46 protein-coding genes and 1 pseudogene (2 of these 47 running past the window's edge) are annotated in these 57671 nt (G+C 67.8%); 19 read left to right on the plus strand and 28 right to left on the minus strand.

The features are described from left to right. A protein-coding gene (locus tag C7R54_RS08980) for a PaaI family thioesterase (RefSeq protein ID WP_129149848.1) crosses the window boundary here: on the plus strand, window positions 1-477 show its 3' portion. Its footprint begins 6 nt before the window's first position; only the last 477 of its 483 coding nucleotides appear in the window; its start codon lies beyond the left edge, outside the window; the stop codon is at window positions 475-477. A gap of 16 nt (window positions 478-493) precedes the next feature. Here the strand turns inward: C7R54_RS08980 and C7R54_RS08985 are convergent, their stop codons facing one another. After that, the gene (locus C7R54_RS08985; protein WP_129149849.1) at window positions 494-1270 is read right to left on the minus strand and encodes a transporter substrate-binding domain-containing protein; all 777 of its coding nucleotides are present in this window, start codon (window positions 1268-1270) and stop codon (window positions 494-496) included. A 188-nt stretch (window positions 1271-1458) separates the two neighbouring features. Here C7R54_RS08985 and C7R54_RS08990 point away from each other — a divergent pair, with 188 nt between their 5' ends. Continuing rightward, a complete protein-coding gene (locus C7R54_RS08990; RefSeq protein ID WP_192903620.1) occupies window positions 1459-2532 on the plus strand; it encodes a sensor domain-containing diguanylate cyclase in 1074 nt (357 codons plus the stop codon). On the opposite strand, the gene C7R54_RS08995 is transcribed toward C7R54_RS08990, so the two are convergent. Beyond that, the gene (locus C7R54_RS08995) at window positions 2529-3398 is read right to left on the minus strand and encodes a PhzF family phenazine biosynthesis protein (protein ID WP_129149850.1); all 870 of its coding nucleotides are present in this window, start codon (window positions 3396-3398) and stop codon (window positions 2529-2531) included. The two genes, C7R54_RS08990 and C7R54_RS08995, sit on opposite strands and share 4 nt — an antisense overlap. A gap of 321 nt (window positions 3399-3719) precedes the next feature. Between C7R54_RS08995 and C7R54_RS09000 the strand changes: the two genes are divergently transcribed. The 8 genes from C7R54_RS09000 to C7R54_RS09035 all read left to right on the plus strand — a co-directional run bounded on the left by C7R54_RS09000 (window position 3720) and on the right by C7R54_RS09035 (window position 13546). Further along, window positions 3720-5489, plus strand: coding sequence for a uracil-xanthine permease family protein (locus C7R54_RS09000; protein WP_129149851.1), 1770 nt, complete (start codon window positions 3720-3722; stop codon window positions 5487-5489). A 169-nt stretch (window positions 5490-5658) separates the two neighbouring features. Continuing rightward, window positions 5659-6636: a tetratricopeptide repeat protein gene (locus C7R54_RS09005; protein WP_192903621.1), complete on the plus strand. Its 978-nt coding sequence runs from the start codon at window positions 5659-5661 to the stop codon at window positions 6634-6636. Window positions 6637-6862: 226 nt separating this feature from the next. Next, entirely contained in the window at window positions 6863-7336 is a 474-nt protein-coding gene (locus tag C7R54_RS09010) for a hypothetical protein (RefSeq protein ID WP_129149853.1), read from the plus strand. A 159-nt stretch (window positions 7337-7495) separates the two neighbouring features. Further along, entirely contained in the window at window positions 7496-8287 is a 792-nt protein-coding gene (locus tag C7R54_RS09015; RefSeq protein ID WP_129149854.1) for an SDR family NAD(P)-dependent oxidoreductase, read from the plus strand. Between the two features lie 8 nt (window positions 8288-8295). After that, window positions 8296-10485 carry an alpha-ketoacid dehydrogenase subunit alpha/beta gene (locus C7R54_RS09020; RefSeq protein ID WP_129149855.1) on the plus strand — a complete coding sequence of 730 codons (2190 nt, stop codon included), beginning with the start codon at window positions 8296-8298 and terminating at the stop codon, window positions 10483-10485. Then, on the plus strand, window positions 10485-11882 hold the full coding sequence (locus C7R54_RS09025) for a 2-oxo acid dehydrogenase subunit E2 (RefSeq protein WP_129149856.1): 1398 nt from the start codon (window positions 10485-10487) through the stop codon (window positions 11880-11882). The genes C7R54_RS09020 and C7R54_RS09025 overlap by 1 nt, the downstream gene beginning before the upstream one ends. A gap of 83 nt (window positions 11883-11965) precedes the next feature. Next, a complete protein-coding gene (locus C7R54_RS09030) occupies window positions 11966-12766 on the plus strand; it encodes an SDR family NAD(P)-dependent oxidoreductase (RefSeq protein ID WP_129149857.1) in 801 nt (266 codons plus the stop codon). 21 nt (window positions 12767-12787) lie between these two features. Beyond that, window positions 12788-13546 carry a FadR/GntR family transcriptional regulator gene (locus C7R54_RS09035; RefSeq protein WP_129149858.1) on the plus strand — a complete coding sequence of 253 codons (759 nt, stop codon included), beginning with the start codon at window positions 12788-12790 and terminating at the stop codon, window positions 13544-13546. Window positions 13547-13566: 20 nt separating this feature from the next. On the opposite strand, the gene C7R54_RS09040 is transcribed toward C7R54_RS09035, so the two are convergent. The 6 genes from C7R54_RS09040 to C7R54_RS09065 form a co-directional block, all read right to left on the minus strand. Beyond that, complete coding sequence (locus C7R54_RS09040) at window positions 13567-14373, minus strand: SDR family oxidoreductase (RefSeq protein WP_129149859.1); 807 nt, start codon at window positions 14371-14373, stop codon at window positions 13567-13569. Further along, entirely contained in the window at window positions 14370-15362 is a 993-nt protein-coding gene (locus C7R54_RS09045) for an NAD(P)H-quinone oxidoreductase (protein ID WP_129149860.1), read from the minus strand. Before C7R54_RS09045 ends, C7R54_RS09040 begins: the two co-directional genes overlap by 4 nt. 14 nt (window positions 15363-15376) lie before the next feature. Then, window positions 15377-16081, minus strand: a complete 705-nt coding sequence (locus C7R54_RS09050) for an ABC transporter ATP-binding protein (protein ID WP_129149861.1) — start codon at window positions 16079-16081, stop codon at window positions 15377-15379. Continuing rightward, window positions 16074-17855, minus strand: a complete 1782-nt coding sequence (locus tag C7R54_RS09055; RefSeq protein WP_129149862.1) for a branched-chain amino acid ABC transporter ATP-binding protein/permease — start codon at window positions 17853-17855, stop codon at window positions 16074-16076. Before C7R54_RS09055 ends, C7R54_RS09050 begins: the two co-directional genes overlap by 8 nt. A gap of 12 nt (window positions 17856-17867) precedes the next feature. After that, window positions 17868-18734, minus strand: a complete 867-nt coding sequence (locus C7R54_RS09060; RefSeq protein ID WP_129149863.1) for a branched-chain amino acid ABC transporter permease — start codon at window positions 18732-18734, stop codon at window positions 17868-17870. 137 nt (window positions 18735-18871) lie between these two features. Then, window positions 18872-20071 (minus strand): ABC transporter substrate-binding protein, encoded by a 1200-nt coding sequence (locus C7R54_RS09065; protein WP_129149864.1) that lies wholly within the window; start codon window positions 20069-20071, stop codon window positions 18872-18874. A gap of 357 nt (window positions 20072-20428) precedes the next feature. Between C7R54_RS09065 and C7R54_RS09070 the strand changes: the two genes are divergently transcribed. The 3 genes from C7R54_RS09070 (at window position 20429) to kce (ending at window position 23176) form a co-directional block, all read left to right on the plus strand. Beyond that, window positions 20429-21211, plus strand: coding sequence for an SDR family oxidoreductase (locus tag C7R54_RS09070; protein ID WP_129149865.1), 783 nt, complete (start codon window positions 20429-20431; stop codon window positions 21209-21211). Window positions 21212-21228: 17 nt separating this feature from the next. Then, window positions 21229-22167, plus strand: coding sequence for a 3-hydroxyacyl-CoA dehydrogenase (locus tag C7R54_RS09075; RefSeq protein WP_129149866.1), 939 nt, complete (start codon window positions 21229-21231; stop codon window positions 22165-22167). 73 nt (window positions 22168-22240) lie between these two features. Beyond that, the gene (gene kce / locus C7R54_RS09080) at window positions 22241-23176 is read left to right on the plus strand and encodes a 3,5-dioxohexanoate:acetyl-CoA acetone transferase (RefSeq protein ID WP_129149867.1); all 936 of its coding nucleotides are present in this window, start codon (window positions 22241-22243) and stop codon (window positions 23174-23176) included. A 70-nt stretch (window positions 23177-23246) separates the two neighbouring features. Here kce and C7R54_RS09085 read toward each other — a convergent pair whose 3' ends face one another. Then, complete coding sequence (locus C7R54_RS09085) at window positions 23247-24317, minus strand: glycerol dehydrogenase (RefSeq protein WP_129149868.1); 1071 nt, start codon at window positions 24315-24317, stop codon at window positions 23247-23249. Between the two features lie 60 nt (window positions 24318-24377). Beyond that, complete coding sequence (locus C7R54_RS09090) at window positions 24378-25091, minus strand: GntR family transcriptional regulator (protein ID WP_129149869.1); 714 nt, start codon at window positions 25089-25091, stop codon at window positions 24378-24380. Window positions 25092-25358: 267 nt separating this feature from the next. Between C7R54_RS09090 and C7R54_RS09095 the strand changes: the two genes are divergently transcribed. From C7R54_RS09095 to ypfH, 3 genes are all read left to right on the plus strand, one after another. Further along, window positions 25359-26171, plus strand: a complete 813-nt coding sequence (locus C7R54_RS09095) for a shikimate dehydrogenase family protein (RefSeq protein ID WP_129149870.1) — start codon at window positions 25359-25361, stop codon at window positions 26169-26171. A 10-nt stretch (window positions 26172-26181) separates the two neighbouring features. Beyond that, entirely contained in the window at window positions 26182-27768 is a 1587-nt protein-coding gene (locus tag C7R54_RS09100) for a GMC family oxidoreductase (RefSeq protein ID WP_129149871.1), read from the plus strand. Window positions 27769-28005: 237 nt separating this feature from the next. Continuing rightward, the gene (gene ypfH / locus C7R54_RS09105; protein ID WP_129149872.1) at window positions 28006-28719 is read left to right on the plus strand and encodes an esterase; all 714 of its coding nucleotides are present in this window, start codon (window positions 28006-28008) and stop codon (window positions 28717-28719) included. Window positions 28720-28785: 66 nt separating this feature from the next. On the opposite strand, the gene C7R54_RS09110 is transcribed toward ypfH, so the two are convergent. From C7R54_RS09110 to C7R54_RS09130, 5 genes and pseudogenes are all read right to left on the minus strand, one after another. Then, window positions 28786-30324, minus strand: coding sequence for an efflux transporter outer membrane subunit (locus C7R54_RS09110; protein WP_240039444.1), 1539 nt, complete (start codon window positions 30322-30324; stop codon window positions 28786-28788). A gap of 15 nt (window positions 30325-30339) precedes the next feature. Continuing rightward, a complete protein-coding gene (locus C7R54_RS09115; protein ID WP_129149873.1) occupies window positions 30340-31338 on the minus strand; it encodes an efflux RND transporter periplasmic adaptor subunit in 999 nt (332 codons plus the stop codon). 4 nt (window positions 31339-31342) lie between these two features. Further along, window positions 31343-31555, minus strand: coding sequence for a DUF1656 domain-containing protein (locus C7R54_RS09120; protein WP_129149874.1), 213 nt, complete (start codon window positions 31553-31555; stop codon window positions 31343-31345). Then, window positions 31552-33627: an FUSC family protein gene (locus tag C7R54_RS09125; RefSeq protein WP_129149875.1), complete on the minus strand. Its 2076-nt coding sequence runs from the start codon at window positions 33625-33627 to the stop codon at window positions 31552-31554. The genes C7R54_RS09120 and C7R54_RS09125 overlap by 4 nt, the downstream gene beginning before the upstream one ends. 119 nt (window positions 33628-33746) lie before the next feature. Beyond that, a pseudogene (locus C7R54_RS09130) lies at window positions 33747-34217 on the minus strand (MarR family winged helix-turn-helix transcriptional regulator); the annotation flags it as partial. A 519-nt stretch (window positions 34218-34736) separates the two neighbouring features. On the opposite strand from C7R54_RS09130, the gene C7R54_RS09135 reads away from it, so the two are divergent. Further along, window positions 34737-35174: a VOC family protein gene (locus C7R54_RS09135; protein ID WP_129150427.1), complete on the plus strand. Its 438-nt coding sequence runs from the start codon at window positions 34737-34739 to the stop codon at window positions 35172-35174. A gap of 54 nt (window positions 35175-35228) precedes the next feature. On the opposite strand, the gene C7R54_RS09140 is transcribed toward C7R54_RS09135, so the two are convergent. The 5 genes from C7R54_RS09140 to C7R54_RS09160 form a co-directional block, all read right to left on the minus strand. After that, window positions 35229-36020, minus strand: a complete 792-nt coding sequence (locus C7R54_RS09140) for an enoyl-CoA hydratase (protein ID WP_129149877.1) — start codon at window positions 36018-36020, stop codon at window positions 35229-35231. 14 nt (window positions 36021-36034) lie between these two features. After that, complete coding sequence (locus C7R54_RS09145; RefSeq protein WP_129149878.1) at window positions 36035-36481, minus strand: acyl-CoA thioesterase; 447 nt, start codon at window positions 36479-36481, stop codon at window positions 36035-36037. A gap of 94 nt (window positions 36482-36575) precedes the next feature. Continuing rightward, complete coding sequence (locus tag C7R54_RS09150; RefSeq protein WP_240039445.1) at window positions 36576-37835, minus strand: CaiB/BaiF CoA transferase family protein; 1260 nt, start codon at window positions 37833-37835, stop codon at window positions 36576-36578. Continuing rightward, window positions 37819-39978 (minus strand): hydantoinase/oxoprolinase family protein, encoded by a 2160-nt coding sequence (locus C7R54_RS09155; protein WP_129149879.1) that lies wholly within the window; start codon window positions 39976-39978, stop codon window positions 37819-37821. The genes C7R54_RS09150 and C7R54_RS09155 overlap by 17 nt, the downstream gene beginning before the upstream one ends. 13 nt (window positions 39979-39991) lie before the next feature. Continuing rightward, on the minus strand, window positions 39992-41614 hold the full coding sequence (locus tag C7R54_RS09160) for a hydantoinase B/oxoprolinase family protein (RefSeq protein WP_129149880.1): 1623 nt from the start codon (window positions 41612-41614) through the stop codon (window positions 39992-39994). A 177-nt stretch (window positions 41615-41791) separates the two neighbouring features. On the opposite strand from C7R54_RS09160, the gene C7R54_RS09165 reads away from it, so the two are divergent. Then, window positions 41792-42733: a LysR substrate-binding domain-containing protein gene (locus C7R54_RS09165; protein ID WP_192903622.1), complete on the plus strand. Its 942-nt coding sequence runs from the start codon at window positions 41792-41794 to the stop codon at window positions 42731-42733. A gap of 9 nt (window positions 42734-42742) precedes the next feature. Here C7R54_RS09165 and C7R54_RS09170 read toward each other — a convergent pair whose 3' ends face one another. Then, window positions 42743-43723, minus strand: coding sequence for a Bug family tripartite tricarboxylate transporter substrate binding protein (locus C7R54_RS09170; RefSeq protein ID WP_129149882.1), 981 nt, complete (start codon window positions 43721-43723; stop codon window positions 42743-42745). Between the two features lie 277 nt (window positions 43724-44000). After that, window positions 44001-44948, minus strand: coding sequence for an AraC family transcriptional regulator (locus tag C7R54_RS09175; protein WP_240039446.1), 948 nt, complete (start codon window positions 44946-44948; stop codon window positions 44001-44003). A gap of 211 nt (window positions 44949-45159) precedes the next feature. On the opposite strand from C7R54_RS09175, the gene C7R54_RS09180 reads away from it, so the two are divergent. After that, window positions 45160-46041 (plus strand): SDR family NAD(P)-dependent oxidoreductase, encoded by an 882-nt coding sequence (locus tag C7R54_RS09180; protein ID WP_129150431.1) that lies wholly within the window; start codon window positions 45160-45162, stop codon window positions 46039-46041. Between the two features lie 12 nt (window positions 46042-46053). On the opposite strand, the gene treY is transcribed toward C7R54_RS09180, so the two are convergent. The 6 genes from treY to treS all read right to left on the minus strand — a co-directional run. Next, window positions 46054-48846 (minus strand): malto-oligosyltrehalose synthase, encoded by a 2793-nt coding sequence (gene treY, locus C7R54_RS09185; protein ID WP_129149883.1) that lies wholly within the window; start codon window positions 48844-48846, stop codon window positions 46054-46056. After that, entirely contained in the window at window positions 48843-50981 is a 2139-nt protein-coding gene (gene malQ / locus C7R54_RS09190) for a 4-alpha-glucanotransferase (protein ID WP_129149884.1), read from the minus strand. Before malQ ends, treY begins: the two co-directional genes overlap by 4 nt. Continuing rightward, window positions 50978-52813 carry a malto-oligosyltrehalose trehalohydrolase gene (treZ, locus tag C7R54_RS09195; RefSeq protein WP_129149885.1) on the minus strand — a complete coding sequence of 612 codons (1836 nt, stop codon included), beginning with the start codon at window positions 52811-52813 and terminating at the stop codon, window positions 50978-50980. Before treZ ends, malQ begins: the two co-directional genes overlap by 4 nt. Then, entirely contained in the window at window positions 52810-54921 is a 2112-nt protein-coding gene (gene glgX / locus C7R54_RS09200; protein ID WP_129149886.1) for a glycogen debranching protein GlgX, read from the minus strand. Before glgX ends, treZ begins: the two co-directional genes overlap by 4 nt. 6 nt (window positions 54922-54927) lie before the next feature. Then, window positions 54928-57123 (minus strand): 1,4-alpha-glucan branching protein GlgB, encoded by a 2196-nt coding sequence (glgB, locus tag C7R54_RS09205; RefSeq protein ID WP_129150433.1) that lies wholly within the window; start codon window positions 57121-57123, stop codon window positions 54928-54930. 63 nt (window positions 57124-57186) lie between these two features. Continuing rightward, window positions 57187-57671 carry the final stretch of a maltose alpha-D-glucosyltransferase gene (gene treS / locus C7R54_RS09210; RefSeq protein ID WP_240039448.1) on the minus strand. 2866 nt of this gene lie beyond the right edge of the window, so the window shows 485 of its 3351 coding nt (coding positions 2867-3351); its start codon lies beyond the right edge, outside the window; its stop codon occupies window positions 57187-57189.

Genomic DNA, 57671 nt, shown 5'->3' on the forward strand with positions numbered 1-57671 from the left:
ACGCCCGCGCCCCTGCCTATCCTCGACTTCCTGCGCCGCCAGATCGATGGCGCCTTGCCGGCCGGCGCCCGGACCTTCATGCGCTACCCCACCGCCATTTCCCAATTGCTGGATTTCCGCTTGGTCGATGTGGGACCCGCCATGGCGGTCATCGAGTTCGACGCGGACGCCGCGCTCCATGGCAACCAACAGGGCACGGTGCATGGCGGCATGTTGTGCGAGCTGGCGGACGCCGCCATCGGCACTGCGCATTCGACGCTGATGCAGGAGGGCGAGTCCTTTACCAGCATCGACCTGAAGGCGACGTTCCTGCGTCCGGTATGGAGGGAACGCCTGCGAGCCCACGCCCGCGCCGCGCATGGCGGACGCACCGTCAGCCACTATGTCTGCGACATCCTGCGGGAGGACGGCAAGCCCGTGGCCACCATCGCCAGCGTGGTGATGACGCTGCGCGGGGAGCGGGCGCGGGGGCGCTAGCGGGCCAGCCGGCTGCCTACTTGCCCAGCCACTTCGCGCTCATGCGCGCATACTCCCCATTGGCCTGCGTCAAGTGCAGCCACTGGTCGACGTAGCGCTTGAAGACCTCGTCGCCACTGGGCAGCAGATAGGCCATCTCCGCATATTGCAGCGGCTTGTCGGGATTGACCGCGCACAGTTCGGGATGCAGCTTGCTCTGGACGATCGCTTCGGCCGCCTCCGTGACGAAGACGTCCGCGTTGCCCTTGATGATCTCGTCGAAGATGGTGACGTTCTCCCCGTGCAGGGTCAGCTTCGCGTGCGAGAGCTGGCTGCGGGCAAATTTTTCGTTGCTGCCGCCGGGGTTGAAGATCACCCGTACCCCCGGCTGGTCGATCGCGGCGATGGTCTGGTACTTCGAGACGTTCTCGCAGCGCGTGATGGGGGTCTTGCCGTTGATCATGTAGGGCGCGCTGAAATAGGCCTGCTTCTGCCGCTCCAGCGACACGGAGATCCCGCCGACGGCGATATCGCATTTGCCCGCGACGAAGTCGGGCAGCAGGTTGGCCCAGGTGGTCTTGATGAATTGCGGCTTGGCATTCAAGGACGCCGCCAGTGACTGGGCCAGGTCGATATCCAGTCCTTCGAAGTCGCCGGGCGCGTGCTGGAAGCTGAAGGGCTTGTAGTCTCCCGGCGTGCACACGCGCAAGGTGGCGCTCTGCGTCACGCGCGCGAGCGTGGCGGGTGCCGACTGGGCCTGGGCGGTGACGGCGACGGTGGACAGCAGCAATGCGGCGATCGTTCGGATTTTCATGGCCAGCCTCGAATGGGAGTATGGGGAAACATGGCGCCGATCCATGGCGCCGACCGATAGTAATCCAGGCCATCGCGCCACGAGAGAGGGGCAACCCTTGGTCCGTCGCCGGCTGGCGGATGACGCGCGGAAGGATCGTGCACGCTTTTTGCTAAATTGGAGCGTCCTATCCGTCAACAAGGTGAGTCTTGGACCGCATTCTTTCCCAACTTTCCAACGCGCTGCCGCGCGCCCGTTCGCTCGACGACCTGGCGCGCCCGATGCTGCAAATGCTGGGCGATGCCACGGGCCTGGAGTCGACCTTCCTGACATCGATCGACCTGGACCAGGGCGTGCAGGAAACCCGTTATGCGCGCAACGTCGGTGCGTTGACCATCCCCGAGGGCATGGTGGTGCCGTGGGAGGACACGCTGTGCAAGCGCGCCCTCGACGAGGGCGTGATGAACACGGACGATGTTCCCTGCAAATGGGGCGACTCCGAAGCCGCGCGGGCGCTGGGCATCAAGACCTACCTCAGCGCCCCGATCCGCAATGGCCAGGGCGAGTTGCTGGGCACCTTGTGCGCGTGCAGCGCCGAGCGCAAGCCCCTGGGACCGGACACAGAGGGATTGGTGAGACTGTTCTCGAACCTGGTCGGAATCTTCATCCAGCGCGAACAATTGGTGGAAGAATTGCAGGTCGCCAATGAGCGCCTGACATCCTATGCCTTGACCGATGCACTGACCGGATTGCCCAACCGGCGCGCGCTCTACGACGAACTGGAAAGACTGCTGGCGCAGGGACGCCGCGCCAACCGCGGCGTGATCGTCGGCATACTGGACCTGGACGGTTTCAAGTCCATCAACGACACCCATGGCCACCAGGCCGGCGACATCTTCCTGCAGGAAGTCGCCCGGCGCCTGGCCGACGGCATCCGGTCGAGCGACATGCTGGGACGCATGGGCGGGGATGAGTTCCTGCTTGTCGGCCCGGGCCCCGAACTGGACCCGACCGCGCCGGCCACGCCCGCAGGCGACGGCTCGGCCGGCCTGGCCGCCACTGTCTTGGGCACCGCCCTGGCGGTGCAGGACCGCTTGGTCCGCGCCACGGTCGGGCGCTATCACATCGTCGCGCACGACATCGACTATGCGGGCGCCAGCGCGGGCGTGGTGGCGGTCAATCCGCATGACGTGGACGCGGAAGCGGCCGTGCGCCTGGCCGATCGCCGCATGTATGAAATGAAGCGCCTGCGCAAGGGCGGGGCGTCCGGGCACGACGCCTAGAGGGTCACCGTTCCGCGTCCGATCTCGATCACGCGTCCGCCCACCTGCACCTGCCCGTCCTGCGTCACGTGCAGGCGCAGCGTGCACGGCCGGCCGACCGCCTCGCCCTGGCTGACGAGGTAGCGCGCCGGCAAGGCGCGCCCCTGTTGCAGCAGCCAGCCGCCCAGGTTGGCACAGGCCGAGCCGGTGCCCGGGTCTTCCACCACCGCGCCGCCCTTGCTGAAGAAATAGCGCGCCAGCACCTGCCCGGGCTGATCGCCCGCAGGCTCCTTCTCGAAGGCGAATACATACGCCGTCTTGCGTCCCAGGCTGCTGGCCGGCCATGCATCGAAGCGCCCACTGTCGGGCGCGGCGCGGCGCACGGCCTCGGCGCTGCGCAAGGGCACCAGCAGTTGGTCGGCGCCGGTGTCGATCCAGCGTGGCGCGTCCAGCAGATCGTCCTCGCGCAGGCCCAGCATGGCCGCCAATTGCGCGGGCGGCATGGGTTCGGCGCGATGCTTTGGCGGTCCGGATTGCGGGGCGGTGAACGTCCATACGTCTTCCTGCGCCCACACCGGCACGACACCGGCCAGGAATTCCAGTTTCAGCGACGGACCCGTCGCGCGCAGGTCGCGCACGACCTGCGAGGTGCCCAGCGTCGGATGTCCGGCAAAGCGCATCTCATACCCGGGGGTGAAGATGCGCACGCGCGCATCGGCCTGGTCCGAGGGCAGGATGAAAGTGGTCTCGGACAGATTGAACTGCAGGGTCAGCGCCGCCATGGTGGCGTCGTCCAGGCCACGCGCATCCTCGAATACGCATAATTGATTGCCGCCGAACGTTGATTCGGCGAAGACGTTGAGCAGACGAAACGCGTAGGAAGCCATGTCGGAGTGCCGGTAAATGTTGGGACGAGTGATTGTAGGATGGATCACGTTCCTTCACCGGAAGTGAATCAGTCCGCCTGCTTGCATCGCGCATCGACCTCCCTGCCCGGCGTGCCAGTCGCCATCTGTAATGCTAGAAAACCGAAGTCGTGCGATCCAGGCATATCAAGGCTCGCAGGACGGTCGTCGAAAAATCGCCGGTGGTCGCGTGAGTCCCAAATAGCGTAAAAAGCGGAGCAAAACCAGAATCACACTGATTGAAGTCCACGCGCGAAGCTGGTAATAGAATCGCCTTTTTTGCCGGCCCAACCTTGGAGCGATATGTCCACAACCTTGTTGCCACCTGTCGTTCCACCGCCCCGCCGACGTCCCACCGATCTCATCTATGGCTCCGACGACCGCCTCCCGCGCGCCACCTTGGGCCTGCTCGCCCTGCAACACCTGGCCACGGCGCTGGCGCTGGTTGCGTACCTGCTGGCCGCCGCGCGCAGTGCGCAGCTCAACACGGCGGACACCCAATCGCTGCTGTCCGTGACGCTTGTCGGCATGGCGATCGCCACCGCCATGCAGGCCTGGGGCGGCAGGGCGGGCGCGGGCCGGTTGCTGGTGCACATGCCCAATCCTTTCATGATTACCTTCGCGGCCATCGCCATGCAGCGTCATGGCATGGGCGGGATGGCCACGCTGACCTTTGTCGGCGGCGTGGTGGCCCTGGCGATCAGCCCATTGATGCAGCGGCTGCGGGCGGTATTCCCTCCTACCGTGGCCGGCGTGGTGGTTTGCTTCGTCGGTATTTCGCTGGTCGGCGTGTCGGTGCGCCATGCGCTGGGGCTGGATGCGGACGGCGTCATCGACGGCACCAGCCTGACCATCGCCGGCGTGACCTTGGGCGCCATCATCCTGTGTTCGGTATGGGGCACGCGCAGCGTCCGCTTGCTGGCCCTGTTGATCGGCATCGGCGCGGGCGTGGCGACGGCGGCGATGTGCGGGCAGATGCATGGCGGCGCGGCCTTGTCGCAAACGCCATGGATGGCCTTGCCGACGATACATCCCCCCGATTTCTCGGTGACCTCCGACCTGCTGATCGCGGTGGGCTTGATCTCCGTGCTGTCGCAGCTGGACACCGTCGGCAGCGTCATCATGATGGAAAAAATCGAGGATGCAGAATGGCGGCGCGCGGACATGCGCAGTATCGGCCGTGGCGTCCAGGCCAACGGCCTGGGCGATGTCCTGGGCAGCCTTCTGGGCGGATACCCGACGGCCATTTCCTCGGCCAATATCGCGCTGTGCCACGCCACGCGCTCGACCGCGCGCCGCATCGGCTTACTGACCGCGGCATTGATGGCGGCCATTGCCTTCCTGCCCCAGGTGACGCTGGCGCTGACCTTGATTCCCACCGCCGTGCTGGGCGCGGTGGAATTGTATGCGGCGGCGTTTCTCATCGTTTCGGGCATAGAGTTGATTGCGTCGCGAGCGGTGGACAGCCGGGGCATCTTCACGGTGGGCTTGTCCTTGTGCGCGGGGCTGGCCGTCATGTTCCTGCCGGCCCTGCCCAGGCACGCGCCGCATTCGCTGCAATTGCTGGTGGGCAGCGGGTTCATCGTCGCGGGGATGACCGCCATCGTCCTGAACCTGTTTTTTCGCCTGGGTACGGCGCGCCAGGTGCAGCGCGCGTTCGAGCCGGGCGCCACGCCGATCGGAGAGCAGGTGATCGCCTTCGTCGAGCGCCAGGGCGGGGCCTGGGGCGCGCGGCGTGATGTCGTGCAGCGCGCCGCCATGGCCGCCCTGGAGGCCGTGGACGTCCTGCAGCAGGATGAACGGCGCTGCTTGTGCGGCCTGCGCGGCATGTTCGACGAGTTCAATTTCGATATCGAGCTGCTTTACGACGGCCCGGCGCTGGTGCTGCCCAGCAAGCAGGGCGGCGCCACGCCGCCACTGTCCGTCGACGATCTGGACGACCAGGGTTTCGACGCCGCCATCGAAGCGGCGGTGACGCGGGTGTCGAACACGCTGGTGCGGCACTGGGCCGATCGCGTGGTCGTGGGTGCGCGCGGCGGCGAAGGGCACCTGTTGCTGCATTTCGATCATTGAGCCGGCAAGGCGTTGGACTGCCTGTCAGTGTTCTGTCAGCGTGCTGCCGGGAACGCGCCCGGCGACACGCGCCCGCATCCCGCAGTCGGGCGAGAGTATTGGCGCGGGCTTGCCGCATTGAACTTCCTGCCTTTGCCCTTATCTTACGGGGGTTATGGGAGGGCTCACCATGTACCCCGCTTATTCGAGATCCATTGCAGGATCGTTCCTGCTGGCCGCCTGCCTGCTCATCGGCGGCAATGCACTGGCCGCCGACGCGACGCCGGACCAGGTCTACCAGGCCGCACAGGCCGGAAACTATCGTCAGGCCCAGGAGATGATGGACCAGATCCTGCGCGACCATCCGAATAGCGCCAAGGCGCATTTCGTGGAAGCGGAGCTGCTGGGCAAGCAGGGCAAGCTGCAGCAGGCCCAGGAGGAGTTGAGCACCGCGCTGCGCCTGGATCCCAGCCAGCGCTTTGCCAAGCCCGGCGCCGTGGATGAACTGCGTTCGCGGATCGCCTCGGGTAGCGCATCGCGGGCGGGCGGCGCGTCCGGCGGCATTCCCTGGGGCATGGTGCTGGGCATCGCGGGGCTGGCGATCATCGTGTCGCTGGTCCTGCAAGCCCGCCGCCGCGCCGCCTATGCCGCGGCGGGGCCCGGTCCCTATGGCCAGGGCGGCGGCGTGCGCACGTCATCGCCCTATGGCGGTCCGCCGCCTGCGGGCCCCCAAGGCGGATATGGCTATCCCGGCGGGCCTGGCTCTGCCCCTGGCTCCGTGGCCGGCGGCGCGGGCTCCGGCATCTTGGGCGGCCTCGCTACCGGGGCCGCCGTCGGCGCAGGCATGGTCGCGGGCGAGGCGCTGATGAATCGCGTATTGCACGGCGGGGCCACGGCGTCGGGCAATGTCGCCGACGGCGGCGTGGCGCGCGACGCCGGCGCACACGATGCCACGCAAGCAGGCTATGACATGGGCGGCAGGGACTTCGGCCTGCGCGATGCGGATTCATGGGACGATGACGACCCCACCCGCAAGCTGAAGAACGGCGACGATGGCGGTGGCCAGACCTGGAATATCGACTATCCCTGGAACAATGGCGACGCGTCGGGCGACGGCGGTGATTCCTGGGATGGCGGTGGCGGCGGATCCGACGACGATTGGACCTGATCGGGTCATCGCTGCGGGCGTCCTATCCCTTATGGCAGGCCACTTATGGCAGGCCACTTATGGCAGGCCACGCATCATCGGCCGCTGCAGTCCGTCGCATTGCCGCGGCTGGGCCCGGAATGTTCGAATAGACCTACCGGTTCACCGACGAATAGCCTGAGGAATGTTCATGCCGTCTTTATCCCTTGCTCCGGGCCGCCGCCCGCGCGTACGAACCCATGCCTGCATGGGGGCCGTCCTAGCGGCCGCCCTGGCCTTGTCGTCGGGGGCCGCCCACGCCAGCGATGCGCGCGAATGCCGGGCGGCCGGCGGCAAGCTGCTGCTGGGCCAGGTCGTCACCGCGCCGAAGTTCAAGCATGGGATGTACAAGAAGGGCGTCGAACTGTCGCACACGCACCTGACGTTGAAGGACCAGGCCGGACAGACCTACGACGTCGCGATCGACAACGTCTTCGCGTCGGGTTATCGGCCCAACTCCAAGGCGGTGCCTGCGCCGCTGGACGCGATCGCGGTCGGCGACCGGCTGGAAGTCTGCGGCATTCCCTTCGAAGGCGGCATCCACTGGGTCCACAACAATTGCGGCGATACGCCGACGAAGTCGGATCCCAACGGTTGGATCAAGGTAGTCCGGGCCGATGGCAGCGTGGGTCCCAATCTTGAGGACAGCCAGACGTATTGCCGACTCTGGCCGCGACGATAAGCTGGGGAGGCCTCCGTGCAAATTGGTGACCTAGCGTAAACCCGTGGTTGTAAGATAACTTGATATACGGATAAGCTGTGCGCCATGACGTTCTCCATAGGCGCGCTACCTGGCCCCCGCGGCGGACGTCTCCAATAATTCCTACATACGAGACAGGCCATGGCGATTTCCGAGGAGGCGGCCGGCAAGCATGCCGGCCGGGTCGTATTGTGTACCGGCGCGGCGCAAGGAATAGGACGCGCCATGCTCGATGCCTTTGCCGAGCAGGGGGCCCGCCTGGCCTTGCTGGACATCGACGCCGCCGGGCTGGCCAATGCGCGCGAGCAGCTGCAACAGGACCATCCCGGCGTCGAGGCATTTTGCGTCGTCGCTTCGGTGTCCGACGATGTCCAGGTCGCGCGGGCCTTCGACGCCGTGCGCGCGCATTACGGACGCCTGGATGTCCTGTTGAACAACGCGGGCATTTCGATGAACAAGCCGGCGCTGGACCTGGCGCCGGCCGATTGGCGGCGCGCCATCGATATCGATCTTTCCGGCGTGTTCTATTGCTGCCAGCAGGCCGCGCGGCTGATGTCGGCATCCGGCGGCGGCGTGATCGTGAATACGGCGTCGATGTATGGCGTGGTGGCCGCGCCGGAGCGGGCGGCTTATTGCGCGGCCAAGGCCGGCGTGGTGGCGTTGACCAAGTCGCTGGCCGTGGAGTGGGCCGCGCTGGGCATACGCGTCAATGCGCTGTGCCCGGGCTACGTCCGGACCGCGTTGGTGGATGCCTTGATAGCGCGCGGCGCCCTGGATGAAAGCCGCATCCAGGCTCGCACGCCGGCCGGGCGCCTTGGTACGCCCAAGGAGGTGGCCGGCGTGGCCTGCTTCCTGGCCTCGGATGCCGCGGCTTACGTGACCGGCCACGCCATGCTGGCCGACGGTGGCTGGACCGCCAACGGATACTTGTAGGAATCGCCATGCCTCAACTGACGCCCCTGACCCCGCGCTCTTCCTGGACCGCGCTGACGACCACCGACCAGGACTGGGAGAACGCGGCCCCCGCCTTGCTGGGCACCCTGTTGGCCCATTGCCACCTGATTCGCGGATTCGAGGAAACTGTCCTGGACCTGGCCGCGCGAGGACTGGTGCACGGACCGGCGCATTCCAGCATCGGGCAGGAGGGCGGCGCGGCGGGATCCATCGTGACGCTGCGCGCGCAGGACGGCGTCAACGGCTCGCATCGCGGCCATCATCAGTTCCTGTCGAAGTCGCTCGCTTACCTCTGCCCCGACGGCATCGACCCGCGCGCCGAACTGGCGCCCGCTGTCCAGGGCTTGCTGCAACGGACGCTGGCCGAGATCCTGGGCCTGGCGCAAGGGTTCTGCAACGGCCGGGGCGGTTCCATGCATTTGCGCTGGACCGAAGCGGGGGCCCTGGGTACCAATGCGATCGTCGGCGGCGGCGTTCCCATGGCGGCGGGACAGGCCTGGGCACAGCGCCATGCCGGCAGCGACGCGGTGATGATCAGCTATTTCGGCGACGGCGCGGTGAATATCGGCTCGGTGCTGGAGACGATGAACCTGGCGGCCGCCTGGAAGCTGCCCTTGTGTTTCTTCATCGAGAACAACCGTTACGCGGTATCCACCCATGTGGAGGAAAGCACCGCCGAGCCGCGCCTTTCCGCACGCGGCCTGGGCTTCAATATACCCAGCTGGCAGGTCGACGGCATGGACCCGTTGGCGGTCCACCTGGCAATGCAGGCGGCGCTGGATCATATGCGCGCCGGCAAGGGACCCACGGTGATCGAGGCCGATGTCTACCGGTTTTTTCACCAGAACGGACCCTATGCGGGCAGCGCCTTCGGGTACCGGACCAAGGAAGAGGAGCAGGCGTGGCGCGCCCGCGATCCGCTGGTCCTGATGGCGGTCCGCATGCAGGCGCGCGGCCTGATCGATGAGGCGGGCGTGCAGGCCTTGCGCGAGCGCGTGCGGCAGTCGATGCGCAATGCCGTGGCGGCATTGACCGAGGACGATCCCCAGGCCGGGGAGGGCAAGCGCCGCATCCGTCCGGCCTTGTGGCCGTCCACCGATTTTCGCGACGTCGGCATCCTGGGCGACCTGTCGGAGATGCAGGGCTTGCGTTATGCGGATCACGATAGCGGCCTGGTGCGGCAGGCCGAGCGCCCATTCATCGATGTGGTGGCCGATGTCATGGACAGGCGCATGAAGCAGGATCCGGGCATCGTGGTGATGGGCGAGGACGTGCACCGCCTGAAGGGCGGAACCAACGGCGCCACGCGCGGGCTCGCCCAACGCTATCCGGACCGCTGCCTGGGAACGCCCATCAGCGAGAATGCCTTCGTGGGGCTGGCGGGCGGCATGGCGCTGGATGGCCGCTATCGGCCGGTGGTGGAGTTCATGTATCCGGACTTCATGTGGGTGGCGGCCGACCAGGTGTTCAACCAGATCGGCAAGGTACGCCATATGTTCGGCGGCCGCGACGACGTGCCGCTGGTGCTGCGCACGAAAGTCGCGATGGGGACGGGATATGGGTCCCAGCATTCGATGGACCCAGCGGGGATTTTCGCGACGTGTCCGGGATGGCGCATCGTGGCGCCGTCCAATCCCTACGACTATGTGGGATTGATGAACTCGGCATTGCAATGCCGCGATCCCGTGCTGGTCATCGAGCACGTCGATTTGTACAACAGCCAGGGACCCGGCCCGGTCGACGACTATGACTATTTCCTGCCGGTGGGCAAGGCCGCGCTGCGGCGCAGCGGTCCCGACGTGACGGTGGTCGCCTACCTGTCGATGGTGGGGCATGCCGCCGAGGCGATGGACCGCTGCGGCCTGCGTGGCGACCTGGTGGACCTGCGCTGGCTGGACCGCGCCAGCCTGGATTGGGAGACGCTGGGCGCCAGCATACGCAAGACCAATAACGTGCTGATCGTCGAGCAGGGCGCGCGCGGGACATCCTATGGCGGGTGGCTGGCGGACGAGATCCAGCGCCGCTACTTCGATTGGCTCGATCAACCCGTGCAACGGGTGACGGGCGGGCTGGCGGCGCCCAGCATCTCCAAGGTGCTGGAACGGGCGGCCGCCGCGCGCACCGACGAGGTCGTCGCCGCGCTGCGCGAAGTCATGGCCAACCAGGGAGCCGCGTGATGCCCACCTTGATACGCATGCCGGAGATTTCGGCGAATGCCGCCGCCGCGCAATTGGTCGAGTGGCTGGTGGAGGAGGGCGCTGCGGTGGCGGCTGGTGACGCCGTGGCCAGTATCGAGACCGACAAGGCCGTCGTGGACCTGGAGGCCGGCGCGGCGGGGACGCTGGCGCGCCGCCTGGCGCGCGCCGGGGAGCAGGTGGCGGTGGGCGCCGCCGTGGCGGTGGTGCTGACGCCGGGAGAGTCGGCGGATGCGATGGAGGCCTGGCTCGCGCAGCAAGCGGGAGGCGGCAATGGGCACGCAGTCGCGCCCGCGGCTACCTCCGCGGCTGTATCCGTGCCGCTGGCCCCTGCAATGGAATCGACATTGGCGGCACCCGCAACCACACCCGTGGCACCAGCACCTGCACCGGCACCCCCACCGGCACCTGCACCGGCACCCCCACCGGCACCTGCCCCGGCAAGCCATGCCTCGACGCCATCGTCACAGGCTCCGGCCCCGACGCCGGAGCGCTTCTTCGCCAGTCCCCTGGCGCGCAAGCTCGCCCGGCAGGCCGGCATCCCGCTGGAGGCATTGCAGGGCAGCGGTCCGGCGGGCCGGGTGATCAAGCGGGATATAGAGCGGGCCCAGGCAGAACGGGACCAGGCGGAACAGGCCGGGTCCGTCGGCCGGAACGCGGCCGCCGCCGCGTTCGAAACCCTCCCTCACTCCCCCATGCGCGCCACCATCGCGCGGCGGCTGACCGAAAGCAAACAGCACATCCCCCATTTCTACCTGCGCGGGACCTGCCGCATGGAGGCCTTGTTCGCCATGCGCGAACAACTGAATCATCGCGAGCATGGCGGGCACGACGAGGACAGCCACGCCGTCCGCAAGTTCTCGGTCAACGATTTCATCATCAAGGCCGCCGCCTGCGCCTTGCGGGACTTGCCCGACACCAATGTCATCTGGACGGAGACGGCCATGCAGCGCTATCGCCAGGTCGACATCGCGGTCGCCGTCGCCACGCCCGGCGGGCTGATCACGCCCGTGTTGCACGCGGTGGAATCCATGTCGTTGACGCAGCTGAGCGCGACCATGGCCGAGCTGGCGTCCCGCGCTCGCGCGTCCCGCCTGCTGCCCCGCGAGTACCAGGGAGGAACGTTCGCCATCAGCAACCTGGGCATGTATGGCGTGACGGAATTCGCCGCGATCATCAACCCGCCTCAGTCGGCGATCCTGGCCGTGGGCGCCAGCAATCGTGTTCCGGTGGTCGACGCCGACGGCCGGCTCGATACGGGTGTGGTCATGACGTATACGCTATCCGTCGATCACCGCGCGATCGACGGCGCTTTGGCGGCCAAGTGGATGGGACGGTTCCAGCAGTACATGGAACGCCCGGCGACCATGCTTGTATGAACCAGGGATAGCCCCGCACGCGGCGCCGGCGGCCGGCGCGGGGATCATTCCCGCAACGACAGACCCGTTCTGGATGAAATGCCATGACCAAGTATGACTTCAAGGACCGCGTCCTGGTCCTGACCGGCGCCACGGGCGGCATCGGCAGGGCAGTGGCGCGCTTGTTCCATGACAACGGCGCCCGCCTGTACCTGATCGACCGCGACGCGTCCGTCCTGGCCGACCTCGCGCGCGAGCTGGGCGCGGATCCGGAGCGCGCCGCCGCCGACAAGGTCGAGGACGTCCTGTCGCGGGACCTCGCCGCCGCCCGCGTACTGACCCATGCGATGGACGTCGCCTCGCCCCGCGACGCGGAAGCCGCCGCCGCGCGCGTCGGCGCCGCGTGGGGAGGGGTGGACTTCCTGGTGCCCGCGGCGGGCATCTACCCCGCCGATCCGCTGGCCGACATGAGCGACGAGCAATGGCGCAAGACGCTGGCCATCAACCTGGACGGCGTGTTCTACCTGACGCAGCGGCTGGTGCCCTTGCTGCGCGCGGGCAGCGCCATCGTCAACCTGAGTTCCATGGCAGCCCACCGTGGCGCCTTGCGCAACGCGCATTACAGCGCGTCCAAGGGCGCCTTGCTAAGCTTTACCCGCAGCATCGCCCGCGAACTCGGCCCCGGCACGCGGGTCAATGCCGTTTCTCCAGGTATCATCGAGACCCCCATGGTGGCGGAGCTGCTGAAGACGCGGGCCGACGAATCGGTATCGCAGTCCATGCTGAAGCGCCTGGGCCGCGCCCAGGAGGTCGCGACAGCCATCGCCTTCCTGTGCAGCGACGACGCCAGCTTCATTACGGCGCAAGTGCTGCACGTGAATGGCGGGCTGTACGTGCCCGGCTAGCCCGTTGACCGAGGAACCCCGATGACCGATGCCGCGAAGAAACCCCCCTCGTTCGCCGCGCTGCGCGCGGAGCCGCCGATCGCGCGCGCGGCGACGCTGCCGGCGGAAGTGGCCGAGCGCCTGCGCGGCGCCATCGGCCGGCGCGATATCGTCGACGAGGACAACAAGCTGCCTTCCGAGGCCGAGCTGGCCCAGGTCTATGGCGTCAGCCGTCCGGTGATCCGCGAGGCCATGTCGCTGCTTAAGGCCGACGGCCTGGTGATCGCCCACCAGGGCCGCGGCCAGTTCGTCAATCCCGCCGGCAGCAATGTATTCCGGCTGGAGCCCAACGTCGAAAGCAGCGAAGACCTGCGCGAACTGTTCGAGTTCCTGCTGTCGGTGGAGGTCCCGGCCACCCGCCTGGCCGCGGAACGCCGGGGCGCGCGGGAACTGCGTGACATCCAGCAGGCCTATGCGCGGCTCTACGATGTGACGCGGGACGCGGGTGACGGCGCCGACGAGGACGGCGAATTCCACCGCGCCATCGTCCGCGCCAGCGGCAACCGCTATTTCATGGCGTTTTCGGACTTCCTGGATGCTCGCGTACGGCGCATGATCCGCCTGGCGCGCAAGAACACGCGCACCCGGTCGGCGCAATGGGTCCTGCAGGTGCAGCAGGAGCATGAAGCCATCCTGCGCGCGATCGAGGCCGGCGATGCCGACGCGGCCAGCGCGGCGGCCGCCGCCCACCTGAACAACGCCGCCACCCGGTTGGCCTTGTACCAGGGGCGGGGCGGCTGAATCAGCAGCGGCCTATCCCGTCAGGTCATCAACCACCCGCCCGCCACGTCCACCACCTGGCCGGTGATGAAGCGCGCCTGGTCCGACGCCAGGAACAGGCAGGCATCCGCCACTTCCTCCGGCGTTCCCAGGCGTCGCAGGGCGGTAATCTCCGCCACCGCGTCATTGATTTCGCGCGGCACGCTCTTGAGCAGCGGGGTGGCGATGCGCCCCGGCGCCAGGCCATTGACGGTGATGCCGTACTCGCCCAGTTCTCCCGCCCAGTGCCGGGTCAGTCCGATCAGCGCCGCCTTGGTGGCCGCATAGTGCCCCGCGACGATGTCGCAATAGGCCTTGCCCGCGACGGAAGACATGTTGATGATGCGTCCGCGCCGCTGTTTCACCATGTGCGGGGTGGTCAGGTGCGCCATGTAGTACACGCTGTTGAGGTTGACCGCCATGACGGTCTCCCATTCCTTCGGCGGCATTTCCCAGACCTTGAGGGCGCGGCCATTGGTCTTGGGCGAGATGCCGACGTTGTTGACCAGGATATCGGCGCCGCCCAGCGCCGCGCCCAGCTGGTCGCAGGCCGCCCTGCACGCGTCGAAATCCTGCACGTCCGCGTTGGCGTACAGCACACGGTGGCCGGCGGCCTGTAGCTCGTCCTGCAGCCGGGCCCCGCCTTCGGGGTCCCGGTCGATGAGGCCGACGGCGGCGCCTTCGGCGGCAAGCGCGCGCACGATGGCCGAACCGATGCCGCCGACCGCGCCCGTCACATAGGCTGTCTGCGCGGCGAAGCGCGCGCCCGCGGCCGCGCCGTTCCCAACACCACCGCCGGCCGTGCTCATTCCTGCACCTTGAGGGCTATCTTGCCGATATGCTGGCTGCTCTCCATCAGCGCATGGGCCTGAGCCGCCTCGGCCAGGGGAAAGACCTTGTGGATCACCGGCAGGCATTTGCCCTGTTCCATCAACGGCACCACCTTCTCCGCCAGGGCCTGGGCGATGAGTCCCTTGTCCTCGTCGCTGCGCGGTCGCAAGGTCGAACCCGTGAAGTTCAGCCGCTTGACCATGATGGGCGTGGCGTCGATCTGGGCCTTGCTGCCTTGCAGGAATGCAATCTGCACCAGGCGGCCATTCACCGCCAGCGAGCGGATGTTCCGATTGATGTAGTCCCCGCCCACCATATCCAGGATGACATCCACGCCTTGCTTGCCGGTGCCGGCCTTGATGGCGTCTTCGAAATCCTGTTCCTTGTAGAGGATCACGTGGTCGGCCCCGGCCTTGCGGCAGGCCTGCGCCTTTTCCTCGTTCCCCACGGTGGTCCAGACCTCGGCGCCGAATGCATGCGCGAGCTGGATGGCCGTCAGCCCGATCCCGCTCGATCCGCCGTGCACCAGGAACTTCTCGCCCTTGGCCAGCCGCGCCCGGTCGAACACATTGGTCCACACGGTGAAGTAGTTTTCCGGCACGCAAGCCGCGGCCAGCAGGTCCATGCCCTTGGGCACGGGCAGGCAATGCCGCTCGTCGGCCAGGGCGTATTCCGCATAGCCGCCTCCCGGCGTCAGGGCGCAGACTTCATCGCCCACCTTGCGTCCCCGCACGTCCGGCCCGATGGCGACGATGCGCCCGGCCACTTCCAGGCCCAGGTAGGGGGACGCGCCCGGGGGCGGGGGATAGGCGCCCGCGCGTTGCAGGCAGTCGGGGCGGTTGATGCCCGCATAGGCCACTTGGATCAGCACCTGCCGTCCGGCGGGCTGTTCCCATTCGCGCTCGGCGAGCGTCATGCAGGCGGGCGCGCCGCCCTGGCCGTGATCGATGTACTTGAATTTAGCCATGATGAATTCCGGTTTCAGTGTCCGAGGTAAGCCTTCTTGACGTGCGGGTCGTTGAGCAGCTCCGGGCCGGTGCCGCTACGCACGATTGCGCCATTTTCCAGCACATAGCCGCGATCCGCCAATCGCAACGTCCGGAAGACATTCTGCTCGACCAGCAGCACGGTGACGCCGACGGCGGTCACCTGGCGGATGACGTCGAACATCTGCTGCACCAGCAGGGGCGACAGTCCCAGGGACGGTTCGTCGAACATCAATAATCTGGGATCCGCCATCATGCCGCGCGCGATCGCCACCATCTGCTGCTCGCCGCCCGACAGCGAACCGGCGAACTGGCCCAGCCTTTCGCGCACCCGGGGAAAGATGTCCAGGACCTCGGCCATCTTGCGCTGGGCGCCGGCCCGCGCCGCGCGCTTGAACGACCCCATCAGCAGGTTGTCGCGCACGGTGAAATGCGGAAACAGCTGACGCCCCTCCGGGATCATGGTGATGCCCGCGTCGACGATGTCGTAGGGGTTGCGGTTGGTCAGGTCCTGGCCCATGAATTCCACCTTGCCGCCGGTACTGCCCATGACGCCGCACAAGGTCTTCAACGTGGTGGTCTTGCCGGCGCCGTTGGCGCCGATCAGCGTGACGATTTCTCCCGCATGCACCTCGAAGTCCAGGCCGTTGAGCACCTGGGTCTTGCCATAGCCGGAGCAGAGTTTGGAGACTTTAAGCATCTTGGTAGTCCTTGCCCAGGTAGGCCTCGATCACGGCCGGATGTTCGACCACCTCGCGCGGCGTGCCGCTGACCAGCACGCCGCCCTCGTTGATGACGATGATGCGGTCGGACAGGGCCATGGTGGCCTGCATCATGTGCTCGATCAGCAGGACGGACACGCCGCTGTCGCGGATGCCGCGAATCATGCGGATGGCCTCTTCGATGTCGGTGGGGTTGAGTCCGGCCATGACCTCGTCGAGCAGCAGGATGCGCGGACGGGTGGCCAGGGCGCGCGCGATCTCCAGCCGCTTCATGCCGCCCACCGTGAGGTTGCGCGCCTCGGTATCCAGGAAGCGGGTCAGGTGGGTGCGCTCGGCCACCTCGCGGGCGATCTGCTCGGCCTCGTCGCGGTCGGCGGTGTTGATGAACGCGCCCAGCATGATGTTTTCCAACACGGACAGGCCGGTGAAGGGCTTGGCGATCTGGAACGTGCGGCCCAGCCCCTTGCGCGCGAACTGGCTGGGCGTGGCGCACTGCACCCAGGCGCCGCTGGCGTCGCGCATCGAAACCCGGCCCTGGTCGGGCGCCAGGAAGCCCGACAGCAGGTTGAACACCGTGGTCTTGCCCGCCCCGTTGGGTCCGATGACGCCGAGGATTTCGTGGCGTCCGAGTTCCAGCGAGACATCGTTGGTGGCGCGCAGGCCGCCGAAATTCTTGAACAGGTTCTCGGCCTTGAGGACAGGCGTTGCTTGCGCGTCGCCGGTGGCGGACCCGGCCGGGGTCGCGCGGCTTGCCGCCGGCCGCCGCGTCCCCAGATAGGGCAGGCGGTCCAGCAGGCGTTCCACCATCGGCCCGAAGGCGCCGGCCAGGCCGCGCGGGATGGTCAGCACCACGCCGACCAGGATCAGGCCGTAGACCAGGCCATGCATGCCGTTGCCCACGCCGCTCAGCCAGCCGCGCGCCAGTTCGGCGATGGGCAGCACCAGGAAGGTGCCGGCGATGGGACCGCTGACCGTGCCCAGGCCGCCGATCAAGGCGAACATGGCGATCTGGATGGACAGGTCCAGCGAGAACGCCGAGCCCGGGTCGACGAAGGTGAGATAGGTGATGTGGAAGCTGCCTATGATGCTGGTCAGGGCGGCCGAGATCACCGCCGCCAGGATCTTCATGTTGACGGTGTTGATGCCCACCGCGCGCGCCGCGTCCTCGCGTTCGCGGATGGCGATCAGGTAATGCCCCATGCGCGACTTGCGGATCATCCACGAGGCCCACACCACCACGATGAAGAGGCCGTAGGCGATGATGACGTAGTTCATCTTTTCGCGGAACACCATCCACGTCCAGCCGATGTTCAGCGGCAGGCTGATGCCGCTGGAGCCCCCGGTCCAGCTTTCCTCATGGATGACCAGCAGGCGCACCACTTCCAGGATGGCGATGGTGGACAGTGCGAAAAAAGGGCCTTTCAGGCGCAGGGTGGGGTAGCTGATCACCACCGCCACCAACGCGGAAATCACCGCGCCGGCCAGCATGCCTATCCAGGGCGTGATGCCGAAGTTCTGCGTCAGCAGGGTCGCCGTGTAGCCGCCTATGCCGTAGAACACGGCATGGCCCAGCGACAGCTGGCCGGCGTAGCCGCCGACGATGTTCCAGGCCACGGACATGGCGGAGAACACGAACAGCAGCACGAAGAGATTGGTCCAGAACGGCGTGCCCAGGATGGCGGGCACGAGGAACATGGCGACCAGAAGTATCAGGCTGACATAAGCCTTGGGACTGCGAAAATCCGGAATCATGTCTCGCTCCTATTATTCCGTGCCGACGCCGAACAGCCCGGTCGGACGCAAGACGAGGATCAGCAGGAAAATGCCGAAATACACCACCTCCTTGAGGTCGGGCGCGATGTAGTAGCCGGCCAGCGTGTCGACCACGCCGATGATCATCGACCCCGCCACGGCGCCATAGAGGCTGCCCATGCCGCCCAGCACGACGATGACGAAGGCGGTCAGCACGAAATAGGTGCCCACGGTGGGGAAGACCGGATACTGCGGGGCCAGCAGCCCCGCCGCGATGCCGACGAAGGCCGTGCCCAGGCCGAAGGCCAGCACGTAGACCGCCTTGACGTTGACGCCCATCAGCATGGCCGCGTAGCGATGCTGGGCGACGGCGCGCAGGGCGCGGCCCAGGTAGGTGCGGTGCATGAACAGGTGCAGCAGGATGGCCAGCGCCAGGGCGGCCAGGAAGGTGACCAACTGGCCCGTCACCATGGCGTAGTTGCCGACCGATATCGAGTCGGTGCCCAGTTCCACCGGCGCGCGCAGCACGTTGGCGCCGAAGACGACCAGGGCCAGGTTCAGCAGGATGGTGGAAATGCCCACCGTGGCGAAGATCTGAATATGTTCGTCGGCATTGAGCAGCGGCTGTATCACCAGCCGCTGGGTCGCCGCGCCAAGCGCGAACAGGATGATGGCCACGGGCACCAGGCCCACATAGGGGTGGATGCCGAAATGGCTGGCGGCCAGGTACACGAGGTACATGCCCACCATCAGGAATTCACCGTGGGCGAAGTTCACCACGCGCACGACACCGAAGATCAGCGTCAGGCCCAGGCTGATGATCGCATAGGCGCCGCCCAGCAACAGGCCATTGATGATGAGTTGAATCAGGATATCCATGGAGCAGCCTCGCGGATGAAGGACGGGGCGAGCGCCTCCCGCGGGCGCCCGCCGTCGCGATGCGACCCGTCCTTCCTACAACTTGTCTCGGGGTTCCCGGCGCCGCGCGGCGTGCCGGGAACCCAGCCCGGGTTTTCCTATTTATTGAAAACGGGCTTGCCGAGGGCGAGCTTGCTGGGCGCGATGGTGACCAGCTGGCCGTTCTGCCACTGCATGACGTAGAAGTCCGAAGCCTTGTTCTGGCCATCTTCGCCGAAGTCGAAGCCCCAACCGTTGGCCGATTGCCCGGCCGGTTTCTTGTAGGCCAGCACGGCCGCGCGGATCTTGTCCTTGTCGGTCGACTTGGCGTTGGCGATGGCCTCGAAGAAGACCTTGGCGCCGACGTAGTTGGTCAGGCTGTGGCCGGATTGCGGGTCGCTCTTGTACGTGGACTTGTACGCTTGCAGGAACTTGTCCAGGCCCGGCGCGCCGGCCGGGTTGATGGAGGATTGCGGGAAGTCCAGGTCGAACACGCCGTTCATGCCCGCGCCCACGGCCTTGGCGGTGTCGGCCAGCGAGTACCCGCCGCCGGCGCCGATGACGACCTTGGGCTTGAAGGCCGCGGCCTTGGCCTGGTTGAAGTACAGGATGGCGTCGTTCTGGTAGGCGGTCTGCAGCACCACGTTCACGCCGGCGCCCTTCAGGCGCAGGATGAGCGAGGACAGGTCCACGGTCTTGGCCGAGTAGGGCAGCACCTCGGCGACGGTATAGCCCAGCTCCGCGGCGCGCTGCTTTTCGGTGGCCGCCACGTCGGTGCCGTAGGGGCCGTCTTCGTGGATGATGCCTATCTTGATGTCCTTGGGCGTCAGGCCCATGCCGGGCGCGACGATGTCGTGCAGGGCGTTGACCACCGAGACGCCGTACAGGGCGGTGTTGGGATTGCTGCGGAACAGGTACTTGTAGCCGCGCGTGGTGATCTTGTGCGCCGTGGCGCCCAGTTCGAAATAGGGCACGCCGGCCAGTTCGGTGACCGGCGACGCGGCGTAGGAAATGCCGGAGGCATAGCTGCCGAACACGCCGACGACGTTGGCGGAGATCAGGCGCTTGGTTTCCGAGACGGCCTGGTTGGGATCGACGGCGTCGGCCTTGACCAGCTCGATCTTCTCGCCATTGATGCCGCCGGCGGCGTTGATTTCATTGACCGCCAACTCCAGGCCGCGGAAGCTTTCCTGGCCCAGCAAGGCCAGGGCGCCGCTGAAGGGAAACAGCGCGCCGACCTTGATGTCGGCATGCGCCGCCGCGCTGGCCAGTACGCCGCAGGCGCCCAGTGCCAGGGCGATTTTCCTGATCTTGAACATATGTCTCACTCCTTGTTGATGGTCTGATCGCGACGCCTTGCCGCTTGTGAGGTGCTTGTTTTTGGTGCCCGTAGGTCCCCGGTGGGATGGCCTTGGGTGCGGCGTTGGATGGTACATAATATATGATATATTTTTTAAAAACACACACCGGCACGTGATTTATTCTAGAGGGCGACCCGGGCGCGTGCATGGGGGATTTCCCCAAGGCCACGGGCGCGGCCACCCCAGGATCGCGGGCGACGGCGAGGCGCCATCCAGGGCTCCCGCGGCGACACGCGGCGATATAAAGGGCGACCCCAAGGACGACCCCAAGGGCACCCCAAAGGGCAACCCAAAGGGCGACACAGGAGACTGAGCATGTTCGAGGATTGCAGTTTGCAGGGCCGCAAGGTATTGATTACCGCCGGCGCCGATGGCTTGGGACTGGAGATGACGCGCCTGTTCCATGCCGCCGGCGCTTCCTTGTTGGTGTGCGACATCAACGCGGCGCGGCTGGAAGAACTCAGGCGCGATTTGCCCGGGGTGGCGACGGCCGTCGCCGACGTGGCGGACGAGGCCAGCGTCGCCGCATTGTTCGAAGAGGTCGGCGCGACGCTGGGCGGCCTGGATATCCTGGTCAACAACGCCGGCGTGGCCGGCCCCACGGGCTACGTCCAGGATCTGTCCAAGGCCGACTGGGACCGCACGCTGGCGGTCAACATCACGGGGCAGTTCCTGTGCGCACGCCTGGCGGTGCCGCTCTTGAAGGCATCCTCCGCGGGCGTGATGATCAATCTGTCTTCGGCCGCCGGCCACCTGGGTTTCGCGGGGCGATCGGCCTACTCGGCATCCAAGTGGGCGGTGGTGGGCTTCACCAAGTCGCTGGCCATCGAGCTGGGGCCCTACGGGATCCGGGTCAACGCGATCCTGCCCGGCGCGGTGGAAGGGCCTCGCATACGGGCGGTGATCGACGCCAAGGCGAAGACGCTGGGGCGCCCGGTCGAGGAGATCGCCGCGCAGTACGAGAACCAGGCCGTGCTGGGACGCATGGTCACGGCGCGCGATATCGCCAACATGGTGCTGTTCAACGCCAGCGACGCGGCGCGCAGCATCACCGGCCAGGCCATCGTCATCGACGGCCTGACGCAGAAACTCTATTGAACCCGGAGGATGCCAGCATGGGAACCGCCGCCATCATCGGCTCGGGCCTGATCGGGCAGGGCTGGGCCATTGTTTTCGCGCGCGCCGGCTGGTCGGTGCGCCTGTACGACAGCGACGCCGCCAAGGCCGAGGAAGCGCGCACCCTCGTTGCGCGGCAGTTGCGCACCTTGCACGACCATGGCCTGGCGGGAGACCCCCACGCCATCCTGGCGCGGGTTGCCGTGGCCGGCACGCTGGAAGCCGCCCTGGCGGACGTCGATTACGTGCAGGAGAACACGCCCGAGGACCTTGCCATCAAGCAGGCCCTGTTCCTGCGGCTGGATGCCCTGGCGCCGGCCGGCGCCATCCTTGCCAGCTCCACGTCCAGTATCCGCGCGAGCCTGTTCTCGCGCGATGTGCCGGGGCAGGCGCGCTGCCTGGTGGCCCATCCCGTGAACCCGCCTTACCTGGTGCCCGTTGTCGAGCTGAGCGGCGCTCCCTGGACGACGCCGGACGTAATCGAGCGCTGCGCCGCCATCCTGCGCGACGTCGGACAGAAGCCCGTGGTGGTGCGGCGCGAGATCGAAGGGTTCATACTCAATCGCCTGCAGGGCGCCCTGCTGCAAGAAGCCTTGCGCCTGGCCGAGGAGGGCTACGCCAGCGTCGAGGACATCGACGCCACGGTGAAGGACGGATTGGGATTGCGCTGGTCCTTCATGGGGCCGTTCGAAACCATAGACTTGAATGCGCCGGGAGGCATCGCCGACTACTGCGCGCGCTATAACGGCATGTACCGGTCCATCGGCGCCAGCCAGGTGCGCGAGCCTGCGTGGCAGGGGCCGGCGGTGGCGGACCTGGAGGCGCAGCGGCGCGAGCGCCTGCCGGCCGCGGACCTGCATGAACGCCGCTTCTGGCGCGACGAACGCTTGATGCGGCTGCTGCGGCACAAACAGCAGGCCGAGGAAGAAGGCAGGTAGCCGGTCCGGGGAAGTTCGCCGGCACATGAATCAAGGCACATGAATAAATACAGCACCACCACGGAGAAGACATATGGCCAGCAAGAGGAAAGTCGTCATCACCTGCGCCGTTACCGGCGCCATCCATACGCCCAGCATGTCGCCGCACCTGCCGGTGACGGCCGATGAGATCGCCGAGGCGGCCATCGGCGCCGCCCGCGCGGGTGCGGCCATTCTGCACCTGCACGCACGCGACCCCGAGACGGGCAAGCCGTCGCAGGATCCGGCGCTGTTCGAACCCTTCCTCAAGCGCATCAAGGCCGAGACCGACGCGGTCGTCAACATCACCACCGGGGGCAGCCCGCACATGACGGTGGCCGAACGCATGCGCCCGGCCTCGACCTTCAAGCCGGAGGTCGCGTCGCTGAACATGGGTTCAATGAACTTCGGCCTGTTCCCGATGCTCGACCGCTTCAAGGAGTTCAAGCACGACTGGGAGCGCGAGCACCTCGAGAACAGCCGTTCGCTGATCTTCCGCAATACATACCAGGACATCGAGGACATCCTGACCATAGGCAATGCCAACGGCACGCGCTTCGAGTTCGAGTGCTACGACATCAGCCACCTGTACAACCTCAAGCACTTCATGGACCGCGGCCTGATCAAGTCGCCGCCCTTCATCCAGTCGGTCTTCGGCATCCTGGGCGGCATCGGCCCGGATCCGGAGGACCTGATGCACATGCGGCGCACGGCCGACCGGCTGTTCGGCGTGGGCGGCTATGAATGGTCCATCCTGGGCGCCGGCCGCGCGCAGATTCCGCTTGCGACCATGGGTGCGGCGATGGGCTCGAACGTGCGCGTCGGCCTGGAGGATTCGTTGTGGATCGGGCCGGGGCAACTGGCGCAGTCCAACCGGTCGCAGGTGGAACGCATACGCACCATCATCGAAGCGCTCAACCTGGACGTAGCGACGCCGGACGAGGCCCGCGAGAAGCTGGGCCTGAAGGGCGGCGACAACGTCGCGTTCTAGCCGGCCGGGGCGGCGCTGCAACGACAATGGCAATGGCGGGGCGGCCGGGACGGGCGCCGCCCCAAGACCTTTATCCCGCGCGGCGCTTCAACGCGCCGGCCAGTTCCTCGACGGTAAGCGCATGGCCGAAGTTGGCGGCATGACGGGCGTTCAAGGTGAGTTCGGCGGCCGTGCGCAATTGGCCGTCGTCGATGCCGCTGGCGCCCAGGTCCTTCAGCGTGACGGGCAATCCGACGGCGGCGTACCAGTCTTCCAGGCCCGCCAATACCGCATCGTCGCGCCTTTCGAGCTCCAGTTGAACCAGCAGCCCCACGGCCACCTGCAAGCCATGCAGGGCATGACCCACGCCGGCGATGCGCGGCAGGCCGCGCGTGAGCGCGTGGGCGATGGACAGGCCGCCGCTTTCGAAACCCAGGCCGCTCATCAGGATCATGGCTTCCACCGCACGCTCGAAAGCCGGCGTGGGCTGGCCGCTGCCGGCCGCGGCCAGCGCCGCGGCGCCATCGGCCAGCAGGGTGCGATAGCAGCCGTCGGCGATCAGTTGCGCGGTAAGCGTGGACGTACCGTTATACATATTCGGGCCGCCCGCGGCGTGGCATTGCGCGGCCTCGAACTTCTTGGAAATCGCATCGCCCAGGCCGGCGCGAAAGAAATTCGCGGGCGCGGTGGCCACCAGGGCCGTATCGACGAGCACCATGGTCGGGTTGAACAGCATGTGTTCCACCGCCACCAGGTTGTGACGGTCGTCATAGAGCACATAGTTCTTGCTGGTGGGGGCATCGTTGGAAGCGACCGTCGGCACGGTGACCAGGTGGCAGTGCAGGGCGCGCGCCACGGCCTTGCCGGCGTCCAGCGCCTTGCCGCCGCCCACGGCGGCGACGGCGCGGGCCGGGGTCGCGGCGGCACGCCGGCACAGGTCCTGGATGGACGCCGGGGTCATTTCGCCTTCCACTGCCAGCACATGCGTGTCGACGCCGCTGGCCGCGCACAGGTCGCGCAGCCGCGCGCCATGGACGTCAAGGACATAGCTGTCGATGACCAGCGCGGCCTGCGGACCGAACAGCGCCATCGTTTCGCCCAGGTGCGCGATGGCATCCGGTCCCTGGATGTAGCGGCTGGGACCGCCGAATATTTTCAGCATGCTGTCTCCTCGTCGTATTGCGCGCGCGCCGGGGCGTTTTCGCGCCTCGCCCGGCGGCGGTCATTTTTTCGCCGACATGGCGGCTGTTTCGAGCGCCTCCTGCTCTTTCTCTTTCTCGACCAGCCAATCGATCATGATCTTGCCGCCCCAGGTGATGTCGGCCTGCAAGGCGGCGCGCGCGGCCTCGGGGTCGCGCGCCTTCAGGGCGTCCAGCACGGCTTCATGCCGGTGCTGGCCTTGCGAATAGTCCAGGCCGGACGTCTTCACGTGGAAGACTTTCAGGATGGGACCGGTAATGACCCAGAACGATTCCACCGTGTTGCGCAGGACCGGCATGCGGCTGGCTTCGAGGATCGCGAAATGAAACTTGCGGTTCAGGTAGCTGGCGCGCTTGGGATCGGTGGCCGTGCAGCCGATGAACTGGGCTTGCAGGGCAACCAGGTTGTCGAGTTGCTTGGTCGTAATCTGCCGCGCGGCCTCCGCTGCGCCCATGCCTTCCAGGTGGAAGCGGATCTGCTGGATCTCGCTGAGCTTGGCCGAATTGACGTAGGGCACATAGACGGCGGTGGCCGCCTGCATCTCCAGGCCCTGTTCGCTGATGAGGCGGAAAATGGCTTCGCGCACCGGCGTGATGGAGACGCCCAGTGCGTGGGCAAGTTCGCCGATGATCAGGCGTTCGCCCGGCTCGTACTGGCCGTTGATCAGGGCTTCGCGGATTTCGTTGTAGACCCGGACAGAAAGATTTTCCTTCTTGACCGGCTTCAGGTTGACCATGTCTCGCGCGTCGAAAAAAGGGGAGAGGAAATTTTAGCGTGCGATGCGCTTTTCTCGGCTCAGTCGCTATATTATATATCATATATTTTATTGCCGGACCGGCAACCGGATCGCCGTCGCCGCGGCCGCCGCTGTGGTTGTCGCTCTGGTTGTCGCCATGCCGGAAGGCCTGGCGCGCCAGGCTCCCACGCCCGTCATCGCCCGGCGCCGCGCACGCGGCACGGGCGTCGGTGTACCACGCTACAAGGGAATACAAGGGAAAGGACGATGAAGATCATTACCGGTGTAACCCGGGTCTACGGCATCCTGGCCGACCCCATCCACCACGTGCAGACGCCCCAGCGGATGAACGAGCATTTCGCCGCGCTGGACCACGATGGCGTCCTGGTGCCGCTGCATGCGGGCGCGGATACGCTGGCGCGCGTGGTGGAGGGATTGCGCGGGCTGCGCAACCTGGGCGGCGTCATCGTCACCGTGCCGCACAAGACCGCCATCGTCGAGCTGTGCGACGAGGTCACGGACAGCGCGCGCCTGATCGGCGCGGCCAACGTGGTGCGGCGCGAGGCCGATGGCAGGCTGGTCGGACATATGCTCGATGGCGAAGGGTTCGTCGGCGGCCTGCGCGATGCCGGCGTGGATCCGCGCGGCCGCAGCGCTTACCTGGCGGGGGCGGGCGGCGCGGCCAACGCCATCGCCTTCGCGCTGGTGCAGGCCGGCGTGTCGCGCCTGACCATCGCCAACCGCACCCGTGCCAAGGCGGAGGACCTGAAGCAACGCCTGGCGCGCCTGGACCCTGCCGCCGTGGTCAGCGTGGGCACGCCCGATCCCTCCGGCCACGACCTGGTGGTCAACGCGACCTCGCTGGGCCTGCGCGAAGACGACCCGCTGCCGCTCGACACGACGCGGCTCGCGCCCGGCCAGCGGGTATGCGAGATCATCATGCAGCCGCGTGTAACGGCGCTGCTGCAAGCGGCCGCGCAGCGCGGCTGCGCCATCCACCATGGCGCACCCATGCTGGCCGCGCAGATCGCCCTGATGGCGCGCTTCCTGGGCGTGCGCGGGCCGACGGCCGTGGCTTGAGGTCAGGGCCATGGCGGATTTCGATTTCATCATCGCGGGCGGCGGCACGGCCGGCTGCATCCTGGCCAACCGCCTGACGGCCGACGGCCGCCATCGCGTGTTGCTGATCGAAGCGGGCGAGGACGCCGCCAGCATGTGGATAGGGATCCCCGCCGGTTTCAGCAAGCTGCTGGTCGACCCGCGCTTCAACTGGCGCTTCGCCACCGAGCCGGAGGAGAACACGCTCGGCCGCGTGATTTCCGTGCCGCGCGGCAAGGGCCTGGGCGGTTCGACGCTGATCAACGGCGGCATCTACGTGCGCGGCCAGCGGCAGGACTACGACGCCTGGGCCGCGGCGGGCGCCACGGGCTGGAGCCATGCGGACGTCGAGCCTTATTTTCGCCGCCTGGAGTGCTATGCGCAGGGCGGTCCGTCGCGCGGCAAGGACGGACCCATGCACCTGACCCAGGTGCGCGAGCGCTACCCGATCGCCGAGGCCTTTCTCGCCGCCGCGCGCGAGGACGGGCAACGCATCAACGAGGACTACAACGGCGACAGCCAGGAAGGCTTCGGCTATTACCAGGTGCTGCAAAAGGACGGCCGCCGCTGGAGCGCGGCCGATGGCTACCTGAAGCCGGCGCGTGGCCGCGCCAATCTGCAAGTGGAGTCCGATGCGCGGGTGCTGCGGCTGGTGTTCGAGGGCAAACGTTGCGTGGGGGTGGTGTACCGCCAGCGGGGCCAGGACGTCACCGTCCGGGCCGCGCGCGAGACCTTGCTGTGCATGGGCGCGGTGCAGTCGCCGCAAATGCTGGAACTGTCCGGCATCGGCGATCCGCAACGCCTGCGGGCGCTGGGCATCGCGCTGGTGCATGCGGCGCCGCAGGTGGGCGAGAACTATATCGATCACTACGCCACGCGCATGAATTGGCGTGTCAAGGGAACGGTGACCTTGAACGAGATGTCGCGCGGCTGGCGGCTGGCGCGCCAGGTCGGGCTCTACTACGCCGCCCGGCGCGGCATCCTGACCTTGGGGACGGGCCTGGTGCATGGCTTCATCAAGTCGCGGCCGGACATGGCCGAGCCCGACGTGCAGTATTTCTTCGTGCATGCCAGCTATGCCAACGCGGCCGAGCGCATACTCGACCGTCATCCCGGCATGACGCTGGGCGTGGCGCAGTTGCGGCCGCGATCCGTGGGCAGTATCCACGCCAGGACGCCCGATCCCGCCGATGCGCCGGCCATCCGGCCCAACTTCCTTGCCACCCAGGTCGATCGCGATGCGCTGGTGCATGGCATGGAGGTGGCGCGCCGCATCGTCGGCCAGCCCGCGATGGCGCCGTACATCGATGCCGAGACCAGCCCCGGCGCGGCGGTGCGCACCTATGACGAGTGGCTGGACTTCGCGCGGCGCAACGGGCAGACCATCTACCACCCGATCGGCACTTGCCGCATGGGCGAGGACGACGCGGCGGTCACCGATCCGCGCCTGCGCGTGCGCGGCGTGCAGGGCTTGCGCGTAGTCGATGCGTCGGTGATGCCCAGCATGGTCTCGGGCAACACGCAGGCCGCGGTGATGATGGTGGCGGAGAAAGCCGCGGACCTGATCCTGGCGGACTGATCCTGGCGGACTAATCGTGGCAGGGTACGGCATCCCGTGCTTTTCGGCGAAAAACCACAAGAAAGCCACCCGCGGCAAGCCTCGCTGCCCATCCAGGGCGTTGTGGATCCGGCTCTGCCGGTCCGCCAACGCCGCCCCCTCGAGGGGGCCCGCGCAGCGGGTAGGGGGTGGGCTTTCCTGGCCTAGAATGGCGGGAATAAGGGGCGCGCCAGCGTCCTGCCGTATCTGGAGTCCCCCATGTCCCTATCCTCGGCGCCGTCGGGCGCGCTTGAACTGCTTGCCCAGGAGGGGCCTGCGCGGCAGTTGTTCATCCTGCTGCATGGCGTCGGCGGCACGGCCGACCCCATGAAGCCGCTGGCCGTGGCCTTGCGGCAGGCGTTTCCGCAGGCGGCCATCCTGGCACCCGCGGGTTTCGAACCTTACGATGGCGGCGGGGACGGGCGCCAGTGGTTCTCGACGCGGGGCGTGGACGACGCCAACCGGCCGCAGCGCGTGGCGGCCGCCTTGTCCCCGCTGGTCGACTACATACGCGCCAGCCAGGCGCGCTTCCACCTCTTGCAGAGCGACACCGCGCTCGCGGGATTTTCGCAAGGCGCGATCATGGCGCTTGAAGCCGTGAGCGCGCATGACGGGCTGGCGGGCCGCGTGCTGGCCTTCAGCGGCCGCTATGCCCGCTTGCCGCAGTGGGCGCCCCAGTACACGACCATCCATCTGCTGCATGGCGCGGCCGATGCGGTCATGCCCGTCGCCCATGCCGAACAGGCGCAGGCGCGCCTGAACGAGTTGCACGGGGATTCCACCATAGACGTGGCCACGCGCGTCGGCCATGAGCTGCACCCGGCCCTGATCGAGCGCGCCATCGTGCGCCTGCAGACCTGCGTTCCGCTACGCAGTTGGGAAGCCGCGCTGGGCCTGAACCAGCACCCGCCCAGCGGATCGATCATTCATTGAAGCCGTCCCCGCGCGGGGACGGCGCGGCGCTCACTTGACCGCTCACTTGATCGCGTACTTGATCCCTTACTTGACGTTGACCGGCAAGGACACGGGGCCGCCGGACGCCTGGCCCGCATCCGGCCCTTGCGCCGGCTTGTCCGCCGCTTCCTGCTCCCAGCCCCCACCCAGCGCCAGGAACAGCTTGATCTGGTCTTCGACCACTTCTGCCTGCGAGGCGGCCAGCGCGCTTTCGTTGTTGGCCAGCGTGCGCTCCGCGTCCAGCACGGTCAGGTAGTCCGTCTTGCCGTACTGGTACAGCTTGCGGGCCTGTCCGGCCGCTTCGGCGCTCTGGTCGCGGGCGGCCTTCAAGGCGTCGTCGCGGTCCAGTTCGCGAGCGTAGACGGTTAGCGCGCTTTCGGTTTCGCGCAAGGCGTTGAGCACGGTCGCATCGAAGCGGGCATAGGCGGCCTTGGTACTGGCTTCGGCCTCCGCGATGCGGGCCTGGACCGCGCCCGTGTTGGGGATGGTCCACGAAATCAGCGGACCGATGCTGTACCCGAAGCTGCCCTTGCCGCCGAAGCGGTCGAGGAAGCTGCCGGAGTCGGCCGACAGGCCCAGCGTGATCTTGGGGTAGAGGTCTCCCGTGGCCACGCCGATGCGCGCGGTGGCGCCGGCCAGCGCACGCTCCGCTTCCCGGATGTCGGGGCGGCGGCGCAGCAGGGCCGCGCCATCGCCAACCGGAATGGGCTGCTTGAGCTCGGGCGGCGTCTTGCATTGCGCGAGCTGCTGCGGGAACTGGTTGGGCGTTTCGCCGGTCAGCGTGGCAAGGCGGTACAAGGCGACCCGGCGCCGGGCTTCCAGCGGCGGCAGGGCGGCGCGCAACTGCTCCAGCTGGCCGCGGGCGCGGGTGACGTCCAGGGCCGTGCCGCGGCCCAGGTTCTGCAGCTTCTCGTTGACCTTGACCGATTCGCTCTGTACATCCACCGAGTGCTGCGCCGAGGCCAGCTGCATGCCGGCCGTGCAGGCGGTGGCATAGGCCAGCGCTGTCTGCGCGGCGACGTTGGCGCGCATGGCGTCGTAGGCGGCTTGCACCGACGCCTGGTCGGCGTTGGCGGCCTCGATGGCGCGGCGGATCTGGCCGACCAGGTCGACCGTGTACGAGACGCCGGCGCCCATGCTGTAGAACCATTCGCTCGGAGGATCGTAGCCGGGCGCGAGCTCCTGGAAGCCGGAAGGGTGGCCGAACCAGGGCTGGGCGTTGACATTGAACGAGGGCTGCGTCGCCGCTTGCGCCTGGCGCGTGACGGCGGCCGCGCGGTCCATGTTGGCGGCGGCCACGCGCAAGTCCGTATTGGCGTCCAGCGCCTTGGTGATCAGCGCGTCGAGCTGCGGATCGTCATACAGGCGCCACCATTTGCCGGGCACGGCGGCCTGGGCGTAGGCGGCATTGTCGGCGCCGCTGAACGGCGCGGAGGCTTCGGGCCGGTGCACGGCGGCGTCGGCCGGCACCTTGTAGTCGGGGCCAACGGTGGTGCATCCCGCCAGGGCGGCGGCGACCAGCAGCATCGGCAGCCTGGGGAGACGAGCGGTATGTAAGGTATGAAAGACGCGAAGGGGACTCATGGCGGGTCTCGGGAATTAAGAGCGCGGCGCCGGGGATTGCGTCGTGGTGGAAGTGTTGGACGATGTGGAGGGCGCGGCGGCGGCGCCGGGGTTCGCAGCAGGCGCTGTGCCGCCGCCCTGTTTGCCGCCGTCCTGCGTGCCGTCATCCACCACGACCGTCGCGGTCTGGCCCGACACCAGCCGCACGCCGGCGGGCACGTCGTCGATGTGCACGCGCACGGGGATGCGCTGGGCCAGCCGCACCCAGTTGAAGTTGGGGTTGACGTTGGGCAGCATGTTGGCGCTGGTGCTGCGGTCGCGGTCCGCGATGCCCAGCGCGATGCTGTCGACGTGGCCCTGGATGGTGCGCGCCTCGCCCATCAGTTGGACCGAGACGCGATCGCCTTCCTTGATGCGCGGCAGCTTCGTTTCCTCGAAATAGCCTTCGACGTAGAACGAGTTCGAGTCGACCAGCGCCATGACGCCACGGCCGGCGGCGGCATAGGAGCCGACGCGCAGGTCCAGGTTGGTGACGCGGCCGTCGGTGGGCGCCACGACGCGGCTGCGCTGCAGGTTCAACTTGGCGATGTCCAGGGCGACCTTGGCCTGCGCCAGCGCCGCCTCGGATTGCTCGACCTTGGTCTGGCTTTGTTCACGCGCTTCGGCTGACACCAGCTGCCCAAGGTCGCGGTTGCGGCGGGCATCGCGCTGCGCCTGGTCGCGGGCCACGGTCTGCGAGGCGACGGACGCCTGCGCCTGGTCCAGGGCCAGCTGATAGCGGGCGCGGTCGATTTCGAACAGGACGTCGCCTTTCTTGACGTCCTGGTTGTCCTGCACCGGCACGGCGGTGACCAGGCCCGAGACATCCGGCGCGATCTGCACGACGTAGGCGCGAACGCGGCCGTCGCGGGTCCAGGGTTCGACTTCGTAGTGATCCCACAACTGCCAGCCGGCATAGGCCGCGGCGACGACGATGATGGTCGTCACGGCATACCGGGCCAGGGCGGCGGGGCGTAATGCGGAGGGGAGCTTCATGGTGCTATCTCGAAAAAATGTGCGGTGAAATCAGGACGACGCCGTACAGCAGCACGACATACAGGGCAAGGTCGAACAGGGCCGGGTGCCACACCACGCGGTAGATGCCGACGCGGGCGAGGATGCGGCGCACGATCCAGGACACGCCTAGCGTGAGGAACGCCAGGACCAGCAGCCAGGGCATGTAAATGCCGTAGATATTGAATTCGCCTATCATGATGCGGACGGGACGTTAGGGGTTGCGGATGGCGCCGCGGCCAGCACCGGCCGATAGGCCGGCGCCTGCGGGAACAGCGAGCGGCGCAGGCCCACCAGGGCGACGATGGCGCGATGGCGAGGAACACCCGGCGTGGCGCCGTTGACCCGTTCCAGGGCATGGTCGATTCCTTGCAGCACGCCTTCGCGCCGTTCGGCCGTGCCGGCGGCGCGGGCGCGGAAGCAGGCCGCGAGGCCGTCGAGCACCGGGCGTATCGCGGCGTCGGCGACGGGAAGTTCGCGGCGCGCGCGTTGCAGTTCCGCGATTTCGTTGCCGATGCGCAGGTCCAGCAGGGTGTCTTCCTCCACCTGCTCGCCGTCCTTGGCCCGTTCGGCCAGGCGCGTGTGCAGCAGGCCGATACGGTCCAGCATGCGCACGGTGAAGCTGGCGCGCGCCGGCGGGCCCTCCGCGCCAGCCATGCTGGCCAGTTCCTTCCAGTTGGCTTCCTGGATGCGGCGGGCGCTGTATTCGGCGCTGATCTTGCGGAATAGCGCGGCGATGATGGCGGCCGCGGCCACGCCGATGTTCTGCGCGATGGTGCTGTCGATGAAGGAAACCAGGTCGGCGGTATTGGTGTCGTGCAGGGCCAGCGTGCCGGTCCAGCCGAACAGCATGGCCATGGCCTTGCCGAAGGTGGTCGGCCGCGCCACGAAGATGCCCAGGACGAAGGCCGTCGGGAAGATGGCCAGCGCCACCATCTCGAAGGAATGCAGGGCCGGCAGGATGCCCAGCAGGTAGATCGCCGAGAGGGGAATGGAGAGCGTGATGTAGATCAGGAACTCCATGATGCCCGGCACCGGGTTGTCCTGCGTGGCGAAAAAACAGCTGAAGATGACGGCGAACAGCGCGGCGTTGGCGCCGTAGGTCCAGGCCGTGCCTATCCAGAATGCGCAGCATATGGCCAGCGCGAACGCCGCCGCCAGCGCCGACAGCAGGGCGATGCCATGGTCGTGGTGCAGGGCGCGGTTGGAAGTCACGGGCATGCGCGGCATGGGTGGGGGCGCCCCGTTCAGGCCGGCCTGGATGTCGCGCCGCAGCGCCAGGCCTTCCTCGAAGTGGTCGACCAGTTCACGCAGCCGCGTGCACAGGCTGACTATCAGCATGGTGTTCCAGTCGGAAGCGGCATCCACGGTGGGCATCGCTTCCTTGATGCGGTGGCGCAGCGCGGCGGCGGTGGCCCGGTTCGCGTCGTCGCCGCTGGTGCGTCCCGCTTCGGTCCAGGCGGCGATGTCGTCGAGCAAGGGTTCCAGGTCCGCCGGCAGGGGCGCGCCGTCGGCACGCAGGGCGCGCAGGCGGTCGTCCAGCGATGAGACGATGGGGGTGAGCCCGGCCATGCGATCCTGCATGGCCGCGATGGAGCGCGCCGTCCAGCGGATGTTGCCGGTGTCGTAGGGAACGTGGGTGGAGAGCAGTCGCAGTTGCGTGATGTCGTTGGCGATGGCGCGGCGGTCGCGCGCGGTGCGGGCCTGGGTGTCGCCGCGCAGCACGGCCTGTACCCACAGGCGCGCGTCGCGCACGGCGGCGTCGAGGCGGCCCATCACCACGGGGGCGATGCCGCGCGGCAGGATCAGGCTGTGCACGAGCGTGGCGCACATGATGCCAAGGCTGATCTCTTCCACGCGCGCCAGGGCCGTGTCGAAGACGGTGCCGGCGTTGGTGACGCTGGGCAGTGCGATCATGCCGGCGGTGTAGCCGGCCAGCATGAACATGTAGGACCGCGGCGTGCGGTCGAGCACGGCGATGTACAGGCAGGCGCCTATCCATAGCGCCAGCGCGCCGACCATGAGTACCGGGTAGGCCGACAGGCGCGGCACGACGAAGACCATGGCCGTGGAGCCGATGAAGGTGCCGCCGAGACGGAAGACCGCCTTCGAGCGCACGGCGCCGGCCCAGTTCTGCGACACGATGTAGGCGGTGGTCACGGACCAGAACGGCCGCGGCAGGTCGATCATCAACGACAGGTACAGCGCCGCCATGGCCGCGACATAGGCCTTGAGGGAAAACAGCAGCTCATCGCCGGTGGGCGCTTTCATGGTTGCTGCTCCGAGGACGGCCGTGGGGGGACGCCGCCGTTTTCATTCTGCTTGTCCGGGGCGGCGGAAGCAATGCCCGCGACCGCCGCGGTGCTGCCCGGGGTGACGACGGGGGGCACGGGTTCATAGGCCGTGCCGGGTTCGGACTGGTGATGGGCCAGTGAGGATTTCAGGCTTTCGAATACCCGCAGGCAGGCGTCCAGGTCGTCCGGGGCGATGCCGGCGAACAGGCGGCGGCGCAGGTGCACGAGCATGGTTTCGACCTGTTCGCGCAGGTCATGGCCGGCCTGGGTCAGGTGCAGGGTCTTGGCGCGCCGGTCCAGCGGGTCTTCGCGGCGCTCTATGAGGCCGGCGGCGACCAGTTGGTCCAGGACGCGGACCAGGGAAGGGCCTTCCACGCCCATGGCTTCGGCAAGCACGCCCTGGCGGACGCCATCGCCCAGGCGGCCGGCGGTGATCACGGGCCATGCCGTGGCCTGCGAGAGGCCGTAATCGGCCAGGGCCTTGTCGGCCGCGGCGCGGTAGGCGCGATGGATCACCATCAGGTGGGCCGTGAGGGCCATGAGGCGGGAGTCGGCGGGAGTATTCATGAAGCTCATTATAAGTTAACTATTAGGATCCTATCAATTAGTTTTTTATCTAATTCTGAGAGATTCCTGAATAGGGGGACTGGCTCCTCGCCACCGGGCGAGGGAGCACGGGCGGCCGGCGGTGCCGGCCGCCCGTCGCTGGTGAAGAGGGGGCGTAGGTCCTTGCCTCCGGAGGAGTACAGGCGGCGGGGGGAGCGGTCGCCCGTTGCTGGGTGAAGAGGGGCCGTAGGTCTTTGCCTCCGGAGGAGAGGACAGGCGGCGGGTGGAGCGGCCGCCCGTTGCTGGGGAATAGGGGACGTAGTTCGTTGGCTCAAAGGAGCAGCAGACGGTGCGGGGAGGGGGCGGCGTGGGGCATGGCCGGCGTGGGGTATGCCGGAATCGATGGTGCGGTGCATAAAAAAACATTGGCTCAATGGCCGAGGATCCAGCAGAATCACGGCGGCCGGGTTTGCCGGCATGCAGCATGTATCCCTGAACACCGCCTTGATCCCTGCCTTGAACACTGTCGCACTGGAAATTATGGACACCCCCGTCGCCGCACCCCCGAATGCCTTTCACCTTGCCCTGAATGTGTTGGACCTGGACGAAGCGCGCCGCTTTTATGGCGATGCCCTGGGGTGCCGGGAAGGCCGCAGCACGGACACCTGGGTGGATTTCGACTTCTTCGGGCACCAGTTGTCCCTGCACCTGGGCGAGCCCTTGAAGACCGCGCGCACCGGCAAGGTGGGCGACAAGCTGGTGCCCATGCCGCATTTCGGCCTGGCCTTGATGCTGCCCCAATGGCAGGCCCTGGCCGAGCGCCTGAAGGCGAACAGCCGCATCGATTTCGTGCTGGCGCCCCAGGTACGCTTCGAAGGCGAGCCAGGCGAGCAATGGACCATGTTCTTCATGGACCCGTTCGGCAACCCCATCGAAGTCAAGGGTTTCCGCACGCTGGAAGCGCTCTACGCCATCTGAACGCGCGCGCCATCCCGCGCGTTCGATGGCGAGCGCGTGGGCCCGCGATATCCCTCAGCGGCCGCCAAAGCGCGGCTTGCGCTTCTCGGCGAATGCCGCCTTGCCCTCCCGATAGTCCTCGCTGTCGTAGCAGGCGCCGATCAAGGCATGCGCGGCGTCCATGTCGCGTTCGCCCGGCGCTTTCTCCAGTTCCAGGAAGACCCGCTTCAATGCCCTGATGGTCAACGGCGCGTTTTCCGCGATGGCGTCCGCATAGGCACGTACCCGCGCCTCCAGGCCGTCCGGCTCCACCACTTCATGCACCAGGCCCGCCGCCAGCGCCTCGGCCGCGTCATAGCGGCGCCCGGTGAAGTAGAGGTCACGCGCGCGGCTGGCGCCGATCAGCCGGTTCAAGCGTACCTGGCCCTGGTAGCCATAGCCCAGGCCCAGCCTGGCGGCGGGAATGGCGAAGACCGAGTCCGCGGAGCAGATGCGGATGTCGCAGCTTGCCGCGTAGTCCATGCCGCCGCCCATGCAATAGCCCTTGATCATGGCGATGGTCGGCTTCGTGCAGTTGTAGACGGCGTCGTACGAGCCCTGGCTGATCTCCTGGTACTTGCGGTTGGCTTCGGGATTCGCGCGCACGGCGTCGAAGTTGGAGATATTCGATCCGGCGATGAAGGACCGGTCGCCCGCTCCCTTGACGATGACGACGCGGATCTCGGGATCGGCGTCGAACGCCGCGATGACGGGCGGCACGGCCGCCGACATTTCCAGGGAGACCGCGTTGTGCTTCTCCGGATGGTTGAAGACCAGCCAGCCAATGGCGCCGGTTTTGTGGGACAGGATGTGTTGCGATGTCGTCATGGGATGTTCCAGATTCAAGTGGCGTCGAACGCCGCCGTGCAGGCTGCGCGCAAGACGGAAGGCATGGGGCGCGGGCGCTTGTCCCCCCGATCGACCCAGACCCAGGTGATGGCGGCGCGCGCGTACGCCACGCGCTCGTCCGCCGCGTCGCGCAGATCGAAGACCAGGCCCACGCTGCTGTTGCCGACATGGCCGCAGCGCAGGGTCACGGCCAGGCGTGCCGGATAGCCGACCGGCGCGCGATAGGAGCAGGCCTGGCTGGCGACCACGGACATCAGCCCGGGGGCCGATCGTCCCAGCGCCAGCGCGGCCGACCATTGCATGCGCGCCTCTTCCGCGTAGCCCAGTAGGGTCGCGTTGTTGACGTGCCCGTCCGCGTCCAGGTCGCCCCAGCGGACATCCACGTACGCGGTATGCAGCGGCGCCGACAGCGGGTTGCCGTCGTCGATGATTTTCAGCATATGGCCTCCAGGATGCGGGACGGGGCGAGCGGGACGGGACGCGCAAACGCCGGCCGCTGTCCCGCTTCATGTGTCCCGATTCATGTGTCCCGATTCATATCACGCCCTCCCGTCGCAGGCGCGCGATGTCCTCCTCGGTGTGGCCCAGTTCGCGCAGCAGCGCATCGGTATCGTCGCCGCGGTCCGGCGCCGCCGTGCGCATCTGGCTGGGCGTGCGACTCAGGCTGAAGGGCTGGCCTACCATTTCCACGTCGCCCAGGCGGCGATGCCGGACCGGCGTGGCGATGCCCAGGTGCTTGACCTGCGGGTCGGCGAACACTTCGTTCATCCGGTTGATGGGGCCGGCCGCGACCTGGCCTTCCTCCATGCGCTGCATCCATTCCGCGGTGGTCCGCTGGCGGGTCAACGCGCTCAGTTCGGCGTTCAGGCTTGCTCGATTATCCGATCGTCCTTGCTCGGTGCTGTATTCCTCGCGTTCCATCAGCTCGGGCACGCCCATGGCGTTGACCAGGCGGCGGAACATGGCCTGCTCGCCCGCGGCGATGTTGATGTAGCCGTCGGCCGTGGGGTAGACGCCGGTGGGGATGGACGTGGGGTGGTTATTACCCGGCTGCCCGGGAATCTCCTTGAGGAACAGCCAACGCGCGGCCTGGAAATCGCACATTGCGATCATCGCCTGCAGCAGGGAAACCTGCACCCACTGTCCCTGGCCCGACACTTCGCGCTCCAGCAGCGCGGTCATGATGGCCATGGCGCAATAGAGGCCCGCGCCCGTATCCGCCACCGCGATGCCGGTACGCATGGGGCCATGCGCGGGGTCGCCCGTGACGGACATGAGGCCGCCCATGCCCTGCACGATATGGTCGAAGCCGGGACGCTTGGCGTAAGGACCATCCTGCCCGAAACCGGAAATGCTGGCGTACACGATGCGCGGGTTGATGGCCTTCAGGGTCTCGTAGTCGATACCCAGCCGGAACTTCACGTCCGGCCGGAAGTTCTCGGCAACGACATCCGCGTCCTTGACCAGGTCCAGGAATATCCGTCGGCCCTGGGGATCCTTCAGGTTGATGGTCAGCGACCGCTTGTTGCGATGCAGGTTCTGGAAGTCGGGGCCGTCGCGCAGGCCGCCCCAGCCGTCGCTGACTTCCATGTATTCCGGACTTTCGATCTTGATGACATCCGCGCCCCAGTCGGCGAACTGGCGGATGCAGGTCGGGCCGGCGCGCACGCGCGTCAGGTCCAGGATCCGGAATCGCTTGAGCGGCCCTTTACGTTCATCCTGTTGGTCCTGTCGCGCCTGTGAGTCCTGTGGCTCCTGGCCGCTGGGGACGGGCATTTCAGTTTGCGCATGCATCTTGTTTCTCGCTTTCCTCGGTGGCGGAAGAGGGGGCCTGCCAGCGTGCGGAGGCGGCATCCAGGTTCACGATCAGGCTGCCGCTGTCATCGACCTCGACGGTCGCGCGCGGCGGCACGATGAGGGTGGACGAGGCTTCCTGCACGATGGCGGGGCCGTGGAAGACCTGGCCGGCCGTCAGCGCGCCGCGCTCGTAGACGGGAACGTCGGCGTAGTCCTTGCGTTCGGCCAGGTACATGCGGCGCGTTCCGCGCGCGGCGCTGGCGGCCGAGATGGCGCCGGTGTCCACGTCCAGGTTGCCTTCGCCGCCGCCCGCCGACACCGCCGCGCGGATGTTGATGATTTCGATGTCGCCGCGCGGCGGCACCTGGCCGAAGGTCTTGGCGTAGGTGGCGAGGAAGGCTGCGCGGATGGCCGCGTAGGTGTCCGCGGTATAGGGGCCGGCCGGCAGTTCGGTGATCACTTCGAAGCCCTGGCCGACGAAGCGCAGGTCGGCGGCCCGCTGGCTTTTCGCCGTCGCGCCCTGGCCCGGCAGCGTGGCGTCGATGACGGCGCGGGCGTCGTCCTCGATGCGCTGGTAGCCGGCTTCCAGCGCGGCCCAGTCCACGGTCTCCAGCTTCCAGCCGACGCTGACCATGCGGTCGATCCGCGCGGGCGCCATCAGCAGGCCCAGGGCCGACGCGACGCCCGCGCCGGGCGGGCAGATGGCGCGCGTCATGCCCAGCCGGCGCGCCACCTCGCAGCCATGCAGGGGGCCGCCGCCGCCCGTGAGCAGCAGGGCGAACTTGCCGGCGTGATGGCCGCGTTCGGCGACGTGCACGCGCGCGGCGGCCGCCATGTTCTCGTTGACGATGGAGTAGATGCCCCAGGCGAATTCCGGCACCGACAGGCCCGATTGCGCGGCCAGCGGCCGCATGGCGTCCTCGGCCTTGCCGACATCGATGGACAGCGTTCCCCCCGCGAAGGCGGCGGGGTCCAGGAAGCCCAGCACCAGGTTGGCGTCGGTCACCGTGGGTTGCGTGCCGCCGCGGCCGTAGCAGGCCGGGCCCGGCAGGGAGCTGGCGCTCTCGGGCCCGACCTTCAGCAGGCCCAGGGCATCCAGATGCGCGATGCTGCCGCCGCCGGCGCCGATCTCGATCAGTTCGATGGTGGAAATCGAAATCGGCAGTCCGCTGCCTTCGGTCAGGCGTTTTTCGCGGCTGGCCTCGAAGTGATGGGCTATGAGCGGCCTGCCGGCGTCGATGATGGCCAGCTTGGCGGTGGTGCCGCCCATGTCGAAGGCCAGCACATCCTGCACGCACGAGCGCTTGCCGAAGAAGGCGCCGGCCAGGGCGCCCGCCGCGGGGCCGGATTCCAGCAGCTGGATGGGCACGCGCTTGGCCTCGTCGACGTGCGTCAGGCCGCCGTTGGAAAGCATCATGAAGAGCGGCGCGCGGATGCCCAGCTGCTTGATCTCGGCGGTCATGCGGTCCAGGTAGCCATCGGCCAGCGGCTTGACGTAGGCATTGGCCACCGTGGTGGACGTGCGTTCGTATTCGCGGATCTGCGGCGAGACGTCGGAGGAGATCGAAACGAACAGCCGCGGATGGGCCGCGGCGATCGCGTCGCGTGCCATGCGTTCATGGACGGGGTTGGCGTAGGCGTGCAGGAAGACGATCGCCACCGACGTTACGCCAGCCGCCGCCAGTCGGCCCGCCTGCTCGACCACCTGCGCCACGTCCAGCGGCTGCTGCACGACGCCGTCCGGCCCCATGCGCTCCGCGGCCTCCAGGCGCAGCCGGCGCGGCACGATGGGTCGCGGCAGCTCGATGTGCAGGTCGAACAGCTCGTACTTGTGCTCGCGCGCCATCTCCAGCGTGTCGCGAAAGCCGGCGGTGGTGACCAGGCCGGTCAGCGCCCCCTTGCGTTCGATCAGGGCGTTGGTGAAGAGCGTCGTCGCGTGGATCACCCGGTCCACGTCCGCATAGGACAAGGCCTCCCGCTCGAACAGCGTGCGCACGCCCCGGATCACGCCCTCGTAGGGGGCCTTGGGGGTGGTCAATTCCTTGTGCGATGTCGACGTGCCCTTGCGGGAGTCGTAGACGACGATATCGGTGAAGGTGCCGCCGATATCGATACCCAGTGCATAGTTGCCTGTTTGCATGCTTTTTCCTCGATTACTGGTTGGCGGCGGCGCCGACGTAGCCGTCCTGCGCGTCGCGCAGCGTCGCGGCGGGGTCTCGCTGGCCGGCCGGGCCGAAGCCACCGCCGCCTGGCGTGAGCAGTTCCACCACTTCGCCGGGATTCAGGACGTGCTGGACCTTGGGATTGACCGTGACGCCGTTCAGGATGACGGCGCCCGGGGCGCCCGGCTGGCCGCCCGCCAGGCCCTGCGCCGCGGCTTCGTCGCGGGTGCGTTCGGCCATGAAGCTGACGACGATGGGCGTCTTGTTGCGGTTCTCGAAGGCGATGGCCTGGCCCGTGCCGCCGCGGTGCATGCCGGCGCCGCCGGTACCGGTGCGCAGCTGGCGGTGGCGCACATGCAGGGGGGACATCTTTTCTATCATCTCCACCGGCGTGGACGAGATATTGCTGGGCCAGGAGAGCACGTTGGCGCCGTCCTGCTTGTGCGAGCCGCCATAGCCGCCGTTCATGAAGAACAGGTTGGTGAAGGGCGTGCCGGATTCCCGCACGCCGGACAGGTTTACGCACCACAAGGGCGAACCGACCGCCGCGATGGCGCGCTCGGGCATCGCATCGGCCAGCGCGCCGATGACCATCATGGGAACGAAATGGCCGATCAAGGCGCGCGCGCCGCCCGCGGCGGGCGGTTGCGAATTGAGGATGCAGCCTTCCGGCGCCTTGACGTGGATGGGCGCCATCACGCCTTCGTTGTTGGGCACGTTGGGCAGCAGCACGGCGCGCAGGCCATAGCAGGTGTAGGCGATGGTGTAGGCCAGGCACACATTGATGGAACGGGGAACCTGGGCGTCCGTGCCGGCGTAGTCGACGGTGATTTCCCCGTCCTTGATCGTCAGCGTCAACGCCAGCTTGATCGGGTGGTCCAGGCCGTCGCTGATGGCGCTGCGGCGGTACACGCCTTCGGGCAGGCCGCGGATGGCCGCGCGCATGGCTTTTTCCGAACGGGCGTGGATTTCGCCCGCCAGCGTATCGATCTCGGTCAATCCGCGTTCCGCCATCAGCGCCAGCATGCGCGATTCGATCATGCGCAGCGCGGTGAATTGCGCGAAGAGGTCTCCCATGACCTGGTCGGGTTCGCGCACGTTCTTGCGGATGATGCGTTCGAAGGTTGCATCGATCTCGCCCTTGCGCATGACCTTCATGATGGGGATCTGCAGGCCTTCTTCGTAGACTTCGCGCGCGTCGGCCGAACGGATGCGCCCGCCGATGTCGGGCGCGTGCGCCACCGACCCCGCCCACGCCACCACCTTGCCGCCCTGGAAGATGGGCTTGGCGACCGAGATGTCGGGCAGGTGGCCGGTACCTTGCCAGATGTCGTTGGTGATCAGCACGTCGCCCGGTTCCAGCTGGTCCAGCGGAAATGCTTCCAGGAAATGCCGGATGGTGCGCGGCATGGTGTTCATGAAAGAGGGGATGCTGTTGGTTGCCTGCGCGACCGAGCGGCCGTCGGCCGTGGTCAGCACGCACGCGAAATCGTTGGATTCGCGCACGATGGTGGAGAAGGACGTGCGCACCATGGCGGCGGCGGCTTCGTCGACGATGGAGATCATGCGGGTCCAGAGCAGCTCCAGCGTGATCGGGTCTAGGGTCGGGTTCATCGAGGTTTTCCCTGGTTTGCGCCGCGATGCATGGCTGCGGCGATATGGATGGCACGGAATGATTCTGGCGGTTTAGACTATGTCTTCCTAATATTTATTTCGCCACAGGGCATACCAAACGAACATACATTGCCGGCGCGACAGGCCCTGTGTACGTGGCGGTGTAGGGGAAGTTTCATGAAGACGACGGCGATGTCCGGTACCAGCGGCGCGCAGACACTGAAGATCCACGAGGTGGAGGCCTTTCGCGCGGTAATGATCCGCGGGACGGCCACCGACGCGGCGGTGCTCATGCACACGTCGCAGCCCGTGATCAGCAAGCTGATTTCGCGCTTCCAGCGCCACATCGGCATCAAGCTGTTCGAGCTGCACAAGAGCCGGCTGGTGCCCACGCCGGAAGCGCGCGTGCTGTTCAACACCATCGAGCGCACGTACGTGGGCATGGAGCACATCGCGCAGACCATCGCGGAGCTGCGCGGCGGGCACAGCGGCAAGCTGATCGTGGGCAGCCAGCCGTCCTTCGGCATGGGGCCGCTGGCCAGCATCGCCACGGCGTTCCTCAAGGAAAGGCCAGGCATCCAGATCCAGATCGAAACCGTGACCTCCGGCCTGATCCGCCACAGCGTTATTTCGGGCAAGGCCGACCTGGGCATCGCCGAGCGGTCGATCGATGTGACGGGGGTGAACGCGGTGCCGCTGGTGCAGGTCAATACGGTCTGCGTCATGCACAAGGATCATGCGCTGGCGGGCAAGCGCGTCATCAAGGCCAGGGACCTGCATGGCGTGCCGATGATCGTGCCCTCGCGCGACAGCGCTTCCCACGCTTCGGTGGCGGCCATGTTCGCGCGCGAGGAGGTGGACCCGGCGGTGGTGGTGGAGACCGGCTATGGCATGAATATGTGCGTGCTCGCGCTGCAAGGCGCGGGCGTGGCGCTGGTCAGTCCCTTCGCGGCGCTGCCGCTGCGGCGCGCGGGACTGGCGGTCAAGCGCTTCGAGCCCAGCCTGCCGATCGAGCTGATGCTGATGACGGCCATCGATACGCCGCCCTCGCGTATCGCCGCCATGTTCATCGAGCGCTTGCACGAGGCGATGGCGCCGTTGCGGCAGACCTGGGGCTAGGCGGCCGGTTCAGCGGGCGGTGAGGTGCGCCGCCTGGATCATCTGGCTGAACGTCCTGGTTTCCCCGGCGATGAACGTGGCGGTCGCTTGCGCGTCCCGATTTCCCGGCACCGGGGTAACGCCCAAATCGGCCAGCTTGGGCGCCATGTCCTTCGACAGCATGATGTCGCGGATGTCGCGGTTCAGCTTGGCGACGATGGCGTCCGGCGTGTGGGCCGGCGCGGCGATGGTGAACCACGCGGTGAAGGCATAGCCCGGCAGGCCGTCCTCGGCGATGGTGGGAACGTCAGGCAGGCTGGGCGTGCGGGTCGCGCTGGTCACGGCCAGGGCGCGCAGTTGTCCGGACTTGATCAGGGGCAGCGCCGTGGGCAGGTTCTCGAACATCAGCTGGAGTCGGCCGCCGACCAGGTCGGTCAGAGCCGGACCGCTGCCCTTGTACGGGATATGCGAGATGTCCGCGTGGGACTGGTATTTGAACAGTTCGCCGGCCATGTGCGTGGACGAACCGAAGCCGGCGGAGCCAAAGAACAGGGTGTTGGGGTGCGCCTTGCCCTCTGCGATCACGGCGCGGGTATCGGATAGCTGGCTATTCTTGGGAACAACGAGGACGTTGGGCATTTCGGCCAGCAGTACGACCGGCTTGAGGTCCTGCGTAGGATCGTACTTCAGGTTCGTGTAGATCTTGTAGGTGGAGTGGATGCCTATGGTGCCGAACAGCAGGCTATAGCCGTCGGGCTCGGAACGCGCGACGTTCTCCGCGCCGATGTTGCCGCCCACGCCGGGACGGTTTTCGACGATGACGCTCTGTCCGTACTTCTCCGACAGCTTTTGCGCGATGAGCCGGCCCAGCACATCCGCGCTGCCGCCGGGCGCCAGCGGCACGACCAGGCGGATGGGTTTGGACGGATAAGTGTCGGCATGCGCCGTCGAAGCGACGCAGGAGAGGAGGGCCGCGAATGCCGCCGCGGTGGCCGCGAGAACTTTCTTCATGATTCCGCCTTGTATGGAGTGGTTTTTCTCGAAGAGACGTCGTCCACCCTGATAGTGCGAACTCCTCCCGGGCGGAAGGGCCGGGCCGCGCGTGGCGCGTGCCCCGGGGCTGCAAGCCCCTGGCCCTTGTGACAGCTGCTTCGCTATCGCGCTGTTTCTTGTGAACGCATTATGGGCAGCGGCGGACCGTGCGCATAATGCTTTTACGTCCGCACCCTATGCAAAACGATCATGCGTGTTTACCCGTAGCGCTGGCGGCGGCGCCGGGCGCGCGGTATCAATGCGCCGCGGCGATGTCTTCGATCCGCGTGGCCGGTAAAAGGGAGAAAGCCCATTTCATGGCGCGCGCTTCCTCGCCAGGGCTGCGGCCGAACAGGCGCTTGAATTCGCGGTTGAATTGCGACGCGCTTTCGTAGCCGACGCGCGCGCCCGCCGCGGCCGCCGTCAGGTCGTCGCGTATCATCAGCAGCCGCGCCTGGTGCAGGCGGACGGACTTGATGTACTGGATGGGGCTGGTGCTGGCGACCGCCTTGAAATGCGCGTGGAAGGTGGGGACGCTGAGGCCGGCCTCGCGCGCCAGCGTGCCGACGTCCAGCGGCTGGCCGTAGTCGTCGTGGATGCGCCGCAGGGCCCGCGCGATGCGGCCGAACTGGCCTTGGCTGGCAAGCGCGGCGCGGATGGCGCCGCCTTGTGCACCCATCAGGACGCGATAGCACAGTTCGCGCACGATGCCCGGTCCCAGTATTTGTGCATCGATGGGCGAGGACAGCGCCTGCAACAGGCGCACGGTGACGTCGGCCAGGGTCGGGTCCAGGGGCGTGGATACGATGCCCCGCGGCGCGTCGGCCGTCGCCAGCGCCTGGCTGTCGAGCGCCATGACGAGGTCGGCGATGGCGGTCATGTCCAGCCGAACGGCGACCGCCAGCAAGGGTTCCTCGGGCGACGCCTCGGTTTCGGTGGAGAAAGGCAGCGGCACCGACAGCACCAGGTAGTGCTGGGCATCGTATTGATAGACGCGGTCTGCCAGGTATCCGCGCTTGCGGCCCTGGCAGACGATCACGATCATGGGTTCGTAGAGGACGGGCGTGCGTCCCAGGGGCTGGTTGGCGCGCATGAAGCGCACGCCGTCCAGGAGGGACCGGGTGTAGCCCTCGCGCGGCGCCAACGCGTCCAGCAGCGCGGCCATCCGTTGTTGGGCGAGGGGCGGGGTGTCCGGCATCGTCATTTGGCTGGTGGCTTACGATCGAGCAATGATTTTGCCAGGGTAGTGGACGGAAATCATGTCTGGCCAGAGGAATAGGCAATGATGGGAGAGGATTCCGCCTATTCGCCCACGGGCGCTTTCCCTAGCATTCCTGACCAGAGTCCACCGCGGCGCCAGGACGGTTCCTGGCACCGGCCGCGGGGGCCGACTTCTGGAGCAGCCCTGCATGAATATGTCTCACACACCTACGAATACGGCGCGAGCCGCCCAGGCCAAGGTCTGGTTCATCACCGGCGCCGCGCGCGGCCTGGGGCTGGCGCTGGCGCGCCAGGTCCTGGCGCAGGGTCATCGCGTGGCGGCCACGTCGCGCAACCTGGCGGGCCTGCGACAGGCCTTGGGCGAAGGCGGCGAGCGTGTGCTGGCCCTGGCGGTCGACCCTGTTTCCGAGCAGGCGGTGCAAACCGCGATCGACCAGGCCGTGGCGACCTTCGGCCGCATCGACGTCGTCGTCAATAACGCGGGCTACGGGCAGCAGGGGACCATCGAGGCGCTGACCGACGCCGAGCTGCGCCGCAACTTCGACGTCAACGTCTTCGCGCCCATGCACGTGCTGCGTCATGTGCTGCCGCATCTGCGCCGGCAGCGTGGCGGGCATATCTTCAACATCGCGTCGATCGGCGGTTTCCATGGCGGCTATGCCGGCTGGAGCAGCTACATCGCCGGCAAGTTCGCGCTGGCCGGCTTGACGGAAACCCTGGCCGCGGAAGTCGCCGAGCTGGGCATCAAGGCCACCGTGGTCTACCCGGGACCCTTCCGCACGGAGTTCCTCTCCAAGGACAGCCTGGTGACGGCTCGACAGGCGATCGGCGACTACAAGGCGGCGCAGGCGTCGCTGGACCTGCATGTGGGCAGCATGGACGGCCGGCAGGCGGGCGATCCCGACAAGCTGGCGCTATTGCTGCTGCAGGCCGCCAGCGTCGCCCAGCCCCCGCTGCACCTGTTCGCCGGCCGCATCGCCAACACGCTGGCCGAGGAGAAGATGGCAGCGGTGCGCGGGGACATGGCGGCGTGGCGCGGCGCGTCGGACGCGACGGACTTTCCTGAAGGCGCTTGAGGCGGGGCCGCTTCAATCCCCCGTCAGCAGCGCCACCGGGAAATCCGCCAGGGCTTCGGCGAGCGGCAGGATGCTGTCGGCGCCGACGCGCCGCTCGCGTCCGCTCAGCGCATCGCGCAGGACGGCGCCGGCATAGCGGTGGGGCAGCACCACCGCGGTGGTCTCCCAGAAGGCGGGATCGATGCGCGGCACGCAAAGGCCTGCCCGTGCGTCGTCGTCGGCGTCGCCATCATCGGCGCGCAGATGGCGACCCACCACGCGCGGCGCCAGCACGAAGGCGTGCTGGTCCCCCAGGCTGCGCACAAAGGCGATGATATGGTCGCCGCGCGGTCCCAGCACCGGCAGGGGCACATGGCTGCCCTGGGCGTACAACGCGGGCCGGGCGCGCCGGGCCTCCAGCGCGCCATGGATGACCGCCTGCTTGATGCGCCCGTCGCGCCAGCCCGCCAGCAGGCCTTCGATGTCGCCGGCATCGCGGGCGTCCAGCGCCGCGGCGCGCGCGGCGTAATCCACGGGACGGCGGTTGTCGGGATCCACCAGGCTGAAGTCCCAGAATTCGGTGCCTTGGTACAGATCCGGCACACCCGGCACGGTTAGGCGCAGCAGGGTTTGCGACAGGCTGTTGACCGCGCCGGCGGCGGCGATGCGGTGCGCGAACGCCGCGACGTCGTCGGCCGCGCCGGGCTGCATCAGATCCTCCAGCGCCGTCGCGCAGGATCGTTCATAGTTCTCGTCGGGCACCACCCAACTGGTGCGCGTCTTGGCCTCGCGCAATGCCTTCAGCATCCATGCGCCTACCCGCGCGGCATAGGCTTGCAGGCCGGGGCCATCGTCGGGCCGCAGGTCCGGCGGCCACGCGCCCACCAGGGTCTGCAGCAGCATATACAGGTCGGCCGGATGCGGGGCCAGCTGGCCATTGCCGTTGTAGGTGGTGGGCGCGTGGGCATGCATCCAGTCTTGCGCGAAACCGCGCCATTCCTCGGCGAACTCGCTCAAGGCGGCGATGCGCGCGCGCGTGTCCTCGCCGCGCTTGTGGTCGTGCGTCGCCGTGGTCACCATGGCCTTGGGCAGGCGGCGGGCCCGCGCCGCGCAGCGGCGATGGAAGGCCTCCACGGCCATATGGAAGACGGCGGGGTCGGCGCCGACCTCGTTGCGCGAGAGCAGGCGGCCATACCGGTAGAAGGCCGTGTCCTCCAGGGACTTGGCGGTCAGGGGCGGCGTCAATTGCTGGAAACGGCGCGTGGCCAGTTCGCGCGCGGCGCTTTGCTCGGGCGGCAAGCCATGCAGCGGCTGGCCGCCCAGCCAATCGCTCATGGCTTCGAGCAGCGGCCCGTCATCGCCGTCGCGGTCCGCGCGGATGCGCGCATGGGCAGTGGCCGCGGCGGCATCGAAGCGTAGCTGGTCCAGCGGATGGCGGCCCCGCGCATCCGCATAGGTGCGATAGACGGGGAAGGCACGCAGCAATTGCCACAGCACGCGCAGGATCGCGGCCTGGCCCCAGTCGCGCGTCATGGGGTCCAGCGTGGCGACGCGATGCAGGGCCCGCGCGGTGGCGTAGCGCTCGGCCGGGAAGTGCCGCAGCAGCATCAGTTCGCGCGCTTCGTCGGCGATCTCGGGAAAACTGCGGGTGTCGCCCGCCAGCGTTTCCCACAAGTCGGTGATGGGGCCCACGCCGGCGGCATCGTGCAGGACAGCGCCCACCTGGTCCATGAAGTCGTAGCCGGTCGTGCCGTCGACCTCCCACCGCTCATCCAGGACTTCGTCGCTGCCCAGGATTTTCTCGACGATGAGATAGGGCGGCTGCCCGGCCAGCGCGCCGGGGCGCCGCGCCGAGCGGGCGTCCAATTCGGCGCGCAGGCGCGCGCAATAGGCGATCGGGTCGGCCAGCCCATCGACGTGATCGACGCGCAGCCCGTCGACCAGGCCCTCTTCGTAGAGCCGCAGCACCATGGCATGGACGGCGTCGAAGACCGCGGGCTGTTCGACGCGCACGCCGATCAGGTCGGTGATTTCGAAGAATCGCCGCCAGTTGATCTCGTCGGCGGCGCTGCGCCACCAGGCCAGGCGGTAGGCCTGGCGTTCGAGCAGCTCATGCAGGCGCTCGCGGCCGGCCGGCGTGGCGGGATCGTACGCGCGCGCCGGATCGGGCAGGCTGGCGTCCAGGCTGCCGTCGGCGAGGGGATAAGGGGCGCCCGCCGCGTCGACGTACCATCCGGCATCGCCCAGCCGCAGCCGGATGTCGCCGTCGTTGAGCGACGCGCCATAGGGCTTGCCGAGAAACGGCGCCAGGACCTTGCCGTGCAGGCCGGCGTCGGCCGGTTCCCAGTCGATGTCGAACCACGTGGCGTGCGGGCTGGCGCGGCCGTCGCGCAGCACGCTCCACCACCAGGGATTGTCCGCGCTGGTGGCCATGTGATTGGGCACGATGTCGACGATCAGCCCCATGTCGTGCGCGCGCAGCGCCTGGACCAGGCGGCGCAGCGCCGCTTCGCCCCCCAGTTCCGGGTTGACCTGGCCGTGGTCCACGACGTCGTAGCCATGGGCGGAGCCCGGCCGCGCACGAGTCAATGGGGATGCATAGATGTGGCTGATTCCCAGTCGCGCGAAATACGGTACCTGCGAGATGGCGTCGTCCAGGGTATAGCCTTCATGGAATTGCAGGCGCACCGTGGCGCGGGGCGCGTCCGCGGCCTGGGCCGGCGCGGTGGATGGCGCGCCGGCCGGGGCGGGCGTGGGCGTGGAGGCGGCGGGAGGCGGGGGCGCTCGGCGGCCGCGCGGATGGAATCCGGGTCGTGAAGACGTCATGCGTGGCTCCGGCGTCCGGTTTCGATGGCAGCTACGCGCGCGCGCACGGCCGGCTCGTCGAACAGCCGCTCGACCTCCGTTTCCAGCCGTCGCCGCCAGTTCGGATGGCTGTCCACGGTGCCCGGCAGGTTGGGTTGTTCCTCCTGTCCCAGCAGGTCCTCCAGCGGCGCCAGCATCAGCGGGACCGGCGTGCTGGCGACGAAGCGCAGCACCGCTTCGACGGGCGCATCCGCGGGCGGCGCCTCCGGCTCGTCGTGGGCGATGCAGCCGGCTTCCCGCAAGGCGTGCCAGAGCGCGCCGCGATCCCGTTCGCGTTCGTGGCGCAGCGACGCCTCGGTCTCGCCGGAACCCAGGAGTTGCAGTCGGTCGCGCCAGCCTATTTCGACGCCGCGCCACCAGCCGGCGACGGTCGGCAGGTCGTGCGTACTGGTGGTGGCGATGGCGGTGCCCGGCCAGTAGCGCGGCTGTTGGAAGGGCGCGGGGTCGCCCGCCCAGCCGTCGCGCTGGAACCAGAGCACGTCCATGCCCAGCATGCCGGCCTGCTCGATGCGGTGGTTGAATCCTTCGGGAACGGTACCGAGGTTCTCGCCGATGATCAGGGCGCGGTGGCGCCAGGCTTCCAGCGCCACCAGGCGCAGCATGTCGTCCAGGGGATAGCGCAGGTAGGCGCCGTCCGTGGCCGGCGCGCCTTGCGGCACCAGCCACATGCGTGCCAGGCCCAGCACATGGTCGATGCGCAGGCCTCCGGTGTGGGCAAGGGCGGCGCGCAGCATTTCGATGAAGGCGGCGTAGCCCGTCAGGTGCAGGGCCCGCGGCGAGAACGCGGTCAGGCCCCAGCATTGTCCCAGCGGGTTGTAGATGTCCGGCGGCGCGCCTGGCGACAGGCCCTCCAGGATATCGGCCTGGCGGCTCCAGGCGTGGCTGCCGCCCGGATCGGTGCCGACCGCCAGGTCGCCGATCAGGCCGATGCCCATGCCGGCTGCGCGCGCCGCCCGCTGCGCGCCGTCCAGGCCTTGCGCGGCCAGCCATTGCAGGAAGATGTGGAAGGCGATATCGCGGTCGTGCGCGTGGGCGTAGGCGCGCACGCCTCCGCCGGTGGGGTCGCGCAGGTCGGCCGGCCAGTGACGCCAGTCGGTGGCGTCGCCCAGGGGCGGCAGGTGGCGCGCGTGCAGGGCTTCGAAACGGGCATGGCTTTCCAGCGCCTCGCCGCCGGCGATGCGGAAGCGCATATAGGCGTCCTGCAGGTCGGTGTGGGCGTCGTCGCGGAAGTCGTCGTACAGGCGGCGCAGCACCTTCAGGCGCAGGCGCGCGACGGCTGGCCACTCGATCAGCGCCAGGCCCTCCAGGCGCAAGGCCTCCTCGCCCAGGCCCAGGCCGCGCAGGGCGTCGCCCACCGCGGCCTCGCCCAATACGGCGGCGGGATCGACATAGAGGCTGTTGAGGAACAGCCGCGAAGACGGGCCATACGGGCTGTAGCGTCCCGGGTCGGCGGCGAACATGGCGTGTACCGGGCTGATCGCCAGTGCCGACGCGCCGTGTTGCCCGGCGGCGACGGCCAGGCGCGTGAGGGCGGTGAAGTCGCCGATGCCGGCCGCGTGCGCGGGGTCGTTTCCATGGCCGCGGCGCAGGCTGTAGAGCTGCGCGGACACTCCCCACGCGCGTGGATGTTCGGTTTCCAGCAATTCGGCGACGCCTGGGCAGCGTGGCGGCACGACGGCCAGGTTGCGTCGCCAGTCGCCGCTCTCCAGGACGTAGTAGCCGGGCGTGTCGACGGCTGGCAGGCGGGTGCGGCCGTCGTCGGTGTCGTGCGCGGGCAAGGTGCGCTGCTCGCCGTCCTCGCCCAGCAGCAGATAAGCGGTGTCGGGACGCGCCTCGAACTCGATCGGGGCGCCCGCATCGACGATCAGCAGGCCGGCTGGATGCCGCGTCTCCTCATGCAGGCGCGCCGCGCTGTCGTGGATCTGCGCGGCGTCGGCGGCCGGCAGTCCCAGCGCCCCCAGCATGGCGCGCAGCACGTCATCGGACACCCGGTGCGGCTGGCCGCGCGCATCCGTCCAATCCACGGCGATGCCGGCCTGCGACGCCAGCGCGGCAAGGTCCCCGGGGGCCTTGCCGTCGATGCCTGAGCTAGTCATGGGTACTCCTTTGTGTCCGTCGTCATGCGGGCGCCTGCGACAGGGGCTTGCAACAAGGCAATGGTGCAACCCCGCCAGAGCAGGCCTTCGTGCAGCGCGGCGCCGGCGCCGGTCTCGCTCTCGTAGACCACCGCCTGGTCCGCCAGGTCCACTTGCAGCCAATCCGGGCGCAGATCCACGCCGCCCAGGTTGGCGTAGAGGGTAAGGGTAGCGCCGTCCCCCATGCGCCACTGCGCCACCACCGCGCGCAGGCCCAGCACGTGCGCGCCCAGGGCATGCGCGCCTTGCAGCCGTGGCACGATTTCGCGCCGGCGCACCGCCAGCAGCTCGGTGTAGGTCGCGAGGGTGTCCGCATCGGGCTCGCCCGTGAACGGATTCGCGTTGGCATAGGTGGCGGGATCGTTCGGGTCGGGGATGCGCTCGCGCATCGCCGGATTGGCGAAGGCGCGGAAATGCTGGAATTCCTTGCGCCGTCCGTCGCGCACCGCTGTGGCCAGCTGCGGATCGGCGTGGCTGGTGAAGTAGAGAAAAGGCGTGGTCGCGCCCCGTTCCTCGCCCATGAAGATCAGCGGGATCTGCGGCGTCAGCAGTTGCAGGGCGGTCGCGGCCTTGAGAATGCGCGCATCGCGCAGCAGCGGCCCCAGTCGCTCGCCGAGCGCGCGGTTGCCGGTCTGGTCGTGGTTCTGCAGGAAAAACACGAATGCGGTGGGCGGCAGCAGATCGCTGCGCTCGCCGCGCCGCTGCCCGCCACGGTGGCGCGACGGCTGGCCCTGGTAGACGAAACCCTCGGTCAGGGCGCGCGCCAGTCGTTGCGCCGGCTGTTCGACGTAGTCTTCGTAATAGCCTTCGCTTTCGCCCGTGAGCAGATGGTGCAGCACATGATGGGCGTCGTCGTTCCATTGCGCCTGGTAGCCGTGCAGCAGGGGATGCACCTGGTTGTCGTCGTTCTCCAGCACCAGGTGGACATGGCGTCCGGGGTCGATATGGGCGCGCACGAAGGCGGCCATTTCCTCCAGCCAGCCCACGTCGCGGATGGCGTGCACGGCGTCCAGGCGCAGGCCGTCGAAGCGGTATTCGGCCAGCCAATAGAGCGCGTTCTCGGCGAAGTACCGGCGCACCTGGGGCCGCCGGAAATCGATGGCCGCGCCCCACGGCGTCTGCAAGTCCTGGCGAAAGAAGTCGGCGGCATACGCGTTCAGGTAATTGCCGTCCGGACCGAAGTGGTTGTAGACCACATCCAGGAAGACCATCATTCCCAGGCCGTGGGCAGTGTCGATCAGGCGCCGCAGTTCGTCCGGGTCGCCGTAGGCGCGGTCGGGCGCATAGGGCAGCACGCCGTCGTAGCCCCAGTTGCGCGGTCCGGGGAAGTCGGCGATGGGCATCAGCTCGATGGCGGTGATGCCGAGGGCCGCCAGCTCAGGCAGGCGCTGCTCGATGCCGGCGTAGCCTCCCGCCAGGCCTGGATGCACCTCATACAAGACCGTTTCAGTCCACGGCCTCCCGCGCCAGTCCGGGTGGCGCCAGGCATAGGCGTCGCCGCCATCGACCACCACGCTGTCGTCGTGCACGTCGCCGGCCTGCAGGCGCGAAGCGGGGTCGGGCACCGCAAGGTCAGGCGCCACGCGGTAGCGATAGCGCGCGCCCGGTTCGCAGTCGGCGTCGATTTCGTAGTAACCGTCGGCCACGACCCGCATCGGCAGCGGTTCGTGGCCCGCGATTTCCAGGACCACGCCATCGTTGGCGTTTGGGGCCCACAGCCGGAAGCGGGTCCGGCCGCCGGCCTGGCGGACGGCGCCGTGGCTGTAGGACACGGCAGGAACCGAGGCAGTCATGAATGCTCCTTGGAGCGCGGTACGCCGCTGAAGAGGGCGATGCCATGCGCATGCAGATTGAAGTGATGGCCGTGCACCTGTTCGGCAGGCGCCGCGGGCCGGCTGGAGTCGACGAGCATGCGCCATGCCATGCCTTCGTCCGGCAGCACGAAGACGACATCTTCGTGGCCGCCGTTGAGCAAGGTCAGCGTGATGTCCATGCCTTCCTCGGTGGCGACCATGCGGCGCACGGCCAGCGTACGGCCTTCGGCGTCGTGCCAGCCCTCGAAGGTCATGGGGGTGCCGTCGACATCGAACCAGGCGATGCCCTGCCTGCCGGGCGCGACCTCCTGTCGTCCGTTGCCGTAGTTATTGACGCGCAGGCTGGCATGGTTGCGCCGCGCGGCCGCCAGGCGGGCGACGAAGTCGGTCAGCGCGCGGCCGTCGTCGCTGGCGGCCTGGCGCCAATCCAGCCAGGAGATGGCGTTGTCCTGGCAATAGGCATTGTTGTTGCCTTGCTGGCTGTTGCCGAACTCGTCGCCGGCCAGCAGCATGGGTGTGCCATAGGACAGGAAGGTGGACGCCAGCAGGGACCGCTGCACCCGGCCGCGCATCTCCAGGATATAGGGGTCCTCGGTCGGTCCCTCGATGCCCCAGTTCCAGCTGTAGTCGTTGCCATGGCCATCGCGGTTGTCTTCCAGGTTGGCCTCGTTGTACTTGCGGGCATAGGTGACGACGTCGCGCGTGGTGAAGCCGTCGTGCGACGCGACGAAGTTGACCGATGCCCACGGCCGCCGGTGGCGCCGGTCGAACAGGTCGCTGGATCCTGCCAGCCGTTCCGCCATTTCGCCGCGTTGCCCCGCGTCGCCACGCCAGAAACGGCGCATCGTGTCGCGGAATTTGTCGTTCCATTCGGCGAAGCCGGGCGGCTGGCGTCCTAGTTGATAGCCTTCGGGACCGACATCCCAGGGCTCGGATATCAGCTTCAGGCGCGCGAGCACGGGATCCTGCAGGACGGCGTCGAAAAAGCCGGAACCGGGGTCGAACCCCTGGCCCTCGCGCCCCAGCGTAACGCCAAGGTCGAAGCGGAAGCCGTCGACGCGATAGGTGGTGGCCCAGTGGCGCAGCGAGTCCATCACCATTTGCAGCACGCGCGGATGCGACAGGTTGACCGTGTTGCCGCAGCCCGTGTCATTGATGTAGTAGCGTTCGTCGCCGGGAACCAGACGATAGTAGCTGGCATTGTCCAGGCCGCGCCAGGACAGCGTCGGTCCGGTTTCGTCGCCTTCGCAGGTGTGGTTGTAGACGACATCCAGGATGACCTCGATTCCGGCGGCCTGCAGGCGCCGTATCGCCATGCGCAGGTCGTTGGGGCCGCCCTGCCGCAGGTAGGCGGGTTCCGGCGCGAAATAGGACAGCGTGCTGTAGCCCCAGTAATTGCTCAGCTGCTTCTCCACCAGGAACTTGTCCTGCAGGAACGCCTGCACCGGCAGCAGCTCCAGCGCGGTGACGCCGATCTTGTGCAGGTGCTCGATAAAGCGTGGATTGGACAGCGCCGCCACGGTGCCGCGCATATGGGTGCGCACGTCGTCGCGCCGCATGGACACGCCGCGCACGTGGGCCTCATAGATGAGCGTGTGCTCCCATGCGGTGGGCGGGCGGCGCCGTTCGCCCCAGTGGAAGGCGTTGTCGGTGACCACGGCCTTGGGCATGGCGGGCGCGCTGTCGCGCCGGTCGGGGGTCAGGTCGCCGCGCGCGCCGCCGACCCGATAGCCGAACAATACGTCGGTCCAGCGCGGCGGGCCCGTCAGTTCGGCCGCGTACGGGTCCAGCAACAGTTTGTGGGGATTGAAGCGGTGCCCGTTTTTGGGGTCATAGGGACCGTAGGCGCGGTAGCCGTAGACCAGGCCCGGCGCGGCGTCAGGAAGATAGCCGTGCCAGATTTCGTTGGTGCACTCCGGCAGGGGCATGCGCTGCAATTCCTTGCGGCCGCGCTCGTCGAAGATGCACAGGTCGATACGGCTGGCGTTCGCCGAAAAGACGGCGAAGTTGACGCCCAGGCCGTCGCTGGTCGCGCCCAGCGGGTAGGGATGGCCGGGGGCAAGCCTGTCGGGAAGCACACCGGACATGGGCCCTTATCCTTCGAATTGGAAGATCAGCGTCGCCAGCGGCGGAAGCGTGAGGACCAGCGATTGTTCGCGACCGTGCGCGGCCACGGCTTCGGTGTGGCGTCCACCGCTATTGCCCATGCCGGATCCGCCGTAGTCGCCGGCATCGGTGTTGATGCGCTCGCGCCATCGGCCGGCGCGCGGCACGCCGATGCGATAGCCATCCCGCGGCACCGGCGTGAAGTTGCAGACGACCAGCGCCAGCGCGTCGCCGTCGCGGCGCACGAAGGCATAGACGCTGTTGGCGTAGTCGTCGCCGATGAGCCACTCGAAGCCACTGGCGTCATGGTCGTGGCGATGCAGGGCGGGCAGTTCGGCATAGACATGGTTGAGATCGCGCACCAGTTTCTGCACGCCGCGGTGCAGGCCGTCGTCCAGGGCGCCCCAGTCCAGCGATGCGTCATGGTTCCATTCACGCTCCTGGGCGATTTCCCCGCCCATGAACAGCAGTTTCTTGCCGGGGTGGCCCCACATGAAGCCGAAGTAGGCGCGCAGGTTGGCGTGGCGCTGCCAGCGGTCGCCGGGCATCTTGTTCAGCAGTGAGCCCTTGCCGTGGACCACCTCGTCGTGCGACAGCGGCAGGATGAAGCGCTCCGAGTAGGCATACACCATGCCGAAGGTCATGTCGTTGTGGTGATAGCGCCGGTGCACGGGGTCGTTGTGCATATAGCGCAGCGTGTCGTGCATCCAGCCCATGTTCCATTTATAGGAAAAGCCCAGGCCACCGTCCTCGGTGCGGGCCGACACGCCGGGCCACGCGGTCGACTCCTCCGCCACGGTGATGGCGCCTGGGCACAGGCGGTGGACGGTGGCGTTCATGTCGCGCAGGAAGTCGACCGCCTCCAGGTTTTCGCGGCCGCCGTAGCGGTTGGGTATCCATTCGCCTGCCGCCCGGCTGTAGTCGCGATACAGCATGGAGGCCACCGCGTCGACGCGCAGGCCGTCGATGTGGTAGCGGCGCACCCACTCCAGGGCGCTGGCGACCATGAAGTTGTGCACTTCGGTACGGCCCAGGTTGTAGATCAACGTGTTCCAGTCCGGGTGGAAACCTTCGCGCGGATCCTGGTATTCGTAGAGCGCCGTGCCGTCGAAATGGGACAACCCATGGGTGTCGGTGGGAAAGTGGGCAGGCACCCAGTCCAGGATGACGGCCAGGCCGGCCGCATGGCAGGCATCCACGAACGCGGCGAAGTCGCGCGGCGTGCCGTAGCGGGCGGTGGGCGCGAAAACGCCCAGCGGCTGATAGCCCCAGGACCCGCCGAAGGGATGCTCCATGATGGGCATCAGCTCCAGGTGGGTGAAGCCCAGATCGCGCGCATAGGGCACCAGGCGCGTAGCGAGACGGCGCCACACGCACTCGCCGTCGTCTTCCCCGTCGCGCGGCAGCCAGGACCCCGCGTGCACCTCGTACACGGTAATGGGCGCGTCCTGCGCCTGGCGCGCCGCGCGCGTGGCCATCCAGTCGTCGTCGGTCCAGGTGTAGGGGGTGGGATCGGGCACGATCGACGCGGTAGCCGGGGGCGCTTCCGTCTGCCGGGCCAGCGGGTCGGCCTTGAGCGGCAGCAGCTGGCCCTCGGGACCGGCGATTTCGTACTTGTAGCGGGTGCCGGCTTGCAGGCGGGGAATGAAGATTTCCCAGACGCCGGCGCTATGGCGCAGCCGCATGGGATGGCGGCGCCCGTCCCAGGAGTTGAAATCACCCACTACGGAGACGCGCCGGGCATTCGGCGCCCAGACGGCGAAGCGCACGCCGCGCACGCCTTCGACGTCCATGACATGGGACCCGAGGCAGTCGGCCAGGTACTCGTGGCGGCCTTCGGAGATCAAGTGCAGGTCCAGGTCGCCCAGCAGTGCGCTGAATGCATAGGGATCTTCGGTGATTTGCTCGCCGGTGGGCCACTTGATGCGCAGCCTGTAGGCCGTCGGCTGGCCGGGCGCCAGGCCGTCCACCAGCCCGGAGTACATGCCGTGACGGACGTGCGTGAGCGGCCATTCCTCATCCTTGGCGCCTAGCAGGACCGTGACTTGTTCAGCATTCGGGACCAGTACGCGCACCCAGCTGCGCGGGCCGTCGGCATGAGGTCCCAGGATATGGAATGGATCGGGATGGCGTCCGGCAAGCAGGTCGTCCAGCGCGTCGTGCGCGCCGTGGTCGACTGGCATGTCGGTCTGGGTTGCGCGGGAAGGAGACGAAGGGCCGGAGGTCATGAAAACGGTTTCCTGGAATCAAGGATGGGAGGAGGCAGCGCTGCCGTCGGACAGCAGGCGGGCGGCGAGGCTGGCCAGCCCGGCAAGCGGTATGCCGACCCAGTCTGGCCGGTGCGCGGCCTCATAGCGGACTTCATAGGCGGCCTTTTCGATCAGCGCCAGGTCGATCAGCGGCGCTTCCACTTCGGGCGTTATCCAGGGATGCTCGGTGGTGTGCGCCACTTCGCGATAACCGGCAAGAAAGGACTCGCCCGCGGTGACGCGGAAACGCTCGATAAGGTCCTGGCGCCGCGTGCGCAACTGCTGTTCCGCAATCTGCGCCTCGCCGGTTTCCTCGGCCTTGCCCTTGCCCTTGCCGGTGCCGTCGGCCAGGGTGGCGGCGGCGTAGTCGAACGACCGCAACAGGCCCGCGACGTCGCGCAAGGCGCTGGTCTTGGCGCGCCTTTCCTCCAGCGTGCGGGCGGGCTCTCCCTCGAAATCGATGAGGTAGGCGTCGCCCTGTG

The organism is Achromobacter aloeverae (assembly GCF_004121055.1).
GTDB lineage: Bacteria > Pseudomonadota > Gammaproteobacteria > Burkholderiales > Burkholderiaceae_B > Bordetella_C > Bordetella_C aloeverae.

Bases quoted from the DNA above. Each gene is read 5' to 3' on its own strand.
- C7R54_RS09030 (WP_129149857.1), top strand. From the start codon at position 11,966: ATGACCAAGTATGACTTCAAGGACCGCGTCCTGGTCCTGACCGGCGCC.
- C7R54_RS09010 (WP_129149853.1), top strand. From the start codon at position 6,863: ATGGGGGCCGTCCTAGCGGCCGCCCTGGCCTTGTCGTCGGGGGCCGCC.
- treZ (WP_129149885.1), bottom strand. From the start codon at position 52,813: ATGACTGCCTCGGTTCCTGCCGTGTCCTACAGCCACGGCGCCGTCCGC.
- C7R54_RS09060 (WP_129149863.1), bottom strand. From the start codon at position 18,734: ATGGATATCCTGATTCAACTCATCATCAATGGCCTGTTGCTGGGCGGC.
- C7R54_RS09040 (WP_129149859.1), bottom strand. From the start codon at position 14,373: ATGAGCACGGCCGGCGGTGGTGTTGGGAACGGCGCGGCCGCGGGCGCG.
- C7R54_RS09145 (WP_129149878.1), bottom strand. From the start codon at position 36,481: ATGCTGAAAATCATCGACGACGGCAACCCGCTGTCGGCGCCGCTGCAT.
- C7R54_RS09160 (WP_129149880.1), bottom strand. From the start codon at position 41,614: ATGAACCCGACCCTAGACCCGATCACGCTGGAGCTGCTCTGGACCCGC.
- C7R54_RS09110 (WP_240039444.1), bottom strand. From the start codon at position 30,324: ATGAGTCCCCTTCGCGTCTTTCATACCTTACATACCGCTCGTCTCCCC.
- ypfH (WP_129149872.1), top strand. From the start codon at position 28,006: ATGTCCCTATCCTCGGCGCCGTCGGGCGCGCTTGAACTGCTTGCCCAG.
- kce (WP_129149867.1), top strand. From the start codon at position 22,241: ATGGCCAGCAAGAGGAAAGTCGTCATCACCTGCGCCGTTACCGGCGCC.
- C7R54_RS09005 (WP_192903621.1), top strand. From the start codon at position 5,659: ATGTACCCCGCTTATTCGAGATCCATTGCAGGATCGTTCCTGCTGGCC.
- C7R54_RS09035 (WP_129149858.1), top strand. From the start codon at position 12,788: ATGACCGATGCCGCGAAGAAACCCCCCTCGTTCGCCGCGCTGCGCGCG.
- C7R54_RS09095 (WP_129149870.1), top strand. From the start codon at position 25,359: ATGAAGATCATTACCGGTGTAACCCGGGTCTACGGCATCCTGGCCGAC.
- C7R54_RS09070 (WP_129149865.1), top strand. From the start codon at position 20,429: ATGTTCGAGGATTGCAGTTTGCAGGGCCGCAAGGTATTGATTACCGCC.
- C7R54_RS09140 (WP_129149877.1), bottom strand. From the start codon at position 36,020: ATGACGACATCGCAACACATCCTGTCCCACAAAACCGGCGCCATTGGC.
- C7R54_RS09025 (WP_129149856.1), top strand. From the start codon at position 10,485: ATGCCCACCTTGATACGCATGCCGGAGATTTCGGCGAATGCCGCCGCC.
- C7R54_RS09155 (WP_129149879.1), bottom strand. From the start codon at position 39,978: ATGCAAACAGGCAACTATGCACTGGGTATCGATATCGGCGGCACCTTC.
- C7R54_RS09175 (WP_240039446.1), bottom strand. From the start codon at position 44,948: ATGACGATGCCGGACACCCCGCCCCTCGCCCAACAACGGATGGCCGCG.
- C7R54_RS09085 (WP_129149868.1), bottom strand. From the start codon at position 24,317: ATGCTGAAAATATTCGGCGGTCCCAGCCGCTACATCCAGGGACCGGAT.
- C7R54_RS08985 (WP_129149849.1), bottom strand. From the start codon at position 1,270: ATGAAAATCCGAACGATCGCCGCATTGCTGCTGTCCACCGTCGCCGTC.
- C7R54_RS09135 (WP_129150427.1), top strand. From the start codon at position 34,737: ATGGACACCCCCGTCGCCGCACCCCCGAATGCCTTTCACCTTGCCCTG.
- C7R54_RS09165 (WP_192903622.1), top strand. From the start codon at position 41,792: ATGAAGACGACGGCGATGTCCGGTACCAGCGGCGCGCAGACACTGAAG.
- C7R54_RS09015 (WP_129149854.1), top strand. From the start codon at position 7,496: ATGGCGATTTCCGAGGAGGCGGCCGGCAAGCATGCCGGCCGGGTCGTA.
- glgB (WP_129150433.1), bottom strand. From the start codon at position 57,123: ATGCCAGTCGACCACGGCGCGCACGACGCGCTGGACGACCTGCTTGCC.
- C7R54_RS09045 (WP_129149860.1), bottom strand. From the start codon at position 15,362: ATGGCTAAATTCAAGTACATCGATCACGGCCAGGGCGGCGCGCCCGCC.
- C7R54_RS09000 (WP_129149851.1), top strand. From the start codon at position 3,720: ATGTCCACAACCTTGTTGCCACCTGTCGTTCCACCGCCCCGCCGACGT.
- C7R54_RS09120 (WP_129149874.1), bottom strand. From the start codon at position 31,555: ATGATAGGCGAATTCAATATCTACGGCATTTACATGCCCTGGCTGCTG.
- treY (WP_129149883.1), bottom strand. From the start codon at position 48,846: ATGACGTCTTCACGACCCGGATTCCATCCGCGCGGCCGCCGAGCGCCC.
- C7R54_RS09020 (WP_129149855.1), top strand. From the start codon at position 8,296: ATGCCTCAACTGACGCCCCTGACCCCGCGCTCTTCCTGGACCGCGCTG.
- C7R54_RS09055 (WP_129149862.1), bottom strand. From the start codon at position 17,855: ATGATTCCGGATTTTCGCAGTCCCAAGGCTTATGTCAGCCTGATACTT.
- C7R54_RS09065 (WP_129149864.1), bottom strand. From the start codon at position 20,071: ATGTTCAAGATCAGGAAAATCGCCCTGGCACTGGGCGCCTGCGGCGTA.
- C7R54_RS09170 (WP_129149882.1), bottom strand. From the start codon at position 43,723: ATGAAGAAAGTTCTCGCGGCCACCGCGGCGGCATTCGCGGCCCTCCTC.
- glgX (WP_129149886.1), bottom strand. From the start codon at position 54,921: ATGTCCGGTGTGCTTCCCGACAGGCTTGCCCCCGGCCATCCCTACCCG.
- malQ (WP_129149884.1), bottom strand. From the start codon at position 50,981: ATGACTAGCTCAGGCATCGACGGCAAGGCCCCCGGGGACCTTGCCGCG.
- C7R54_RS09090 (WP_129149869.1), bottom strand. From the start codon at position 25,091: ATGGTCAACCTGAAGCCGGTCAAGAAGGAAAATCTTTCTGTCCGGGTC.
- C7R54_RS09180 (WP_129150431.1), top strand. From the start codon at position 45,160: ATGTCTCACACACCTACGAATACGGCGCGAGCCGCCCAGGCCAAGGTC.
- C7R54_RS09050 (WP_129149861.1), bottom strand. From the start codon at position 16,081: ATGCTTAAAGTCTCCAAACTCTGCTCCGGCTATGGCAAGACCCAGGTG.
- C7R54_RS09150 (WP_240039445.1), bottom strand. From the start codon at position 37,835: ATGCATGCGCAAACTGAAATGCCCGTCCCCAGCGGCCAGGAGCCACAG.
- C7R54_RS09100 (WP_129149871.1), top strand. From the start codon at position 26,182: ATGGCGGATTTCGATTTCATCATCGCGGGCGGCGGCACGGCCGGCTGC.
- C7R54_RS08995 (WP_129149850.1), bottom strand. From the start codon at position 3,398: ATGGCTTCCTACGCGTTTCGTCTGCTCAACGTCTTCGCCGAATCAACG.
- C7R54_RS09115 (WP_129149873.1), bottom strand. From the start codon at position 31,338: ATGAAGCTCCCCTCCGCATTACGCCCCGCCGCCCTGGCCCGGTATGCC.
- C7R54_RS09075 (WP_129149866.1), top strand. From the start codon at position 21,229: ATGGGAACCGCCGCCATCATCGGCTCGGGCCTGATCGGGCAGGGCTGG.
- C7R54_RS09125 (WP_129149875.1), bottom strand. From the start codon at position 33,627: ATGAAAGCGCCCACCGGCGATGAGCTGCTGTTTTCCCTCAAGGCCTAT.